The organism is Ruegeria sp. J8 (assembly GCF_056531925.1).
The window spans coordinates 114,889-172,559 of sequence record NZ_JBQFMR010000005.1 but is presented as its reverse complement, the minus strand read 5'-3'; the positions used below and the strand labels follow the sequence as shown (position 1 = coordinate 172,559).

Below are 57,671 nucleotides of genomic sequence, written 5' to 3'. Positions count from 1 at the left end.
TTGGCTGTTGATCTTGCTGATCCCCTACGCAGTGATCGGTCTGTACGACATGCTGACGACGAAGCACAATGTTCTGAACAATTACCCGGTGCTTGGGCATTTTCGCTATATGCTGGAGTTTGTCAGCCCCGAAATCCGCCAGTATTTCGTAGAAACGAACGAAAGTGGCCGCCCCTATAACCGAATTGTTCGCGGGTTGGTCTATTCCCGCGCGAAAGGTCAGGTGGACACGCAGGCTTTTGGGACGCAGTACGATATCAATTCCGTGGGTTATCACCGCACCAATCACTCACTCGCCCCCAAACATGTGGACGAAAGCGAAGAGCGCGTTTTGCTTGGCGGTCCGCAATGCTCCCAGCCTTACAATGCTTCGCGCCTGAACGTGTCGGCGATGAGCTTTGGCGCGCTTAGTGCAAATGCGATCAGGGCTCTGAACGGCGGTGCCAAGGATGGAGGATTTGCTCATAACACTGGCGAGGGCGGTTTGTCTCCGCATCATCTGGCCGAGGGTGGGGATATCATCTGGCAGATCGGAACCGGCTATTTTGGATGCCGCTCAGCGGATGGCGGGTTCGACAAGGACAAATTCGCCGAAAAGGCCAAAAAGGACGTTGTAAAGGCAATTGAGATCAAACTGTCGCAGGGGGCCAAGCCCTCGCATGGGGGGGTGTTGCCTGCCGCCAAGGTTGATGAGGAGATTGCTGAAATTCGTGGCGTTCCGGTGCACCAGGACGTCATTTCGCCCCCCACGCACTCCGCCTTTGAGGGTCCGACCGGATTGATGCAGTTCGTTCAGCATCTGCGTGAGATGTCGGGTGGTAAGCCGGTTGGCTTCAAGCTATGCATCGGTCGCCCGTCGGAATTCATGGCAATCTGCAAAGCGATGCTTGAGACAGGCATTCTGCCGGATTTCATCACTATTGACGGGTCCGAAGGGGGCACTGGCGCGGCTCCGGTCGAGTTCACCAACCGTCTGGGCATGCCTCTGAACGAGGCATTGATCTTTGTGAACAATTGCCTGCGTGGCGCAGGGTTGCGCGACAAGATCCGGGTGATTTGTTCGGGCAAAGTGGCCACCGGTTATGACATGATCGAGAAATTCGCGCTTGGTGCGGATATGTGTAACGCGGCAAGGGCGATGATGTTTGCCATTGGTTGTATTCAGGCGCTGCATTGCAACACCAACCGCTGCCCATCCGGCGTCGCCACGCAGGACCCGGTTCGTGGTCGCGCCGTGAACGTGCCGCAGAAACGACAGCGGGTTCATCGCTATCACGACGCCACGCTGGAAAGTTTCCGCGAAATTCTGGGGGCGATGGGCAAAGAGAAAGTGTCCGAACTTAACCCCTCGGATATCCGGCGTCGTACAGCGGATGAGCGAGAGCACTCTTACGCAGAACTGTACGATATCGTGGAAGAGGGCGCGTTCCTGGGCGATGCCGTCCCGGATGAGTTCGCAGCCGATTGGAAAATCGCCTCGGCCCAGCATTTCTGATTTTTTTCACGCGCGCGCCAAGGATTGACCTTTTCCATCCGTCTTACTCATCGTGATGCGTATGGAAACATCGGATGAGGATCTGGCCCGGGCGGCGGCAAAAGGCGACGCGGACGCGTTCGCTTCTCTTTTGCGGCGCCACTATGACCGGATTTTCCGGCTGTGTTTCCGGCTGACCGGGCGGGCGGATCAGGCTGAGGACCTGACGCAGGATATCTGCGCGGCGCTTCCTTTGAAAGTCCAGGCCTTTCAGGCGCGGGCCAAGTTCACCACATGGCTTTATCGTGTGGTGGTCAATGCAGCCGAGGATGCGCGTCGCCGCGCCACTTCTCACAGTCGCGCCGCAGCAGGGTGGGGCGACGTCGAACAGATGCGTCGGGCCGAAGCGACCGAGGCCGCCGAGGCCGTGGATTGGTTGCAAAGGGCAATGCGCAGCCTGCCGCAGGATTTGCAGGAGACGCTTGCCCTGACCCTTGAGGAAGAGATGACCCACGCGCAGGCGGCTGAGGTTCTGGGCGTGTCTGAAGGGACGGTCTCGTGGCGTATGTCGGACATCCGAAAGCGCTTGCGGGCCATGCGGCAAGAGGAATTGGACCAATGACCGACGATCTTGACCATCTCAAATCGCTGATGGATGCGGCAACACCCGCCCCCGACAGCGCACGCCGGGCGAATAATCTGGACCGGGCACGAAAATCTTTTGCGCGTGCCCAAGGATCTCGCGTCGGCGCACGTCCCACTGTCAAGCGTGGCCCAGTAGCCCGCCTGACAGAAGGAGCGATTTTCATGCTGAATTCCCTGACTTCCCGTGGTGTTCTGACCGCTACAACAGCCCTTGGGGCTATCGCATTGGTGCTTATTGTCCCGCAGATGCAAACTGGCCCGCTGCGCGTGACGGACCAGATCGAAAGCCGGGTTGTTGAACCGGCAACTATCCCTCAGCCGTTGCCACAAGCCGAGGAAAAATTTGCCGACGCTATCGCCGCTGCCCCGCAGGCGCTGAGCAAGCGCGCGGAAGGTGCAAACAGCGAGCCGACGGTTCGCCTCGGTCGAGATAATGTCGCCGAGGTTGCCCGGATCGCCCCGGCTGCACCCGACGTCGTAGTCGCATCAACTCCGAACACAGAAGCCTTCGCAAACGCCGATATCAATCCACTGAAAGTCACGGCCGAGAACCCAGTTTCGACCTTCTCGATCGACGTGGACACGGCATCCTATGCAATTGTCCGGTCCTCGTTGTTGAATGGTCAGATGCCGCCGAAAGACGCGGTGCGGGTGGAAGAGATGTTGAATTACTTCCCCTACGCCTATCCGGCACCCGATGGTGAGGCCCCGTTTCGTCCGACGATCACGGTCAGCCCGACGCCTTGGAACGCGGGAACGCAGCTTGTGCATATCGGTATTCAGGGCGCGCTGCCCCAGATTGCCGAACGTCCGCCCCTGAATCTTGTGTTTTTGATCGACAGTTCAGGCTCGATGCAGGATGCAAACAAGCTGCCGCTTCTTAAACAGTCTTTCCGGCTGTTGCTGTCGGAACTTGGGCCTGAAGATCAGGTCTCAATCGTGACCTATGCGGGCAATACAGGGCAGGTGCTGGAACCGACCCGGGCCACCGAGCGGAGTAAGATTTTGGCGGCGCTGGATAAGCTCGAGGCTGGAGGCGGGACCGCCGGACAAGCCGGGTTGCAACAGGCCTATCAGGTGGCCGAGGAGATTGCGTCGGATGGCGAGGTGACGCGGGTCGTTCTGGCAACAGACGGTGATTTCAATGTGGGGCTGTCGGATCCGGAGGCTTTGAAGGACTTCATCGCTCGGAAACGCGACAGCGGAACTTATCTGAGCGTTTTGGGCTTTGGACGCGGCAATCTGGATGATGCCACGATGCAGGCGCTGGCGCAGAACGGGAACGGGCAGGCGGCCTATATCGACACGCTGGGTGAGGCGCGCAAAGTGCTGGTCGATCAACTGACCGGCGCGCTGTTTCCGATTGCCAATGATGTCAAAATTCAGGTCGAGTTCAACCCCGCGCAAATCGCCGAATATCGCCTGATTGGCTATGAGACGCGGGCACTTCGGCGTCAGGACTTTGACAATGATGCAATCGATGCAGGCGATATCGGGGCAGGGCACAGTGTGACTGCGATTTACGAAGTCACACCTGTCGGCTCCGACGCGATCCGCAATGGTCCCTTGCGCTATGGCGCGTCTCAGGTGGTCGCGGATACGGACGAGGAGATCGGATATTTCAAATTGCGCTACAAGCAACCCGGATCGGACCGCAGCCAGTTGATCGAAAACCCTATTCGTTTCGACCAGGGCGTTGTGACGGACGATGTCGCGTTTTCCCACGCGATTGCGGGATACGCCCAGGCGCTGCGGGGCGGTGAATATCTGGGCAATTGGTCTTATCCGCAAGCCATCGATATGGCCACGGCGGCACGGGGGGACGATCCGTTTGGATACAGGGCCGAGGCAATCATGTTGATGCGCCTGGCCCAGTCCTTGGCCGATTAGAACGACCTTGGGTTATTGGTCGAGTGTGTGTGTATTCTTCGAACGCTCCACTCGACCGCGTCGCGCATGGTTTTGCCCAGGGCGATATCGAAAGCGTTGACCAGATCCGGGGTTTGTTCACTTTCGGCAATCACGGCTTCTTGAAACGAACCCGACGCTATGATCTTGTCTTCGAACTCGTCGATTATCTTGATGTTCATGCGCACTTCTATGCGAACGGTCGACTCGCCATCGGTGCCGCTGACGACTATGCCCTGAAACTCGCGCAGATCGGGGACGATGACATAATCTGCTCGAAGGCCAACAGTGGACCGTCCAACCGCGGCCACTTTGCCGCTGTTTTCATAGCTTTCAACCATTAGCGCCTGCACGATCAGGGGAGCTCGGTCGACCCAACGCGCGCGGGACAGGTACTGTACTTGCAGATGCGAAGGCTGGATCGCAATCTGATCCGTATTGACCGCCGCCGTTGCGGTCGGCTCTTCTACAACGATCTGTTTCTGTACGCGTGGCAGCGACGATGAAAACGTGCTTTTAGGCGTCAGCAGATACAGGTCGTTGGGCTTTGACGCCTGTTGCAACGTACCCAGCCCGGTGCATCCAGCAAGAACCACTGCCGCCAGAACGAAAGGAAGAAACCTGATCATTGGCGAAACTCCGATGCTTGAGTGCCCAGCAGAAACCGCGCTGGGTCACGTTCAACCTTATCGACCAGCCGATCCAAAGTGACCACCAATCGTTGGGATTGTTCGATGAACCGGGTGAATTGGGGCAGGCCAACGCGCATGAAATCCGAAATCTGACGACGATTTTCCTGGACGATTCCGTCAATCGTTCCCAACAGGTTCGAGGCCGATTCCGACGCGCTGAGGATATCCTTGGAAATCTCGTCCAGCCTGTCGGTGACGCTAGTGACAGTGGTTGCTACCTGATTGGCGGCGTTGCGGATGTCGGCCATGACAGCGCCCACGTCTTCGTTGATCACGCGATTGGCTGAATCAAAGGCGCTCTCGGCAGATGTCAGCGTGCCTTTTGCGGTGTCCATTGCACCGGTGATAGAGCCCAGTGTTTCGTTGGCATTCAGGAAGGTTTCCGTGGCAGTCGCAAGCGCCACGCTGCCTTCATCTGACAGGCCGGACAGATTTTCTGCCAGAGATGAGGCGCGGTCAATAAACGGCCTCAGATCCTGCTGGATAACCTGGTCTGCGGTCTCAAAAGTCGTCTTGGCGCTATCCAGCGCGGCGGCAGCGGATTCAGAGGCCGTCTTGACGCTATTCAGTGTGTCGGTTCCGGTGGTCAGAGTGGTCTCGGCCGTATCGGCGAGCTGATCCAGGCGTTTGGAGAAGTCCGAAATCTCTCGGGCAGCGCCGCCCAGATCGGCCGAGAGGGATTCGAAATCTGACAGAGTCTTGTCTAGCCGCCCGGTGGCCGAGGCGACGTTGGCCAGAATATCGGACACGGCCTGCCGGTTTTTATCGTCTACAACCTCGTTGATGTCTTCAAGCAGGGTGATGGCTTTCTCCATCAACAAAGGCGCGCCTTCGAAGAGGGACTGAATGGCGCTGCGTTTGCTTTGGATCAGGCTGTTCTGCGGTAGGCGTTCTGCGGTTGACGATCCACCGGTCAGTTCCACGAAACTAACGCCGGTCACCCCAAGTGATTGCAATTGCGCAATAGTTTCGGATGTCACCGGGATTTCCGCGTCCACCTCAAGACGGACTCGTACTTTCGAAGGATCGTCCTCATCCAGCTCCAGCGAAATGACCTGTCCGACGGGCAACCCGTTATAGCTGACCCCACCGGCGGCGGAGAGGCCCGAGACATTGTCGAACAGCACCTCATAATACGCGTATTGGCGCGAGATTTCGAATTTGGCGAGCCAAAGGAAGAACCCGAACGCACCAAGAATGCCCGCAAGCGTGAAGGCACCGATCAGGATATAATTTGCTCGGGTCTCCATTGCCTTTACCTGCCTAGCCCTTTTTCTTGTGCCGCGCGTGCCCTTGGGCCGGTGAAATATTCTTGCACCCAAGGATGATCGACTTTGGTCATTTCTTCAATCGGACCTTCAACCAGGACGCGTTTTTCTGCAAGTACGGCAATCCGGTCACAGATGGCATAAAGGCTGTCCAGATCATGAGTTACCATGAAAACGGTCAGCCCAAGCGCGTGTTGCAACTCGCCGATCAGATCGTCATAGGCGGCGGCCCCGATCGGGTCCAAACCGGCGGTGGGTTCGTCCAGAAAGACAATCTCGGGGTCCAGCGCCAGCGCACGTGCAAGGGCGGCGCGTTTACGCATCCCTCCGGACAATTCGGACGGAAACTTGCTGCAGCTAAATTGTGGCAGGCCGACAAGGCTGATCTTGAGGTTTCCTAATGCGCACATCAGACTTTCACTAAGGCCCGTGTGTTCGCGAAGCGGCGCCATGATGTTTTGCAACACGGTCAGAGAGGAAAACAGCGCGCCATCCTGAAACGCAACGCCCCAGCGCTGTTCAATCCGGCGGCGTTCCTGTTCGGGGCCGTTCACAACATCGACGCCCAAAACCTCGATACTGCCAGCGGCCGGTTTGTTTAGCCCGACGATCGTGCGCAGCAGAACGGATTTCCCGGTGCCTGATCCGCCAACGATGCCCAGAACTTCACCACGCCAGACATCTAAATCCAGATTTTGATGCACGATCTGAGGGCCGAATTGGTTGGTCAGGTTGCGCACGCGGATAACAGCTTCGCGCTGTGTGTCCGTCTTTTGGCTGTGCTGCGGCAAAGTCCCGTCCATGTCAGACACCCATCACCGAAAAGAAGATGGAAAACAAGGCGTCCAACGCGATCACCATAAAAATGGATTGAACCACAGACGCCGTTGTACGCTGCCCAACGCTTTGGGCCGAGCCCTTGACCTGTAACGCCTGCCAGCAGGCAATCACCCCGATCACAAGCGCAAAGAAAGGGGCCTTGATCATGCCGATGGCAAATTGCCAGATGCCGGTGTTTTCTTTCAGACGCGTGGCGAACATGCCGGGGCTGACGCCCAGATCAATCCAGCTCATCAATCCGCCGCCGATCAGGGCCGCCATATTGGCAATGAACCCCAGAATGGGCAGCATGACCAGCAATGCCATGACGCGGGGTATGACCAGAACTTCGATCGGATCCAGGCCGAGGGTCCTCATCGCGTCAATCTCTTCTTGCACTTTCATCGACCCGATCGAGGCCGTAAAGGCCGAGCCAGAGCGGCCGGCCACGATGATGGCCGTGAGCAAAATGCCCAGTTCCCGAAGGACCGAGATCGAGATCAACTCGACCACGAAGATCTCGGCTCCGAATTGCTTCAGCTGGGTTGCGCCCTGAAACGCCAGAACCACCCCGATCAGAAAGCCCATCAGCGCGACTATTGGAATGGCGCGAAAGCCGGTTTCCTCCATTTGCGACACAAGCGCGGCACCGCGCAGTCGTCGAGGCATCATTAGGGTGCGCATCAACCGGTGCAGGGTCATCCCAAGGAATTCCAGCATCGACAGCGTGTCTTTCCACCCTCCTGCAGTCCGCTTGCCCAGACTTTCGATCCAATCTGCGAAACTGCGACTAGTGTCTTCTGATTCCGGATCCTCGGGGATGTTGCGTGTGACCGTCTCGATCAGGTCGGAATACGCGGGCAACGCCCCTTGAAACCGCACCTCGGCTCCGGCCAGTTTCGCCCTATGCGCAAGGTCGGCAACCACCCAAGCCCCACTGGTGTCCAGCGCCTGGATTCCAGACAGATCAATGATCAGATTGCTATCGTCAGGCTTATACGCAGCAAAGCTCTGTTCGACGCTACTGAGTGTCTGAGTCAGCAAGTCTCCGGACACCCGAAGGTAAACGCCGTCGGCGCTTGTTTCCGAATTCAGGCTAGGTCGCGTCATGGCTGTATGTGATGTAAAACAGTGTGGGGCTGCAATGTAATTTTTTGGGAAGAAGCAATTTTGTCCCTGCATCATGTCGTGAATGCGACAAGCCCCAAAGCCTGATTGCGCATGGTCTATACCTATTGCTCAATTCACCTGTTCAGGACAGTGTGGCCGCAGGTTAAATTTGGGTTTGAGAGAATTGACATGCCGCAGTCGGGGAATGTCCTTTTCATTGTTATTGATCAGCTTCGGGCAGATTGTCTGAGCGGCGCTCTGGCGGATTGTATCGAGCTGCCGAATCTCAGGGCGTTGATAGCTGATGCCGTCCGCTTTGACCGCCATTTTTCAGTCACCAATCCCTGTGGGCCGTCGCGGGCATCTATCCTGACTGGGCAATATGCGATGAACCACCGGTCTGTGCGCAACGGAACGCCCCTGCGGCATGACACGCCCAGCATCGCATCGGAAATGCGAAAGGCGGGGTATCGCCCGATGTTGTTCGGCTATACCGATACTTCGGCGGACCCAAGGGCCTATGATGCGTCAGACCCGATCCTCAAATCTTATGAGCATCCGATGCCTGGATTTGATGAAGTGCTAGAGATGCGGTTGGAGGAGTCCTATCCTTGGCGCGCCCATCTGATGCAAAAGGGCTATGCGTTTCAGGACTATTGGGATCTTCACAAGCCAACCGCACCCGACGGTGGCGCGCCAAGGCTGAACGATCCCGCACCTTATTGGGCCGAGGACAGCGACACAGCCTTTCTGACGGACAGCTTCCTGAACCATATGGCGCCGATGGCCGGTCAGGGCTGGTTTGCGCATTTGACCTATATTCGGCCGCATCCGCCGCTGGTGGCCCCGGCGCCCTATAACGACATGTATGATCCCGACGCGTTGCCTTTGCCGATCCGGCACGCAGACGAGGCGAAAGATCGCGCCATGCACCCGTTCTTTGAGCCGACCATAGATCGCCATAGCGTAGGTGACGTTGTGTTGGGGTTCGATGAAGTCGAACCGAGTGATCAGAATATTCAGACATTGCGGTCCGTCTATCTGGGCCTGACCACAGAGGTCGATCACCATATTGGGCGAGTTATCCAGTTTTTGAAAGACAGTGGCCAGTATGAGCAGACGCTTATCGTAGTGACCGCAGACCATGGCGAGATGCTGGGCGATCATCATAGCTGGGGCAAAATGACGGTGTTTGACGCCGCCTATCATACGCCACTGATCATTCGGGTGCCGGGCAATCAGGCACAGGCCGGTCAGGTTGTGACCGTTCCGACCGAGTCCATTGATATCGCGCCCACCATCCTCGACTGGGTTGGCCGGACGCCGCCCAATGCGATGGACGGACGGTCATTGCTGCCCTTGCTGACGGGGGACGCGCCCGAAGATTGGCGCAATTACACCTACAGCGAACTGGATTTCGGAGATCCGCAAGCAAAAACTCTATGGCAACAGCGGCTTGGAACCGGCCATAGCGACTCGAACCTGTCCATCTTGCGCGACGCGCGGTTTACTTTGGTCGAATTTGCCGCCGACCTGCCGCCCATTCTATTCGATCACCAACAGTCCGGTGAAATGCAAAACGTAGCCAACGACCCCGCATTTGCGATCGATCTGGCCCGTTTGGGGCGGCAGATGCTACGTCACCGGATGCGCAATACGGATCATACGCTGTCCTTGCACTCCATCACCTCGGATGGACCGAAGGTGCAAACCCGCTATTGACGCGCACCGGCGCGAATGTCGCGCCTGTGCCCTCTACACCTGTGAAAGATCCGGTGCTACGCATATGTCGGGGAGGACGGGTTTGGACTTAACTGACAAGAACATAAAGGCCATGACGACCGCAGGCCTAAACCTGATTGGTCAGGGGCTGTCGATCTATGACAGCCAGTTGCGGATGGTCGTCAGTAATCGTCCGTTTCAGGAAATGTTCGATTTGCCGGATCGCTTGGTCCAGCCAGGCGCGTTCTTTCATGACACGATCCGATATCTTGCCGAACTTGGCGAATATGGCGACGTAGCCGATGTCGATACAATCGTTGAACAGCGTGTCCAACAGGCACTTGCTTTCGAACCCCACTATATGGAACGCGTGCGGGCCAATGGGCAGGTGATCTCGGTCGAGGGGGCACCGCTTCCTAAAGGTGGCTGGGTCGCCGTTTATACCGACATAACCAACACCAAACAGGCTGAGGCCCTGTTGCGTGCCCGATCCGAGGAATTGTCCGAACAACTTCTGGACCGGGCCGAAGAATTGACAGCAACAAACCGGAAACTGGCTGCGACGATCTCGGCGCTAGAGGAAGCCAAGCGACAGTTGACCGAGATCGAAGCCCGTACCCGGATGACGACAGAAATGATGCCAGCCCATATCGCGCATCTGGATTCTGAGGGACGCTATGACTACTCGAACCGCCGTCTGAGCACCGTACTGCCTGGCCGGCCGTCCGATATACTTGGGATGCATATTTCGCAAGCGTTGGGATCGGCCACATATCTCCGGGTCGAAGCGCATTTGCAAAATGCCTATGGCGGAGAACCTTCGGTTTTTGAGTTTAACGAGGATCAGGATTCTCGTCGCATTCGGGTCTCGTTCACGCCAGATGGCGAAGGAGGCGTCTATGTCATGTCGGTGGACATAACCGAAGAAACGCAGGCCAGAGTCGCGCTGCAACAAACACGTCGTCGGGCGATGGCCGCGCAGATGACCAGCGGGCTGGCGCATGATTTCTCGAACCTGTTGACGATCATTCTGGGCATACAGTCGCGGTTGCAAAAGATGGATCTGCCCGAAAGCGCCCGAGAACTTGTGGCTGCTACGCAACAGACGGCGCGCCGGGGCGGCCAGCTTCTAAACCGGATCGCTGACATGACCGGCAGCAGAACTCCGCAGCCCAAGGCAACCGATATGCGAGGTTTATTAGAGGATTTGCGTATCCTTGCCTCACCCTCCCTGCCACGCGGCGTGGGTCTTTCGGTGGTGAATACTTTGCCCGATGAGGCGCTGATGCTGGATCCGGGCATGGTGCAGGACGCATTGTTGAACTTGGTTCTGAATGCGCGCGATGCCTGTGGCGGCTCGGGGCAGGTGACGATCAGCGCACATACGATCGGGACGATCTGGATCGAAATTGCGGTGTCCGATACAGGCCCCGGTTTCTCGCCCGAGGCGCTGGACAAGGCGCTGAACCCGTTCTTTACCACCAAGGGCGACAAAGGATCGGGCCTGGGGCTGCCAATGGTCTATGACACGGTGAAACTGGCAGGCGGCGATCTGAGCCTGCGCAACACGCCGTCCGGTGCATCCGTCGTCCTGCGCCTGCCCTATCGTCCCGCGCCGCCGGTGCAGGAAGGGTTGGTCTTGTTGGTCGAAGATAGCGATGCCTTGCGCCAGAACTTTCGCGATATGCTGATTGATCTGGGGTTCACTGTAATCGAAGCCACCTCTGCCGATGAAGCGCTGGCTTTGACCAGTGACCTGAACGACATCGCGTTGGTTTTGTCAGATATTCGGCTTGAAGGGGATGCAACCGGTTTGGACTTGCTGACACGGATGCGGTCACGTTTACCAACAATCCTGATGACATCCCTGCCATATTCCGACCCGTTACACCGCGAAGCTCTGACGCGCGCCCCTGTTCTGCGCAAACCCTTTACGCGGGCACAACTTTCCGCCCTTCTCCGATCCGAGGTCGCTTGATGACACAGCCATTGGTCACCATCGTCGATGACGAACCTGAAATCCGCCGCATCCTGACCGATGCCCTGGAAGATGCCGGGTTCCGGACTCAAAGCTTCGCCCGAGCCCGCGAATTCGAGGCGTCGCTAAAACGCGCCACACCCGATGTCTGCCTTGTGGATCTGTCTCTGCCCGACACGGACGGCTTGGCGCTGGTGCACCGGTTGGCGTTGGAGCAAGGCGCGGCAGTCATCATCATTTCCGGCCGAGCGCAAGTTCAGGACCGCGTCACAGGGCTTGAATTGGGGGCCGATGACTATATCACCAAACCCTTTGATCCTGCCGAAGTTGTTGCGCGTATCCGCGCCCGATTGCGATCGCCGCGGGTACAGGCCGTGCAGTCGGATACGGCCCGCTTTAACGGCTGGTCGGCTTATTTCGATCGCTACATCCTTGAGAACGAGGATGGTGCAGAAACTTCGTTCAGCCATGCGGAAGGCGAAGTTCTACGACTGTTTCTTGAAAGTCCTAAACGCTTGATCAGCCGCGCTCAGATGCAAGAGGCGCTGGGTGGGGGAGCCGGTGACAGTTTTGACAGGGCCATGGATGTGCGCATATCTCGGCTGCGGACGAAGCTGGGTGAAGACCCTAAAAATCCGCGTCTGATCAAGACGATTTATGGCGCAGGCTATATTTTTCTGGGGGATGTTGAGTGGGCCTGATCGGACGGTCTCATAGTCGTCGAGACCCCGCTACCCAGTTTGTACATGAGATGCGGAGGCTTTCAGACGGGACTATTCGCGAAACGCTTGGTCTTTGACTTTGACGACGGGACGCAAAACGTAGTCCAGCACGGTTTTCTTGCCCGACAAAATATCCACTTCTGCGATCATGCCTGGGATGATTTCCACTTCTACACCATTGGCATCCAAAATCGAGTGTTTGGTCTGAATTTCGACGACAAAAACCTCTTCGTCATTTCGCTCGGACCGGGTGATGGTGTTGGCTCCAATCCGCGTGATCTGGCCATCCAATGCACCATAACGGGCAAAGTCGTAGGCCGTAATCTTTACTTTGACCGGCTGCCCTGCGCGCAGAAAGGCGATATCTTCCGGTTTTACATAGGCTTCGACCAGCAAGCGATCGTCGAGAGGGATAATCTCGATCAACTCTTCTCCGCTTCTGGCCAGCCCTCCGATCGTAGTACGGTAGATCCGATTAACCACGCCGCGCATTGGGGATTTGACTTGGGCACGTTCGGCACGATCCTTAAGGGCCGGTAAAAGAGGTTGTAGGGTCGCAAGTTCTGCCGTAGTGATCGCCAAATCGGTCAATGCTGCGCTTCGAAACCGGCTTTGCGCTGCTAAAATCCGATCGTCAATTTCATCCAGCCCGGTTTTCAAGCGATGCGTGATCGCAACAGCCCGTGTAAGCCGCCCCTCCCATTCGGCCTCATTTCGTCGCAACGTCAGCAGTGTCGTCGCGGGTTCCATGCGCTGTTCGACCAATGGTGTCATGATGGCGCGTTCCTCTGCCAGGATTTGCAAGGTTTCGTCGGCAGTTACCTGATCAACCAAGCTTTCCTCGTATTCCCGGTGACGTTGTTGTCGTTGTCGCTCCAGGATCGCGATCTCAGATCTCAACTCGGATTGCCGGGCGTCAAATAGGGCCGCTTCCGATCTGACGACTTCCGGCGCGCCTTCGACCAGCCTTGGCGCAAATCGCAATTCGGTTTCGTTTATTTCCGCCTGCAACCGGTGGACTCTGGCCATCAAGCCAAAAGCCCTTTGTTGTTCCTGATTGAGTTGGCTGTCTATTTGCGTGGTGTCGAACTCCATCAACAAAGTGCCCTCATCCACGATTTGGCCTTCTTTGACGTGCAGCGATCGCAATACGCCGGATTCTGTGGCGTCGATGAGTTGAACATTGGCTGATGGAACGATGCGCCCGTCCACGCGTGTGACGTCGTCCAACTCAGTAAAATACGCCCAGAACCCTACTGTCAGCAGGCAAGCCAGAATTGCAAACAACAACACAGAACCGCGCCAAGGAGATTGCCCCCTTATTTCATTGGCCAATGATGCAAAGTCAGGATGCTGCGACATTCAGATGCCTCCCATTGGGGCGTGGCTGCCGTGTCAAAATCGATTTTGGCCCATCTGCGGCAACCTGTCCGTTTTCGATCACGATAATCCGGTCAACAAGCGCCAGAAGGCTGGTGCGATAGGTCACGATAATCATCGTGTCGCGTTTGGTAGCGCTATACAGGCGCTTTATGACCTCAGCCTCGGTTTTCACATCCATCGCGCTCGTGGGTTCGTCCAGTAAAAGTACCGGAGGACGGCCAATCAAAGCCCGTGCCAAGGCAATGGCTTGGCGTTGCCCGCCGGACAATCCCTCGCCACGTTCGGCAAGAGGCTGGTCATAACCGCCAGGATGGTCGGCGATGAAATCTTCCACTCCGGCAACTTGCCCTGCGTCAATTAGGTCCTGATCTTGCGGCCTGATCGTGCCACTGGCAATGTTCTCACGGATCGTTCCCGAAAACAGCCATATGTCCTGAAGCACTGAACCAATGTTGCGCCGCAGGTCGCCTGGATCAATTTGTCGGATGTCTACACCATCCAGCATCACTGACCCTGCGCGGGGCTGGTAGAGACCCAGCAATAGCCGCGAGATAGTGCTTTTGCCCGACCCGATGGGGCCTAGAATTGCGACTTTTTCGCCAGCTTCAATTTCGAAGGACACATCGCTGAGGGTGTCACGGGTTTGACCAGGGTAAGAAAACGAGACGTTCTTAAATGCGATACGTCCTTCAATAGTGCCACGGGTGATCCATGTCCTCCCTTGGGGACGCTCGCTTTCTGCTTCCATCAGCGCGTTCAGATTGCGGTACGCGCTGCGCGCCTGATTTGCGCGTGTCAACGTTTGCGCGAGTTGCCCCAAAGGGGCGAGAGCCCGACCGGTTAACATGACCGAGGCGACAAGGGCACCCATACTGGTCGCCCCTTCGGTGATCAGAAAGACACCATAGAACACGATCAAGACCTGGGCTGCTTGCTGAGTGAACCCTGTCAGGTTAAGAGCCAATTGAGTAATAGCTCGACTTTTTACACTGTGTGATGCCTGCCGTTCGACCGCACCTTCCCAACGGCAACGCATCTGATTGGCAGCGGCCGTCGTTTTGATGGTTTCAAGTCCCGAAACCGTTTCGACCAAAACGGATTGTTTGGATTGCCCTCCGGAAAAGTTTTGTTCGGCCAACCGGGACAAAAACGGTTGCACGGCCAGCCCCGAAAGCAACACGATTGGCACTGCCATGGCTGGTATTATGGCAAGAGGGCCACCAACAAGGTGGATGGCGAATACGAACAAAGCGACAAAAGGCAGATCAACGACAGCAACCAAGGTTGCCGAGGTGAAAAACTCGCGCAGCGTTTCAAACTCGCGAACTGTGCTGGCCATAGCGCCCGTCGATCCGGTTCTGGATTTCATCTGAATGTTGAGAAGGTGGTCGAAAATGCGTCGTCCCATCATCCTGTCCGATTTTTGACCTGCTCGGTCGATAAACCCGGCGCGCAACAGTTTCAGGAAGAAGTCGAATACCAGTGCTAGACCGACACCAAGGGTCAATGCGATCAGCGATTCAGTTGCTTCATTGGGTAGCACTCGATCATAGACCACCATGATAAAGACAGATGTGGAAAGCCCGAGCAAATTTGCCACCGCAGCCGCAAGCGCAACTTGCGCGTAGGACCAGCGGTTTGAACCAATGGCCGACCAAAACCAATGACCGGTCTCGGGTCTGAATGTCCTGTTGTGATCTTCGTTGTGCACGCGCCGAAACAATATCGCGTAGCCAGTGTAGATCGTTGCCAACTTAGCCCCTTCGATCTCGGTTATTTCGTTTCCCATCTTTGGGTCAAAAATCAGGAGATCGCCGTTTTCCGAAAAACCGTGAAAGACGACGGCGTGTTGATCTGTCAGAAGTAAAATTGCGGGCGTAAAACTACTGTCCAAATCCCCGAGCGCCCAACGCCCATAACCGGCTTGCAACCCAGCATTCTGAGCCACCTCGAGCAGGTCGTGAATGGTCAGCCCGCCGCCGTCTCCGGTTAGTGCGGCATTCAATGCAGCGCTTGTAAGTGGACGATCGAGATGAGCTGCAACATGCAAAAAACACGTTTCAAGCCCAGACGTTTTGGACGGCCCAATCAGAATTTGTTGTTGTGTCATTGTCTTGCCCCCTGGGTCACGACCTCAAGGCCGAGAAGGTCCAAAATGTCACCTGTCAAACTGAGCGCAGCATAGTTCGTCAAAAAGAAATTCTGATCTGCCAGGATCAGCCTTTCCTGAGCGTTTACATAGTCACGTTGGGCGTCGAGAATTTCGATGAGACTACGCCGACCTATGGTGAATTGCGCCTGCGCTGCCTCCACGCTGTCTTCGTTTGCCTTCGCGGCGATCTTGGCAGCTTGCAGTCGCTTGGCGCCGGCTTGCTGGTCAGAGCGAATAAAGTCAAGCTCGCGCCGGATATCTCGTATCAGCGTCTCGCGCGCGAATTCGGCTTCGCTTACTCTGGCTTCAGCGGCAGAAATCGAAGCGCGGCGCTGGCCGGTGCTATCCAGCTCATAGTTCACGGACAGGTCAATTCCGAAATCTGTATCATCGTCATCGTCGCGGTCTGCAAAGGCAGCCAATTCAACGCCCGGACGACGGCGTGCCAAAGCCGCTGTCAAATCTGCCTTAGCGGCCAATAAGGCCGCGTCTGCTCGTCTGACCTGAGGGCTGTTCACTACAATTTCCGTGTCTGTTCGCGTCAGCTTCGGCGCCTTTGCCGGCTTCGATAGATCCCCGGCCTGTTGGCCGAAGATGTCGCGGAATTGCGCTTCGGCACGGTCGATTCTGGCGCGTGCATCTGCGAGGCGTGTCTGCGCATCCGCCATTCGAGATCGCGCCGCCATGACATCCGCCGTTGATCCGGCACCAAGAGAGGACCTTTCAGTGATCTGGTGCAGGATATCTTCGTGAACTTCGACGTTTCGAACTGAAATGTCGAAAATCTCACGACGGCTGAGAACCGAAACGTATGCTTCGATTGCTGCAAGAGCTATTGCGGACCCTGTTTGCAGTTGGTCTCCCCTGCTTTCAAGGACGCGCGCTTTTGCTGCGATTAGCTCACTGGAGGCGACCCCGCCATCATAGACGAGTTGGGAAATACGAACGTAGGGCGTGAAATTCGCAAGGTCGGAATCGGACCGTTGCGATCGAGCGCTGAGACCGAGATTTACTTGGGGAAGAAAAGCTCCACGTGCCGCTTCTTCGGTTGCGGTAGCTCTTTTATAGCGGCTTTCACTTTCCGCAAGGCTCGGGTTGTCCTCGACCGCCTGCTTAACGCGTTGCCCAAAAGACGTTCGAAGCAGGGTCAGTGAAGGAGCAGTGGCCCCGCGACCGACTGCACCAGCGGAAAGAGACGAGTCGACATAAGATAAATTCGGTCCGAAAGCGCAAGCGGTAAGCCAGCCTGAGAGGATGAAGTAAAGGACCAGTCTTCTAGGGGATAGCCGCATTTAATAACTACCGTTTTGTTGAATTTCGTTCCATTGGGCGAGGGCCATTGCGCCGAGGAAACCCGATAGATCTGAATTTTCGGTGTACGAGGTTTGGACTTGACAAGTTGTCAGATTTCGCTCGGCGCTTGCCAGCCAAGCGCAATGAGACAACGACACTTGATGGGCGTGAACCAGCCGCAGCGTTCCATCATTGATCAGCGCCAGTTTGTCTTTGTCGGTCAGGGCTGCCAGCTTTCCAGAATCTACGATAAGAATACCTTCGGGAAATTCGATTCCTTCGTGCATTCCGGCGGATTGCAGCAAGTCAAACGTATCCAATTTATTGCAAATCGCTGCGGTTTTCTGTTCGTTTTGAGCCCGCATTTTTAAGAAGCCAAAGACCTGGCGCAGTTCAGGCGTTAGATCACCGCTGGCATTGAAGAAGGGTTCTCCTTCCTGACCTACAAATCCCAGTGACTCGTCGACCAAAAGCCCCTCTGCGTTCAAGTCCTGCTTGGCTGGATCTTGACTGGCGCGCCAGCGAAAAGGAGGACAGCGCAAATCGGATGGAACATAGCCTGCCAACCATCGCCCATCATCTGAGACGAAAGGGGTGCGGGCGCCGCTTAGACTCAGCAAAGCAAAGGGGTGAATTTCAGTGCCCGCGCGCCGAAACACGATCGGAAAAGCCGCCGCAACCTGACGAATCTCTTTCTCGACGATCGGACATTCCGTGAGGTTTTGCGCAAAGCGAAAAGAGGTAAAACGTTTCCAGTATTTTCCTTGGTACCTCGAAAACGTCAGTGGAAACTGACCGTTCTGTGCCATATTCACCTCATGCGGATATAAGACACCGCCGATTTTCAAATTCGGCGGTGTCGTTGGATCAGGCGGATGCGCCAGTTGGGTCGGTGTGCAGGATATTGTCGGGGGACAAACCGCTTAGGTCGTCCAGCCCTGTGAATTCTGCAACTGTTTCAACCGATGCTGCATTTGGTGCGCTGTATTCGACATGGACCAACACGCTGTCATCGCCATCTGTCGCCATGACATAGATTTCGTCACCCGCTTGCAGATCGCTCAAACTCTCGACAGCGTTTTCAATTGTGCCTGCGCTCAAATCTACCAAAACGGTCGTAAGACCCACGAAACCAGTATTTGTGCCAACGGCGTCTCCCAGTTCCAGGGTTTCGAAATTAGTTCCGTCTCCCCGCAGTGTGGTACTGTCGAACCCATTGAACATAATCGCATCTGTGACCTCAGCCTTTGCGCCGAGCGTAAAGCCCGTAATGGTGTCCACGCCGTTGGCTGCTGGCGTAGCTTCGAAGACCACGACATCCCGCCCTGCGTTCGATACGTCTATGGTGTCGTTTCCTCCGAAACCTTGCAGGAAATTTTCGACGGCGTTTGCGGTGAGCGTATCGTCTCCTCCACTGCCCAATTGGTAGACCGAAGGACCACCGTCGGGCGTGTCTATGGTCAGAATGATTGGTTTGGAAGGATCAACGACAGCCGCGGTAAATGTCACAACGGGTTGTGACAGGTCCGAATAGGTCGTTGCGACCCCCGCGATGTTGACAGCTGATGCTCCGACTGGATTGGTCAGGAAAAGCCCGAAATCACTGTTCTCGGAAATGGAGGTAGGGTTGATTGTGACAACGGCCGGATCCAATCCGATTTCTGCTGTGACGGCCAGCCCGCCCGAGATATCGCGGTTCGGGTCGGCGTGAATTTGGAATATCACTGAAGAACCATCGTTGCTGACTTCCGAGATTGTGTATGCGGCGGGTAAATACGCGGTTGTTGTATCCGTTGTAGGTGCGGGATCCGGCCCACCCGTAACTGTTGCCTGAACTTGAAAAGTGAGGTCGTCACCAGCGTTTAGACCAGCAAAGTCGCTTGAAGAGACCGGCAAAGACCATGTCCCGTCTGCGCCAACCGAGGCTGTCCCCACAGGTGTTCCGTTCAGGGTTACACTAACAGTCTGTCCTGCTGTAAGACCTATCGAACTTCCAGAGACTGTGAGTCCCGTACTCTGCGCGTCTGCGAGCAAGACCGCTCCGTTGGTACCCGTGGAATTCAAGGATAGTATCGGGCGGAAATCCGTCGTTATCGCTGCCGTCGCCGGTGTCGCCGGATTGCCTGCCAAATCAGCGACATTTGCGCTTATGGTGAAGGCTGTTGTGTCTGCCAGGCTGCCGAGATCTCCAGAAGGGATGGTCGCGCTCCAACTTCCCGAAGCAACCGTGGCGACATAGTCCTGACCGTTCAGAGAGACCGTAACAGTTTGCCCATCCTCAGCGGTCGTGGTGCCGTATACCGTCAGGTCCGAGCCCCTTTCCGCGATGTCCAGCGTAGATCCGACAGCTAATGGGTCAATCGCTATGACAGGCGCTGAAAAATCGGTATCGAAAGTGCTGATGTCGGATGCGGTATTGCCTGCCGTGTCGGAAACAGAGGCGGATACGGTGTAGGATTCCGTGTCTTGTAATTCAGTCAGGTCAGAAGGTGTCGCGGTAAACGACCAGCTTCCCGAATTCACAGTGGCGGTCCCTGCGACGTCTACGGTGCCATCCCCCCGGACAATTTGGACGGAAACGACAGCTCCGTCGCCCGCATCGGAGGTGCCGGAAACCACGAGGTTGGTACTAAGTTCTGCGAAGTTCAGAACAGGCCCGTCCGAAAGTGAAGTCACGTTGATTGAGGGTGCGGAAAAGTCGGTGTCAAAGCTGCTTGTGGCTCGTACAGCTGGGTTTCCGGCCTCGTCGGAAACATCAGCGGTGACGGCGATGGTTGCGCCGTCCGATAGGGCGGCTACGTCACTCGCAGGAGCAGTTGCTGTCCATGCGCCGCCAGATACCGTAGCGGTGTAGGATTGGCCTCCGAGATTGACGGTGACCGTTTGCCCGTCTTCGGCGTTGGTGGAGCCAGTGATTGTCAGATCCGTACCCCTCTCGGATGCATTCATGACGGCGCCAGCCGAAAAACTGTCGATGCTAAGGGTCGGCGCGGTGACGTCCTTGACGATGGCCGTGCTGGCTTGCGGTGCTATCAATCCATCCGTGTCAGACACATCTGCTGTGATGGAAAATGTTTCGCCATCGGTCAATGCGCCGAGATCGGATGCAGGGATAGTAACGTTCCATACTCCACTTGTGACCGTACCTGTATAGGTCTGGCCGTCCAGTGTGACGGTTACGGTTTGACCATCCTGAACATTTGCCGTCGTCCCGGAAATTGTCAGGTCTGATGTCACTTCCGCCGTGTTCAGTGCGTCGCCAACGGGGAGGGTTGCGATCGAGATCGATGGCCCGGTCAAGTCGACCGGAATAGATGCGTTGACCAAGGTAGAAATGTTGCCGGCCGCATCTGCTACTGAAACGCCAATTGCGACAGGTGTGCCGGTCGACAGTCCGCTTAGGTCCGCGGCGGGGATTGTGACAGTCCAGTTTCCTCCGGATGCGGTGCCCGTGTAGACCTGCCCATTGAAGTCAAGCGAGACTATTTCGCCATCCGCAGCCGTGGTCGTCCCGGTAATATTAAGGTCACTCCCTACGTCAATCAGGTCGATGGATCCGCCAGCTACCGGATTGAGGGTCAACGTGGGCGCGGTGAAATCCGTTTCAAAGCTGCCTGTTGCCTGTGGCGCAGGGTTGCCCGCAGCGTCTGTCACATCTGCTGTTACCGAAATAGTTGTTCCATCTGGCAAAGCTGACAGGTCTGCCGCTGGTATTGTCGCTGTCCATAGGCCTGCGTTCACCGTGGCTGAATAGACTTGTCCGTTGACGGACACCGTGATGGTTTGCCCGTTTTCAGCGTCCGAAGTTCCGGATACGGTAAGGTCGTTTCCTTGCTCAATGGCGTTCACAACCGCGCCGTGCGAGAAATCGGTTATTGCCAGCGTCGGAGCAATTGTATCGACATTGAAGGTCACGTTTTCGACCGCCAGTTCGTTCCCGTCGCCGTCAAGATGACGGATCGTAACGGTGTTGACACCTTGGGGAAGGTTTGCCGCTTGGTCGGGTGTCAGTGCAACGTTCCAGCTTCCGTCTGGTTCGGGCACCACCGATACGGAAACGGATCCGATCGACACTTCGATATCTGTTGTCCCATCGGGCGTGACCGAATTTAGTGCGGTGCTGCTCAGCGCGTTGGATTGGGCTCCTGCCAAATTCAGGTGGGGATATGTTGGTGCCGGAGCGGGATCATCGCCCCCGCCTCCGCCCCCGCCGCCTGCAGCAGCGGCCGCCCCGGCCAAACCAAGTCCACCTAGTGCGGCAGCGCCAACCCCACTGATGCCACTTGCGGCAGCCGCGCCGCCCGCTTCTGCGGCCAGGCTGAACTGCGCAATCTCAGCCACGATATCTTCCGCGATCATGATTGCACCACTATCGAGAATCTGGATGTTCTCTGACGCCACGATCATCGATTTCCCGTTCGCCAATTTAACCAGGACATCGCCATCTTTCAGCAGTTTGACCGATCTGACACCCGGGATGGTTTCGGCGAATTGAAAGGCGTAAAGCTCTTCGATCGTGGCTTGCCCCAGAGCAGGCAGCGCCATCAGCGTTGAGCCCAACCCACCTGCAAGACCCCGACCTGCCCAGCGGCGCATTTTGTCATTAAGCCAACGACGAATCTGCGCTTTGTCCTCGACCCCGGTCACGGGGTTGTTCGCGTGGTGATTGGAATCGTGGTCTTTGGTCATCTTACCCTCACATGTGGTGTCCGCGTCCGCCCAAGGGGTCCAGCTCTTGTTCATCTGTCTTGCCCTCCAGTGACTCATGCGGTCGGACCAGAAAAATTGAGTTAAACTGATGCCGAACTTCGCGTTTTCACCACATTTGTGCTTTGGTTTCGGACCGGGCATCAGATCATCCTGTCATTGAAGCCAAGTGTGGCACGGGGTGATTTGACATGATGCTTCAGTTCGAAGGTGTGGTTGCAACGGGAAGCGTAGCGCTCGATTCAGGTATCAGCGATACGGCTTTAAAAACGTTTAACGGGGACACGTTTCTTTACAGCGTGACGGGCCCTGGAGGCGGCATCGCGGTTTGGAAGCTGCTAGAAGGCATTGTTCCGCAACAGCAAGACATTCAATATTACAGCGGGACGATTTCGCAACAAATAGGCAATAGTGCCGAGCTCGTGACGCTTGCCGGTAGTGACCAACTGATTCTGGATGTCGATTTGGCCACGGGATTGGTAGGATACACACTTAATCCAGATGGAACTGTCGGAACGTTACAGACCACCGACAGTCTGATCGGGGGCGGAGATGTTTCCGCGCTTGTGCAATACTCGGTTGAGACGGGTGGAGTGCTGGCCTTGGCCCATGAAGATACGGGTCAAATCTCGACCTATCTAGTGAATCCGGACGGAAGTCTGACGGTGTCGGGATCCATCGCCGGTCGCGCCGACTCGATGGAGGTCATTCAATTTGGCAGTGAGAATGTCGTGGTGGCCTCTGATGCAGAGACGGATTTCATCGCGATTTACACAGTGGATTCCGCCACGGGGGGACTGTCAGAAGTTGATAACAGCGATGCGCTGAACCAACTGGGCATTGCAGTGCCTACCGCGGTTGACGTGGTGCAAGCGTACGGTCAGTCATGGGTCGTCGTCGCCGGGGCGCAGAGCAATTCCATCAGCTTGATGAAGCTGGATGCCTCGGGTTCGCTTGTACCCACGGATCACGTGTTGGATTCGTTGCACACGCGGTTCGAAACCCTTCAGGACATGTCCGTCATCGAGGTGGACGGCCATGTGTTCTTAGTGGCTGGGGGAGGCGATGACGGGGTCACACTTTTCACGATGACACCGGGCGGGCAACTGGTTTACCTGGACAGTTTTGCCGACACGTTGGACACCGGACTACAGAATGTTGAGACGGTGATCACGGCTCATGTCGGGGATGAGCTGCAAATATTTGCCGCCTCACAACAGGATGGTGGTCTGACGCAATTGACAGTCGACCTCTCTGATCTGGGGATCGTGCAGGAAGGGTTTGGCACGATCACTGGCACAAATCAAAACGACATGCTTAGCGGAGGTATCCTCGACACGAATTTGTCGGGTGGGGCGGGAGATGACATCCTGATCGCCGGTGCCGGAGCCACGGAGATGACCGGTGGGGCCGGAGCGGATATTTTCGTCATGCAGCATGGCAGCGCCCCTGTGATCATTACTGATTTCGAGGCGGGTACAGACCGTCTGGACATGTTCGATTTCCCACTGCTGCGCACGCCGGATCAACTTACATTCACGGCTACAGGTCAGGGGGCCTTGATAGAGTTTCTGGACACTACGGTCGAACTCATATCCGCTGCGGGAGGTCCATTGTCCGAGCAACAGGTATTCGGCGCGGGCTTTGGTGGCCCCGATCATATACCCGTGGACCTGGGGACTTTGGGGGGCCTGGACCCCGGTAGCTCGGATGGTGTTCTGGGCGATATCTCGATCGATTCCCAAACGCAGAATCCGGCTTTGGCGAATGCAGAAATCCAGTTAGCGCTCGAAGGCGGGGGCATTTTGACCGTGCGCGCGGACGAGAATGGTGTATTCGACTTTGACCTCCCTCCTGGGATGTTCTCGGGTGAGTTTGACGTGATCAAGGGCTATTCAACGGCAAGTGCCGATATCAATGCTCTAGACGCGCTTCAGGTTTTGCGTATTTCCGTCGGGCTTGAACCAACATGGGGACCGGCCTCGGCCGAGAATCTGATTGCGGCCGACATCACGCAAGACGGCACTGTAAATGCGTTGGACGCGCTGGCGATTTTGCAGGTTTCTGTTGGGCAATCTACCCCACATTCGCCGGAATGGGTGTTCTTGGACGATGATGCGGATCTCAGCGGCATCACGCCGAACAATGTGTCCTACGAAACAGGGGTCGATATCGTTGCCGTAGACAACGTGATCACCGCAGATATGACCACTATCCTGCTTGGCAATATTGAACAGGCCTAGCCGCTCTATTCCCGGAACGCCCTGTTGAAATAGTCCGACAATGGTTTGACCAGGTAGGACAGAGGCGTACGCTCATCTGTTTTAATCATGGTTTCGACGGGCATTCCGGGGAGCAGTTCCTGACCGTTCAGACGGCCAAGCTGTCCTTCATTTGGTACAACTTCGGCGCGATAAAAGGTCAGCCCGGTGTTGTCATCGGTAAAAGCATCAGCCGAAACGTTGATGACTTGCCCTTCGATTTCTGGTGTTTCACGCTGATTGAACGCGGTGAATCGCAGCAGGACAGGCTGTCCCACGTGCAGCTGATCGACATGAATGGCGTCCACGCGCGAGGCTACCAGCAAAGGTGTGTCCAAGGGCACCACATACATCATAGGCTCGGCGGGTTGGACCACGGATTGCAACGCGAAAACCTGACTGCCATAGACGACCCCTGTCACCGGTGCGCGAATATCCAGCCTTGACAGACGCACGATCAGGGACAGGCGTCGCTCGGCCAGTTCAGCGATCTGTGCTTGAACATCGCGCAGGGTCGATATCGCCTCTTCTCGGCGGGCAGCTTTCAGCTCGACAATCTGGATCTCGGTTGCCGCGATCTGCCCGCGCAAACGGGCGATATTGGCCTCTAACCGGCCGATATCCCCGGTCAGGCTGGCCTCTTCCCGCAACAGCGCCGAGACCCTGCTGGCCTGTGTCAGGCCCCGATCGAACAAGCTCTGCTGATCTTCCAGCTCCTCCCGGATCAACTCGACTTGACGGCGCAGAGAGATAAGCTGAGCCTCCGTACCTTCAATCTCGCTTTCCGTCTGAATGCGTTGCTTCCCGAGCTGCTCGGCTTGTTGACTTAATGTGTCCAACCGGGCCTCGAACAAACGTTGCTGGCCGCCGACTAGTTCGGGTTCGATGGCCTCTTGCCGTTCCAATTCGTCCAGACGTGCGCGCAACTCCTGTGCCGGGATGCCGTCACGTTCCGCTTCCAGTCGGGCTTTGCGGGCCAAAAGCTCGAATAGTTGAGTTTCTACGATGATTTTCTCAGATTTCAGAAAAGTACCGTCCAACCGGATTAACAGATCGCCCTGCTGAACCTCGTCACCGTCGCGCACGAAAATCTCTCCGACCACGCCGCCGTCGGGGTGCTGAACGACCTGCCGGTTGCTTTGAACTTCGATCGTCCCCTGCGAAATGATAGCGCCTGCAAGTCGGGTTTGAACGGCCCAGATCCCCAAACCGCCAACCAGAATGGCTAAGGCGACAAATCCCACCATCGCCGGAAATGTGATGCGCCAAACAGGACGAGTATCAGAGCTGCTTTTTTGCATCATTCCCCCGCCTGACTGAGGCCGCGTTTGATCGCACCCGCGTTTTGGACCGTGGCTCCCAGCACCTCGTCGCGAGCACCGGACTTGATGATCTGTCCACGTTCGACAACGATCAGGTTTTCACATTCCGAAATTGCCTGCGGACGATGCGTCATGATTATCGCGGATTTCCCAGCTGCCTTGAAGCCGCGCACTGCAGTGTTCAGTGCCTCTGTCCCATCGGCGTCCAAGGCCGAGTTCGGTTCGTCCAAAATCAAAAGTACCGGGTCTCCGTAGAGGGCGCGCGCCAGAGCGATCCGCTGTTTTTGACCACCTGAAAGCTGGCTATCGTTGCCTTCAAGAAACGTGTCATAGCCTTTTGGCAGCGTCAGGATCAGCTCATGCGCGTTCGCTTTTCGGGCAGCTTCAACCACGGCCTCGGCGTCCGGGTTTTCCGACATTCGTGCGATGTTTTCCGCAACAGTGCCATTGAACAGGGTCACGGTCTGCGGCAGATAGCCGATATGCTGGCCCAGATCGGTCGGGTCGTATTGATCCAACGTCGCACCGCCCAAGCGGATTTCGCCGACCGCCGGATGCCACAATCCCAGCAAGGCTTTGGCTAGTGTCGATTTGCCCGAACCACTGCGCCCGATCACGCCCAGAGCGCTGCCCGGTGCCAGGTTTAGGGAAATGTTGCGCAAAGTTGGTTTTTCCGCACCCGGTGGAATGACGGTTAGTCCCTTGGCCGTCAACCGGGCCTCGGGAACAGGCAGCTTGGTACGAGGCGTTTCAGGTGGAGTTGAATCCAGAAACTCGTTCAGAGACCCCCAGGCTGTTCGGGCACGTTCGATCATCGCCCATTGGCCAATTGTCTGCTCGATCGGAGCAAGCGCGCGACCCAGCAGAATAGAGCCAGCAATCATCGCGCCCGGTGTCAACTCGTTGCGCAGAACCAGCCAGGCTCCCAAGGCCAGCATAGCGGATTGCAGGAACAGTCGCAGTGATTTGGTCAGTGAGGTAAAACTGCCAGTCCAGTCGCTGGCTGCGATTGTCTGGTGCAATGCATTGGTGCGTTGTTTTTGCCAACGCTGAATGATGTCCTTCTGCATCCCTTGAGAGCGTACAATTTCCGCCGCTTTCCGCGCGTGTTCGGAAAAGGAATTCGCCTGTGCCGAAGCCGATTGCGCCGTGGCCACCTTGCGCCGTGTCAGCGCCTGGTTCAGCAATGCTATAGTCACCAGAAATGCTCCGCCGCCTACGGCAAGCCATCCCAGCATCGGGTGGAACAGGAAGATGGCAGCCATGAAAACCGGTGTCCACGGAATGTCCATCACAGCCAACAATACCGGCGATGAGCAGAGGTTTTGAATGGCTTCCAAATCCCGCAAACCTGTTGAAGGCGCAGCCCGGACCTGAGGATTCAAAGATCGTTGTAACGTCGCCTCGAACACACGTTCGTCCAGGGTTGACTGGAACCGGGCACCAAAACGGGCCACGATACGGCCCCTGGCATAGTCTAGCATTGCCATCAACCCGTACAAAAGCGCCACTAACAGGAAAAGAGCAGTCAATGTTTCGACCGCGCGCGACCCCAGAACGCGGTCGTAAACCTGCAGCATGAACAACGGTCCGGTCAGCATCAGCAGATTCACGAAGATGCTGAACAGGAAGGCGAGCGTCAGAAAGGCTGATCCCTGATTGCGAACTTTGCGCAACTCGTGTTGTGGAGGTTGAGAGAAACGGCTTGCTGGCTTCACGAATAGGACTTTCGACGACAATGCTGTTTTGACTCTAACGCACCACAAAGGCAGTTAAAATGCATGGGTTGCGAGATAGAGCGGAACACTGCCGCAAAAGCTACATCAAACACACAGTGATGGGAATGATCGGACCGCCGCGGATCAGACGCCGTTGCTCCCCTGACAATTCCGGAATTGCGGCGATAATGTCTCACGACGCCCTCGGGCCGTTTCGGTCAGTTGAATAGCGGTGCAATCGGCGTCTACGATGAATCGGAACAAATTGATTAGTTTTTAAGTTCCGGTATACGGAGATGAGAGAACTCGACTACACGTATCACTATGCGGGCCGGTCATCTCTGACCGGAATGTCATCTCAGCAGAAGCTGAGTCTGGTGGCTGATCAGTCCGATCCAGATGCTTCTCAGGATTTCCTGATCGCACACGCCAAACACCCTCTGATCACGGCTAGGTCTTTGCGCGCGGTTTCCGATATCGTCGGCAGCCGCTTTTACGTCCCACCCGCGATGCTGGCCCGGATTCTGCGCGAAGCGGACCCAGTGGTCACAGTAGGGCACGAAACCGTGCGGTTTGAGGGGTTTTCAGCTTGTTGCAGCACCTATGCCCGTCTGGACATAGATGAGGCCGCGCTAGACGCCGAACAGCGTCGCACAGGGACAACCAATGTGGATTTTGGCCCCAACTTGAGGGCTATGCTGGCCCAGGTTTCGCCCGACAGCCAGTTGCAGATCTCGATTGGGCCCAAAGCCGTGGCCCTGACACATGATGAAAACCGACTCGTCGAACGAAAAGTACCGCTTCCCTTGCGCTGGTTGAAGGGATTTGCCGAGGTGCAGAGCCATATGGCTGGTATGGTACCCGCTTTTTCATTGGCCCCGACACCAGCACAGAAATTTTTGCGCAGTTTGCCGCGATCGAAATCGGATCATCTGGTTTGGGTATCGGCTCAGGGGCAACGGGTCAGAGCAACAACCCGAGCTTCGCTGGGTAGCGTGCCGTTGCGCGGTGGTCATCGGTTAAACGTGTTGGTGTCTCTGGCTCCCAAGGCGAAGACACTGCGTGTTTTTGTCAACGAAGGTCTGAAAAGTTCGGCCTGGGTTTTGGATTTTGCTGGGCAGCGTTTGTGTCTGGTCTTGAATGCAGATCCTTGGCGCGGGTTTTCAGGCGACGGGCAGTTGCTCTCTGACCTCACGACCGAGGCTGAGAAAACGGCTGCAGTAACCGCGCAATTGAACTGGCAGGACCGGCTTGATCCCAATATCCTGGCACCCCTCATCAACGCCTCACCGCACGAGGTGCACATCGCGCTGTGCCAATTGGCTGCGTTGGGTCGTGTAGGTTATGATCTTTGGTCGCAAACCTGGTTTCACCGAGAACTCCTCTTTGGCTTCGAGCGCGTCAGATCTTTGAATCCAAGGCTGAAAGCCGCCGCAAACCTGGCGGACAACGGAGCGGTCGCATTGTCCCAAAACTATGCGGATGTGAAAAGTGGCGATGTTACGCATCGGGTTCGCTTTGCCGAGGACGGGCACAGCTGCACATGCCCGTGGTTTGCTGCCAATGGCCATACGCGTGGTCCCTGCAAACACATTTTAGCCGTCGAACTGATGATGGAGCGCCAAGCGTGACTGAACAGGAGTTTCTGACCCTGATTACAACGCGCACTGCGCGCTATGTTCTAAAGGCCCTCGCAAAGATGTCGGAGGCGGATCGAAGGCCATTTGCCCGGCATGCGCTGAAGACGCAAAAAGCTTATGAAAAGGTCTGGTGGGAAGCGCAGATGAAAGGCCAAAAGCCGCTCAAAGCATTTGCCAAAGACGGCGAAGCATTGGGGATCGCCGTGATTGCCACCGCCAGACCCTCGGAATATGCCTGTGGGGATTGGCGTTTCTTGCCGCAATCCCTTCCTTTGGACGAAGTGTTTGCGCAGCTTAAGCTCAGTTGGATCGACGCCTGGGCCGAGGCTGCGGTTGAAGACAATCCCCGCCTGATCGACGCGGTACATTTGTTGAACCGAAAAGGGTTGTGCTCAATCCCTCAGACGGACGCCTATATTCTTGGCTACTACGCCATTCAGGCGGGCGTTCCCGACAACGCGCGGGATCAGTTTTTGTCTCAGGATGTCTGGCGGTTCTTCGAGGTTGAAGGCGGTGGTGATCTCAGCCTTGCTGCGCATGACAAATATTCAGGACCCCGCGCAGGATGGGCGGATGTTTTGCGAGCCCTGAGCGAAAACGGTGACCTGGACCGACAGCGCTTGTTGGATAGCTCACTAGAGGCCCTGAAGCGGGATTTTGCGCAGTTTCGCGCGGGTTGGTACTCGCGGTTTCATACAGCGCTAGAACCGAGCGATGCTGAAATCGTTGAGCGCGTGGATCAGTACCTCGGCCTCCTCAATAGTGCGGTTCCCCCGACAGTGGCGATTGCGGTCAAGGCGCTGAAGCGCGCCGACAATTGTGGTGAACTTGACGCCAAAGCCCTGCTCGACGCGATTGAACCTGCTTTGCAAAGCCGCCAGAAATCGACGGCTTTGAATGCGTTAGGTCTATTGAAATCCTGCGCCAAACGCACTCCGGATAGGGTGGCCGAAATTGCCGAAACCGCCACCTCGTCTTTGATATCAGAGGTTGGGGATGTGCAAACGCGGGCGGTGGATCTGATAGAAAGCCTCGGTCAGATGCATAATGCCGGGGTTCAGACGGCGATGGCGGACTATCTGGATGTGGTGACGCCGACGGTCCGCGCGCGGCTTGCTGACACCGCACCTTTGGCCAAAGCGGAAATCACCGATTTTCCCGTTCCTAGACCTAAGCCGTTTGAGCCTGTTTCCTCCGTAGATGAGGCGGTTGCGGCATATCTGGCCCTCCTGGAGGATTGCCATGACCCCTTCCTGATCGAGCAGGCATTTGATGGAATAGCGCGGTTCGGAGCCGAGGCTGCCCCGCTACTTGGCCCTCTAAAAAAGCGGGCAAATCAGATCAGAACGCGCGATCTCGAGGGCGGTTTTAGTCCGGGTAAGTATTTTCAGCGACCTATTTCGGTTGCGGGATTGAGCTGGGCCAACGGGTCCGATTTCGATGCCGAACTGCAACCCTATCTAGAGCCACGATATTCCGGTCACCAACCCTTGGGTATTTCGCCCCATAGTTTCGAAGGGATATTCGCGGCGCGCGCCAAAGAGCTGTTGTCTTTCGTTCAGGCGGGCCATTCGGTTCCGATGCTCTCGGCCCCTTCCGACAATAGCGGATGTGTTGACCCATTGCGTTTGATTGACAGGCTGGAACATTACCGTGGCCTGAGTGTTCGGCCGGGGGCCATGGATTTCAGACTTGCGATCCTGCGGCTGGGATCGGAAGGGCGCGAAAAGGCGTTGGCGGCTCTAAACCCGCAGACCGAAGCAGAGCGTGCGTTGGGATATGCCTTGGGCGGTGAGTTCAGGCCTGAAACAGATTGCCAACTCTGGGCTATGGCCTGGCAGGGGCGCCGACCGATTGAGGCCGACCCCAATATCCAGCGTTTGGTTGGGGGTATTATTCCCGGTCTGGGTACTCCTGCAGAGTATCGTTTCACGGCCAAAATCCGGCGTATCGACGAATATTTCTGGCCGCAGCCCAGCGTCTCTATTTTACCGAAAATGCCAGGTGATGTTGATCCGAGTTTGGGTTTTGTCCTGCCTGCGAAATTCGAACACAGCTATGGACGCGATCCTGGTGCCAGCTGGCTGCTAGGATTGAACCCGTGGGCAGTATTGATGAACCCAACGCAGCCAGAGTTGTATTTCGTTGCCGGTATTTTCGATCTGGAACTGGATCAAAAGCTGGCGCGGCACCATTGCCTGACCTATCTGGACCCGTTTTTTCGCCCCGGATTGCAGCCGGGTAAAATGGCCCATGCGATGTTGGCGTGGTATCTGGCAAGTGCGGATGAAGGTATCGGAATGACCACCAGTGACTCAATCGTAACCTTGATTGCGCAGGGCAGATTTCAATCCGAAGAATTTGCCGACGCCGCGCGCGAGTTGGTCTTTTTCGGAGCGCTCCCCCTGCGGCGTTGGACCAAACGCATGGCGCAAGTCTCTGAGCTATCCAAAATGCACGCGCATGAGATTCAAAAAGCTTTGTCAGCGATGCTGTATGACTTGCCCGACACGCTTCCGCGCGATTTGGGCGGAATTCTGGAACTGCTCCATGAGCTTTGTGTGCTGTCAGGGTCTGGTTTGACAGCACCAAAGTCTACAGCAGCTTTGGCGGCGATCAAAGCTGGCGGAAAGACCGGTAAGTTTGCAAAGAAACTGTTGAAGCTTCATAGCCTATAGGGCCTTGAGCCCGTCAGGCCGCGGCGGAATTGACGAAGATCGAATAGACAGAGGTCGAGGCCGTGATGAACAGCATGTTCCCGCGCGTGCCCCCGAATGTTAGGTTCGCAACCGTTTCGGGCACTAGGATCTTACCCAGCAAATCTCCTGCCTTCGAAAAGACATGCACCCCGTCTGCTGCCGAGCACCAGATATTGTCGTAGCGATCCACCCGCAACCCATCCGGCAATCCGTTGTCGATGGTTGCAAACTCCTGACCGCCGCTCAGACTGCCATCCGTGTCTACGTCGAACGCTCGTAGCACTGAAGGAACTTCAGGGTCGTGGCTGCTGCCTGACTCCGCAATATAGAGCCGGTTTTCGTCGACCGAAAAGGCAAGTCCGTTGGGCTGAACGAAATCGGTGACAACCGCCGAAAGTGCCTGCCCATCCGGGCTGGCGCGATAGACAAAGCTGCCCTCTTGTTCCGGGGTGGCCTGATGCCCTTCCAGATCGGACAGAATGCCATAGGTCGGGTCCGTGAACCAGATGGACCCGTCCGAGCGAACCACCACGTCGTTAGGAGAATTCAGGCGCTTGCCCATGTAACTTTCGGCAATCACCTGCCGTGTGCCGTCATGTTCCGTGCGCACAACCGAGCGGCTTCCATGGTGGCAAGTAACAAGGCGACCGTTTGGATCGCGGGTGTTGCCATTAGAATATTCGGACTGCTGACGATACACACTTGCCCCACCACCTTCGGTCCATTGGTAGATGCGGGCATGGGGTATATCTGAAAACAGCAACAGGTTATGTGCGGGAAACCAGACCGGCCCTTCTGTCCAGCGGTGCCCCGATGAGAGGCGCGCAAGGCCCATATTGCTATGGATCAGATCGCGGAACTCGGGCCGGATGATGTCGTAGGTCTGCGAAAAAATCATACGTCATATCCTTTACGGCTGGCCAATGCGACGACTCCGACGATGACAAGCCCGGTCAAAATAAGCCGGACGCCAGCCCCCAAACCGTAGGAGTTCAGCATTGAGACGATGAGAAACATAAACAAAGCGGCGCCCCAGATACCGGGCACGTTGGAATAGCCGCCACCAATGGAAGATCCGCCGATCACGACGACCGCAATGGACATCAACATGTATTCAGTCCCCATATTCAGGTTTGCACCCCCCGAAAAGCTGGCCAGAAGAAACCCCGCCAGCGCAGCACAGACAGCCGAATTGACATAGACGCCAAAGCGGACCGCGTTGACAGGAACTCCGCTGAGTCGGGCAGCGCGCAGGTTCTGGCCGATGGCCGATATCCACCGTCCCGCGATCGACCGTTCCAAAAGTACCCAAGCGCAAATCGCCAGAAGGATACCGATCACGGCGACGTTGGGAATTCCAATCGCGCCACCGGTTGCGAAATCGGCCAGCGGCTCAGGCGGTTTGATACGCAGCCCTCGGTTCGACCAGATGGCCAGTGATTGATAGAGGAAAGAGGCAGACAGGGTCGCGATGATCGGTGGAATACGCAGCAACAGGATCAAGGCGAAATTCACCAGGCCGCAGCCAATGCCGACGCCGATTGCAACCAATAGACCGGGTATGATCAGCGCGGTTTCCGAGTCCATGAACTTCAGGGCCAGCGTCGCCGACAATGTCATTGATGCGGGGATCGAAAGGTCGACATTGCCGGGACCCAAGGTGATCACCAGCATCTGCCCGATCCCGACGATGGCGGAAAAAGCAGCAAATGTCAGGGCGGCATAGAACAGCGACCCAGCACCGGAACCGGCGATCAGACTGGTTGCCGCAAAAGTCAGGGCGGCGGCCACAAAGGCCCAGATCCAGGGTTTTGAGAACAAGATCCGCACAGGATTCAAGGGCTCTTCGGTGGACGAGGTATTATCGGTCACGCCGCAGCCTCCTTCCGAACGAAGAGCAGCCGCACCGCCAGAACAAGGATCAGGATCGCCCCTTGCGCTCCGATCTGCCAGTCAGGCGACAGGCGCAAGAAGGACAGGAAACTGGCTGCAAGGGTCAAGGTCAGAGCGCCGATCACCGCTCCAAACGGAGAGATGCGTCCACCGACAAACTCGCCCCCGCCCAAAATGACACCGGCAATGGACAGCAGAGTATATCTCAGCGCAATGTTGGCATCCGCTGCCGTTGTCAGACCGACAAGGCACATTCCGGCCAGAACGCCGAACAACCCGGCCAGCCCGTATGCGGACGCGCGCAGTTTGACCAGAGACCACCCGGCGCGCTCCATCGCGCGGTCATTGCCGCCGACCCCTTGCAGGATCACGCCGACCCAGGATCGTTTGATCAGCAGGTGTACCACCAATGCGATAACTAAAGGTGCGACCACAGCAATGGGGACCAGAGGTGTCTTGTAACTCATCAACGTCTTGAGCCATTCCGGCGATGCGCCGCCGGGAGAAGGTAGGATCAAAACTGCCAGCCCGCCCCAGACAAAAGACATACCCAAAGTTACGACGATGGCAGGCAACCCCCTGAACTGGATCAGAGCGCCCAAACCGGCATAAGCCAGAATGGCCGCCGCCAGGATGGCATAGCCGATCAGTGGTGTGTCGTGAACGAACGTAGCAGTCACGCAGGCGCAGAAGCTGACAAATGTACCAATCGACAGGTCGATATCGTTGACCATGATGATCATCATCTGGGCGATGGTCGCTAAGGCGACCGGAATCGCCAAATTGAACAGCAGGTTCAGACCGAAATAACTCATGGCGCGCGGTTGCAGGTAGAAGACAGCCCCCAAAAGCACGGCCAGCGACAAAACGGGCAGGGCGAGACGCAGACGATCCCCGGTCATTCTGCGGCCTCCTGCATTTCGAATGAGGCGGCAAGAATGTTCTCTTCGGTGATCTCATCCCCGCTGAGTTCCGCTGCAATATGCCCGGTGCGGAAGACAAACACCCGGTCGCACTCCAGAATCTCGTCCGTCTCGGTGGAATACCACAAGAAACTGCGCCCCTTGGCGGCTTCGTCGCGGATCATTTGATAGACTTCCTTCTTGGTGCCCACATCGACACCGCGCATGGGGTCGTCCATCACTACAATCGGCGCGCACGAGGCCAAGGCCCGTGCGAACAGAACTTTTTGCTGGTTCCCCCCAGAGAGAGAAAGGATGGGGTTCGATACGTTGTCGGTGCGAATTCCAATCCTCTGTTTCCAGTTCTGAACCAGATCGGATTCCTTTCCGCGATCCACCAAAATGCGGTTGCTGAATTCGGACAGGGTGGTCAAAGACAGGTTTCTGAGGATCGACCAAAGCGGCATAACCCCATCTCGCGTACGGTCACCCGCGACGAAGACCACTTCGGGATTACCCGAGGATTTCCAGACCGAAGAATGGTCGAAAAAGATTTGCGCCAGCGCTTCGGCCTGCCCATGACCGGCCAGACCGGCCAAGCCAACGATCTCACCTTGACGGGCGTTCAGGCCATTCTCGGCGCGCACAACCTCGGCACCCAGCGTTTTGGTGGCGCGGGTTTCGCTGGTATCGGTGTCGTCTGGTGCCACGTGGCCCATAGCGTCCACAATGCTTTCGCGGGTGAAATTTCGGGCCGGTTGGTCATCCACGATCTGACCATCCTTCATGATCACGATCCGGGTCGACACATCGAAAATCTCACCCATCATGTGCGAGATGAACAGAACCGCGCCACCCTCGGTGCAAAAACGTTTGATATGATCCAGCAACTGCTGCGCGATGGCCGCATCAAGTGATGAGGTCGGCTCATCCAAAATAACAAGGCTGGGTTCGCTGTCGCGGTCTGCGAAGGCAATGGCAATTTCGACCATCTGGCGTTCGGCAATGGTCAGGTTGCCGACAGTGGCACTTGGTTTGATGCCGTGGCCGGGAAAAACCAGATCCAGCGCGTCCTGCATTTTCTGCCGCGCCACGCGTCGCCAATTCTTGCGTGGCATGGTGCGAAATGGAATGCGTAGGTTTTCCAGCACGGTCAGGTTCGGGCAAAGCGACAATTCCTGAAACACGCTGCGCACGCCGGATGCCTGCGCTTTTTGTCCATTGGTCAACGTGGCATCCCCGGCGCGGTAGGTCACAGCGCCCTGAGTGGGGGACAGCCGCCCGTTGATTACATTGGCCAGTGTCGACTTGCCCGCGCCATTGTGGCCGACCAATCCGATACACTCGCCCGCGGCAATTTCCAGCGTCGCTGCGCGCAACGCGTGAACGGGCCCAAAAGACATATGGGCCGCGTCCAGAGAGACAACCGGCGCAGAAACTGCGCCGGGTATCGTGTGTAAATCGCTCATTGACTACTGAGCCGACGAAATCACGTTTTTGGCCTGTTCCAACGTATATTCAACGTTGGCAACCGACCCTTTGGGCGTGGTTTTCAGCGACTCTTCCAATTCGTCCTGGGTGATGGTCAGGAAAGGCACGGTCAGGTCCTTGGGCACGTCGTTTCCGTCCAGAATCTGCTGCGCGACCCAGAAAGCAAGCGTGCTGACGCCCGGAGCAATCGACAGCGACGTGGTTTCATACCCGTTGGCGGCTTTTTCGTCGGCCCACCACTGCAATTCGTCCTGACGGTTGCCCATGACGATGGTTGGCATCGAGCGGTCGGTGGCTCCAATGGCCTGTGCGGCGCCATAGCCGTCACCACCTTGGGTCACGACACCGACGATTTCCGGCAGGCTTGGCAGAATGCCCGCAACGGCCTTTTGCGCAACGTCCTGCGCCCAGTCGCCATGAACCGAACCTACGATCTCAAAGTTGGAGTCCTTTACCTCGTCATGAATACCCGCGCTGATTTCATCATCGACGAAGACACCGGCCAGTCCACGGATTTCCAAAAGGTTGCCACCATCGGGATAGCGCTGTGCCAGGTATTTCACTTGTTCGCGGCCCATCTGTTGGAAGTCGACGGCGATGCGCCATGCGCAGGGCTCCTGCACGATCCCGTCAAATGAGACAACGGTGATGCCCGCGTCGCAAGCGGCTTTGACCGCGCCGTTGATTGCCGTGGGCGAGGCCGCGTTGATGACGATGGCGTCATAGCCCTGCAGGATCATGTTCTGAATCTGGGCAGCCTGTTCGGTCGCCTGATTTTCAGAGGTGGTGAAGGCGTCCGCTGCGGCAACCAAGCCTTCGGCCACGGCTGCATCCCCATTTTTCTGCCAGCTTTCCAGCATGGCCTGACGCCATGAGTTTCCGGCATAGTTGTTGGACAGCGCGATGCGTTTGTCGGATGTGTCTGCGGTGGCACCGGTGGCCGCCAATACGGTAATGCCGGCGACAGCGCCGAGCATGATTGCCTTGAGTGTCATAGTTTCCTCCCTGGGCGGCCCCTCCGCCGCACGTTCATCGGGCCCGCTCAATCCGGCAGGCAGCGAGAGGATTCCGCGCAATGGGCAAAAGTGTAAGAGTAGGATGCGCGCAAAGATTGCGGGTTCCCGCAAAACTATTACGGTGATCCGCATGACAGGGTGGGGTCGGACTTCTATACTGTGTTGTGCCGGTCGCCGCGGACCGGTTTTTCGAAAGTGCGTCCATGGCCGATCTTGCCTATTACCTGCGGATTTCCAATCACCTGGCAGGCAACCTCGACATCAAGTCCGCTTTGCGCTCGGTCAAGTCCGAGATCGACCGCATTTTGCAGGTTGATCACCTTGACGTGTGCCTGGTTGACGACAAAGGAAACTGGAACACCAGCTACGAGGTCGGTCTGCGCACCAGTTGGAGCCGCACGCGCGCGCCTGTCGAGGTTTCTCCGGTGCGCGATATCCTGCGGGGGGAATGCGACAGCATGTTGACCGGCAACGCGCTGGAAGACCCGCGATATGTGTTCGAAGGGGCCGATTGCGAGCCGATCATCAAACATCAGATGCGCAGTCGCGTTAACGTGGCGATGAAAGTGCTGGGTCGCACGATCGGTGCCTTGAACTGCTCGTCGCAGAAGCTGGATTTCTATGACGATCAGGCGGTCGAACAGGTTCGCAACATTGCCGATATTCTTGCCCCCTATTTCTATGCGTTACGGGCCAATGAACAATCGCGGCGCGAAGCGATCATGCGCGCGGAATTGCAGGCGCGCGAAGAAGGGTTACGTCTGGGCGCACTAAGCCTGACCGACGCGCTTGAGCTTGAGCGGCAGAGGATCGGCATGGATCTGCACGACCAGACGCTGGCCGATATGACCCGGATCAGCCGAGAGCTTGAGCGCTGCAAAACTCAGAAAGATGTCGAAGCTGTGCGCGGGTCGATGCAAACCTGCATCCAGGGATTGCGCGAGATTATCGACACCTCTATCCCGTCCCTTTTGGAACTTTTTGGATTTCAACACGCCGTGCGCACGCATCTTGAGCGCGCGGTCGGAACGGATCAGGAGATCGACATTGACGTGCGCGACCTGTCCGACGGGCTGATCGATGATCTGCCACAGACCAAACGGATTGCGCTCTTTCGTATCGCGCAGGAGGCAATCAATAATGCAGTACGCCACGCTCAGGCCTCGTCCATTTTGGTTGAGATCGAATGCCGGGATGGGCTGCATCTATCAGTGCGTGACGATGGGGCCAGCTCAGCAGCGATCGAAACTGGGAAAGTCTCGGGCGGTTTGACCCATATGCGAACGCGTGCCCGGTTGATCGCGGCACAATTTGACATCCGCTACGCCGAAGGGACTGAGATTAGTGTCAGGCTGCCGGTGTCGGAGTGCCGCGGCAGAGAGGAAGTGGCATGAAGGTTCTTCTGGTCGAAGATGATGCCATGCACGCCAACTACCTCAAAGAGTTGGTACTGGAGGCTTTGCCCGAAGCGTCGGAAATCAGCCTAGCCTCTAACGGGCGCGAGGGTGAGGTCAAGGCCCGAGAAGATGGTGTCGACGCCATCGTCATGGACCTGCGCATGAAAGAGCGCAACGGGATCGAGGCGGCCCGCACCATTTGGTCCGAGCGACCGGAAACGCGCATCTTGTTCTGGTCGAACTATTCAGACGAAGCGTATCTGCGCGGCATCGCCCGGATCGTCCCGAAAGAGGCCGCGTATGGCTATGTTCTGAAAACCGCCAGTCCATCGCGCATGCATTTGGCGTTAAGGGCAGTCCTGCTGGAAGCCCAGATCATGGTCGACCGTGAGATTCACCAAATTCAGCGGGATCAAAGCCGGTCGGGCGAGGCGCTGACCGAGGTCGAACTGGCGATCCTGACCGATCTTGCGCTAGGTCTTCCAGACAAGGCCATTGCCGTGCGCAGAAAACTGGCGCTGCGCACTATCCAGAACCGTTTGCTGTCGATCTACGAAAAACTGGACGTCAACGACTTGCTGATCGAAGCCGGAGATATTGCGATCAACAAACGCGTGCGCGCCGTGTCCAAGGCGATGACCTCGCAGATTTTGAACAACGAAGCCATCGTCGCTGCTGAAAAGGACCTGAGCGCGTGGCTGGCGCGCTCGGCCTTGTCGCTCTGAAATCTGCGCTCAGGTTGGCACGATATTGTGGTTGATCCGAAACAGGTTCTGCGGGTCGTATTGTCCTTTGATCTGACCCAGTTTTGCGCCATTGGAACCATAGGCTCCAGCCATGTGATTGGCCTCATCTTCGGGCATGAAGTTCACATAGGCGCTGCCTGTGGCGTGAGGTGCCATCTGATCGTACAACGCCCGCGCCCAACTGATGCAGGTAGCGTCTTTTGAGGGATCTTCCCATCGGGTGTGAACGTTCATGATGAAATGAGCGCTGCGCTCGGGATAGGCCGTTGCATCCGCGGGTACCCGCGCCATGGCACCGCCTACATGTGCGATGAACACTTCGCAAGCCGGATCAGGTAGCGTGGCGATTGCGGCAAGCAGGTCGGATGTCGCGTGGGATGTCAGCGTGCTGAAATCGTGGCTTTTCCAGTAATTGCGCGCGCCGGGCGTCAGAAGCCCATCAAAGGCCGCTTGCCAGTCCACGAATGCATGGGGCGAGATGACATCTGCAATCGGATCACCAAGACCGCGCAAGCCGGCCATAGCTTTTTCGCCGTCGGCCATTGGTCCGGCATAACACGCGGCAAAGATTAAGACCTCGCGCCCATGCCATTCCTCGGGCAAGAAGGGCAGAGGCGGGGCCTTGCGCATCACGGTCCAGACCGTCAGTTCATCTGGCGCGGAATCCGCGATTGTCACGTATTCCGGCAGTAGGTCGGGGGCCGCTTCGATCGGGTGAACGACCAAACCTGACAAGACATCGGGGCCCAGCGGATGCAGTTGGAATTCGAACGATGTGACGACGCCAAAGTTGCCACCTCCGCCCCGCAGGGCCCAAAACAGGTCAGGGTGACTTTTGGCAGATGCGGTGACGATTTCGCCGTCGGCGGTTACAACCTGGGCAGAGATCAGGTTGTCGATGGTCATCCCGAATTTCCGGGTGATCCAGCCAAAGCCGCCACCCAGTGTCAAACCAGCCGTTCCGGTGGTCGAGTTGATGCCCAATGGGACCACCAGCGCATGGGCTTGTGTCTCGCGGTCGACATCGCCCAATACGGCGCCGGGTTCTACGCGCGCAGTTCGGTTGACCGGGTCCACATGTACCGAACGCATCTGCGACAGGTCCAACATAACCGCATCGTCGGCGACAGCATGGCCCGCGATCTGGTGACCACCCGACCGAATGGACATGGTCAACCCGGCCTCGCGCACGAAATTCACCGCTTTTTGCACATCACTGGACCCAAGCGCGCGGATCACGAAACTTGGGTGCCGCTCCACGATGCTATTCCAGGTTGTGCGGGCCTGATCATACTCGGGACTGCCGGGCAAATGGACGCCGCCGCGCAGCGTTGCGTCCAAAGTGTCCAAGGCAGCGCGCTCGATCCGAGCGGCGCTGCCGTCCAATGTCTTGACGTCAAACATCTTAAATTCCTTCCTGGTTCAAGGAAGGTTTCTTGCCCCTGTGCCCCGCCTGTTGTCCGGCGGGTACGCGCCTTTCGTCGTTTGCGAAAACTCAGGCAAAAACGCCGGGGTCGATGCGATCTACCGGAGTAATCACATCTGCCGGAATATTCAGCCGTTTGGCGGCCTGTCTCAGGCTTTCTTCGTCAGGGGCCTCGTAAAGGCAATAAGTCTTGCGCTTGTCCGCGCTGAGGAAAGAAAAGATCCATTCGATCCCTTCTTCGTCATTTATTTCTTTAATATGTGCTTTGTCGCCTTCGGTCAGGTTTACCTGTTCGGCGAATTGGCGTTCAATAATATACCTTGGCATATTTCCCCCCCAGGAAATGAAAACAGGGTTCAGCTTGCAGTTCCTTCAAGCCTTTCCCTAAGGGAAACCATACTCAATTTCTGAGCTGTTGCCAACGCCTCGGCCTCGAGATGGATGGCCTGTTCAAGGTTGTCCTTGCCGCCAAGCCTGCGCAGAGCCGCCGCATAGGCGGCTTTGCTGTGTGCCACCCAGGGCGGGCAATCCATGTCCGTGTCAATCTGGATTGCCTTGGTAAACATCCGTTCTGCAGTTGGCCAATCTTCAAGCAATGCAGCCAGATTTCCCAACCGCCGCGCACCCGCGCCAGTACATACTGTCGTTGCCCCAGCGGTAATGGTGAGGTCTTCGTAAGGGGCCAACATCTCGAACAGCGTTTGCGCGTGCGTGGTATGACCGACTGCGACGCAAATATCGGACAGATAGGACAATGTGGTCGAATACATGGCGTCTGACGGCAGATAAAATCCGCTCTCGGCGACCTCGTTCAGGATGCGTTCAGCGGGGTCATGAAACCCCAGTTCAGCTGCGATGACGCCAAAACCGGGCTTCCAGGTCATGTCGTCAGCGTTTTCATCCATCAGTTTTTTTATGACCGGAGCCACTTCGTGCAAACGGCTTTGTTCTCGGCGCAGGGTGAACATCTGAACGCCAAACACGCCCTCGATATGTTTCCCGTGGGTTTTGCGGCCGATTTTCACCGCCTCGGTAGCTAGCTTTTCGGCCTTGCCAAAGTCGCCCTCCATGATCGCTATCATTGCCCGGGCATGGGTCTGAACCCAATAGAGCTGCAAGTGATTGTCTTTCTGGGACACCTCGGTCAGCAGTTTCAATGACCGGTCCAGCAGAGCCCGGTCAGCCATTTCGGCCCCAACAAACAGGCTGAGTGTGCGGTCCCGACCCTGATCAATCGAGCCAAGATGCTGCGCTACTTCGTGCATCTTGTCCAGATGTTCCCGCCATTTGTGCCTTTCGTCGGCGGGTCTTGCGATAAATGGCGCGCCGTATTGCATCATCATGACCGAGAACTGGGATTTGTTGTCTCCCAGCTTGGCGGCAAGCTCCATCGATTCCTGGGCGTATCGGGCACCCTCTGAGGCTTGACCAAGGAACAGACAGGCGCGGGCAAGCTGACTTTTTAGCTGGCACTGGCGTCTTTCGTCTTGCGCGGGCAGGTTTTTCAAAGCGGCCTCGCACAGGGAAATCACTTCGCCATGTCGTTGCCCAGCCATCATGCAGGAATCCGAAAAATGCAGGGCTACATCGGCGGCCAATTCGACATCCCCAAGGGCATTTGCCGCGTCCGAGGCGCTTTTGAGTTCCGCAATGCCTTCGGGTAGCTGTCCCAAACTATCAAAGCTGCGCCCGACAAGAACAGTTGCCCGGATTGTTTCGGACTGATTGTCGCCCTCAAGGTTCCGTGCTGCATTCAGCGCCTCGTGCGCGTTAGTCATTGCCTCGTGACTGGCGGAACGAGCCAGCGCCATTTCGGTTGCCGCCTGCCATTTTTTGAACGCCGCACTCCAGTCTTCGGCCTCGGTCAGGTGTCGGGCGACAAGTTCAGGTCGACGTTCAATCTCGGCGGACCGCAACGCTGCCAACGCCTTGGCAACATGGGCATGCTGCGCCCGCCGAGTTGTGCTGAGCATGGATTGATAGGCAGTGTCGCGGATCAGTGCGTGACGGAAAACGAAGTGACCTCTGGAGTTGCCGCTTTCGAAAACCAGTCCGGTTTTGCACAGTTCGTCCAGGCCCTTTGCGGTGTCGACCGTGGCATCCGTCAGTGCTGCACGTAGCAGGCCAGGTTCAAACTCGCGCCCGATCACCGAGCCTGTCAGTGCCACCTGTTTCGCGTCTGATGAAACCGCATCCAACCGCGCCATCAACGCGCCTTTTAGTGACGAAGGAACAGCCACTGCACCCTGCCCACCTGTGGTTAGATAGGCGCGGGTCAGTTCTTCGACGAATAGTGGGACGCCGTCCGTCTTTTCTATGATCAGCTGAACCAGATCGGTGTCAGGGGTTTTACCCGAGACATTGCGGATCAAGTTCGCCACATGGTCTGGATCAAAGCGGCGCAGGTGTAGGGTTTGAGTGTGTGCTTCCCCTTCGTCCCGCGCAAGATCCCAGCCGGGGCGGTGGGTGATCAACATCATCAATGGCAGGTCCGAACAGATGGACTTGAACCTTTCCAGCAAGGCGTTTGTCGAGGGGTCGATCCAATGCGCGTCCTCAACACACAAAACAACCGGTCGCACGGTTGAGCGGGCCTTGACCGTGTCGATCAACGTCTGGATGGTCAAATCCCGCTGTTCCTGTGGTGACAGGTCAAGAATCTTTTCGGCCACATCACTGTGCGGGGCGACCAGCGCCGCAAAAACCGGCAGGACGTGATCCAGTTCGATCCCCTCGCGTTTCTCAAGCATGGCGCGGACCAGCTCTACCACCCGATCGTCATCCAGATCCGGTCCGACACCTGCATCCTGCGAGATGCGCTCGGTCACCGGGTGAAAGGGGCTGCTGGTCAGATAGGGCGAGCAATTCAGTCGTATGACGTCTGCCGTCGCAGCGATGTCGTCGCCGCTCAGAAACTCTTCCGTCAGGCGGGATTTGCCGATCCCGGCTTCGCCAGACAGCAAAACGACCTCACCATGCCCGGCAGAGGCCCGTTGCCAAGTTTGATGCAGGATACCTTTTTCGAAGTCCCGCCCGATCATTTCCGTGCTTTCACTTTCACGATGCAACGCCTGAAAACGGCTGTCGGCGCTGCGCTCGGCCGTGACCTGCAGCAAGGTACGCGGGGTTTCAAAGCCCTTTAGCGAAACAGGGCCAAGTGAGGAAATCGAAAAGACCCGTCGCAGGCTGGCATCAGAATCCTCGCTTGTAGTCACGACCGAGTTTGGCTGCGCGTTTTCCTGCAACCGCGCCGCCAGGTTCAGAACCGGACCGGTCATTGCGCCCTCTTCGAAGGTATTTTCACCAACGGCGTCGCCTACGACCACGTCACCGCTTGCGATACCGATCCGAACGGACAAAGGCTCGCCGTCAGGGGTTTTCAGGATTTTCACGTGCGCAACTGAATCCAATCCCGCTTTCACCGCACGGATGGCGTGGTCTTCATAGGCCTGTGGCCAACCAAAAAAGACCAGCAACCCATCACCCAGATACTTGGCGACATAGCCACCAAAACGCGTCACTGCCCCAGCGACACTGTCTTGATAACTTTGCAACAAGGCGCGCATATCTTCGGGATCGAACTTGTTTGTCAATTCGGTCGATCCGACAAGATCGGCAAAAAACACGGTCAGATGGCGTCGCTCGGCAGCAGGTGCTCGGGTTTCGGTTTCACCGGGATTGTTTCCATCTGGTGGGGCGTTCGTGATGGGCAATCCGGGGTTGCCATCCAACTTTGCTATGGCGGCAAGGACGATCTTCCTGTGGCCAAGGGACAAGCCAAGTTCTTTGAGGTCCTCATTGGAGAGCAGCGGTAAGGCACGTGCATCGACGTCATTTTGCAGGAACGTGTCAGCATATTGCTCCATTCCAAGGTCTTTCAACCATAACGTGACTTCAAAACTCATTTCGTGATCATGCGGGCTATTGGCCCACGGATCAAGCCGAGCGACGTTTCGGTCTGGCGGCCCTGCCATGTGCCCGAACGAACCGATCGAAAAGACTCGGGTATTTGAAACCCTTCTTTTGACTTTGGCGTTCAAAACACTGGACGAAGCCGGTTCCTTGATCAATGATAGCGCTGACATTCACTTTGGCCGGGACTTCGGTAAGAATGAACTTAAGTGTTTGGGAGTATTTCGCCGAGAAAACGCAATAAACGTTTCGGGTGAATGTGCGGTTGGAGGATGGCCGCAAGACGGAAGAAAGGGACCCCGAAAAGGGGCCGTGCAAAAAAGATCGCATATTGGGAGGAAAGAAAATGCGTAACTTACTGAAAACAAAATCTCTGATTGTGGCAGGGCTGTTGTGCACCACCAGCCTGGCGCAGGCGGAAGAGGTTGAGGTTCTGCACTGGTGGACGTCCGGTGGTGAAGCCGCCGCACTGAATGTTCTGAAAGACGACCTGTCCGGGCAGGGTATCGGCTGGACCGACATGCCTGTCGCCGGTGGCGGTGGTGAGCAGGCGATGACCGTTTTGCGTGCCCGTGTCACAGCCGGGAATGCCCCGACTGCCGTTCAGGCACTGGGTTTCGACATTCTGGACTGGGCCGATCAGGGCGCATTGGCGGACCTGAACGAAGTTGCAGCCAAAGAAGGTTGGGACGATGTGGTGCCAGACGCATTGAAGGCTTTTGCCAAGCATGACGGCAAGTGGGTTTCGGCTCCGGTCAATGTGCATTCGACCAACTGGGTGTGGGCAAACAAGGCGGTCCTGGATGTAAACGGTATCGCCCAGCCCACCAACTGGGACGAGTTCGTCGCGGCTGTCGAAGCGCTGAAAGCCGCCGGGATCACCCCGATCGCCCATGGCGGTCAGGCCTGGCAAGACGCAACCGTGTTTGACGCAATCGCGATGTCAACCTTGGGGGCGGACGGTTACAAGGCGGCGTTCATTGATTTGGACGAAGAAACGCTGGGCAGTGATGCTATGAAAGAAGCGTTCGATCGCATGTCCTTCATCGCCGCCAATGTGGACGAGAACTTCTCGGGCCGCGACTGGAACCTTGCCACCGCGATGGTGATCAATGGCGAGGCCGGTTTCCAGATGATGGGTGACTGGGCCAAGGGTGAATTCCTGAACGCGGGCAAAGTTCCGGGTCAGGACTTCCTGTGCTTCCGCTTCCCCGGCACGCAGGACCAGGTCACCTTCAACGCCGACCAGTTCATGATGTTCGACCAAGGCGGTTCGGTTTCAGCCGAGCAGGCCGCGTTGGCCAGCGCCATTCTGTCGCCAAGCTTCCAGATTGCATTCAACAAGGTGAAGGGTTCCGTTCCGGCCCGGACCGACGTGGATGGCAGCGACCTAGACGCTTGTGGTCAGCAAGGCATGAAGGATCTGGCCGCCGCTGCATCGTCGGGCAACTTGTTCGGTTCTATGGCGCACGGCCACGCGGCGCCGGCTTCGGTGAAAAACGCGGTCTATGACGTCGTGACGGCGCATTTCAACGGCGAGTATGACAGTGAAACAGCTGTGACCGAACTGGTCGACGCGGTTTCCATCGCCAAGTAATCCCGACTTGAACCTTCTGACGGGGCGGCTGCCTGGCCGCCCTGTCTTGAAAGGGGCAGGATAAGCCCCAAAACACCAACTCTGGAACGAGGAGGGCGCGCCATGGCTGCTTCAGCCGACGCGGATTTCAAGACACGCCTTCAGAACTGGATTCCCAAACTGGTCCTGTCGCCTTCACTGGCGATGGTTCTGGTCTTCGTCTACGGGTTCATCCTGTTCTCGGTCTACCTGTCCTTCACCGACAGTCGTATTCTGCCCAGCTTCGGCTGGGTCGGCTGGGAGAATTACGACAAGCTCTGGCGATTGAGCCATTGGGAAACCTCGCTCATCAATATGGGGATTTTCGCGGGGCTTTATATCGTGATCTGCACCTGTATCGGCTTGGGATTGGCGATCTTCCTCGATCAGAAAATTCGCGGTGAAGGCCTGCTGCGTCCAATTTACCTGTATCCGATGGCGCTCAGCTTCATCGTGACCGGAACGGCGTGGAAATGGTTCCTCGATCCCGGCATCGGGCTGGAAAACGTGATGCATACTTGGGGTTGGACCAGTTTTGAGTTCGATTGGATCAAGAACCGCGACTTTGCGATTTACACCGTCGTGTTAGCGGCGGTCTGGCAGACCTCGGGCTTTGTCATGGCGATGTTTCTGGCCGGTCTGCGGGGTATCGACAATGAAATCCTGCGCGCGGCACAAATGGACGGGGCGTCGAACTGGAACCTCTATCGTCGGATCATCATCCCGCAGCTGAGGCCCGCTTTCCTGTCGGCTTTCGTGATCCTCAGCCACCTTGCGATCAAGACCTTTGACCTTGTAATCGCGTTGACCGGCGGCGGTCCGGGCCGCGCGACCGAGCTGCCCGCAACCTTCATGTATTCCTACACGTTCACGCGGAATCAGATGGGGATCGGCGCCGCCTCGGCCACGATCATGCTGATGACCATAGCCGCGATCATGATCCCTTATCTCTACGCTGAATTGCGGGAGAAACGCTGATGTCTCAGGCCTCTCAAGATACCGCAATCCGCACGGGCCGCGTCACGCGCACGCTGATCTATCTGGTTTTGCTGCTGTTTGCCCTGTTTTACCTCTTGCCGCTTTACGTGATGCTGGCGAATTCGGTCAAACCCTTGGAGGAAATCACTGGCGGCGGCATGATGAACCTGCCAGAGGTCTTCACGCTCGAGCCGTGGCTGCAAGCCTGGTCCTCGGCCCAGATCGGGGTCGAACCGACGGGCTTGCGCCCGTATTTCTGGAATTCGATCAAGATGGTTGTGCCCGCCGTTATCGTCTCGACCATTTTGGGCGCGCTAAATGGATACGTACTGACCAAGTGGCGCTTCAAGTATGACACCATCCTGTTCGGGCTGATGCTGTTTGCCTGTTTCATCCCATTCCAGATCGTTCTGATCCCGATGGCGCGGATGCTGGGCCTGATGGGCCTAGCGGGCACCACATGGGGTCTGGCACTGGTGCATGTGGTTTACGGCATTGGCTTCACCACGCTTTACTTCCGAAATTACTATGCCGTTTTCCCTACCGAACTGATCCGGGCGGCACAGATCGACGGGGCGGGGTTCTTCCAGATATTCTGGCGCATCCTGCTGCCCAGTTCAGGCCCTATCGCGGTGGTGTCGATCATCTGGCAGTTCACCAATATCTGGAATGACTTCCTGTTTGGAGCGTCATTTGCCGATGCCAACAGCCAGCCAATGACGGTCGCGCTCAACAATCTTGTGCAGTCGTCGACGGGGGTAAAGGAATACAACGTACATTTTGCAGGCGCCATTCTGGCCGCGCTGCCAACGCTGCTCGTTTATATCGTGGCCGGTCGTTACTTCGTCCGCGGCCTGATGGCGGGTTCAGTGAAAGGATAACGGACCATGGGATTTCTTGATATCGACAACGCAACCAAGTCCTACGGTGCGGTCGAGGTGTTGCACAAGGTGGACATCTCGGTGCAGGAGGGCGAGTTTCTGGTGCTCGTCGGGCCCTCGGGCTGCGGCAAGTCCACCCTTCTGAACATGATCGCGGGGCTGGAAGAGATCACCAGCGGTGAGATCCGCATCAAGGATCAGGTGATGAACGGGGTTCATCCCTCAAACCGCAACATCGCCATGGTGTTCCAGAGCTACGCATTGTACCCCAACATGACCGTGGGGCAGAACATCACCTTCGGACTTGAAATGCACGGCGTGCCGAAACCCGAACGTGAAAAGGCCATGGCCGAGGTTGCCAAGCTGTTGCAGATTGAGCAGTTACTGGATCGTAAGCCGGGCCAATTGTCGGGCGGTCAGCGTCAGCGCGTGGCCATGGGGCGGGCTTTGGTGCGCAACCCTGATGTGTTCCTGTTCGACGAGCCTCTGTCCAATCTGGACGCCAAGCTGCGCGTCGACATGCGGACCGAGATCAAGAAACTGCACCAGAACCTTGGCACGACCATTGTCTACGTGACCCATGACCAGATCGAGGCGATGACCCTGTCCAGCCGGATTGCCGTCATGAACGGTGGCTACGTGCAACAACTGGGCACTCCTCAAGAGATCTATGACACCCCCGCCAATATCTTCGTCGCCACCTTCATGGGGTCGCCCGCGATGAATGTGGTGCCTGCCAAGGTGGTGATGGTGGATGGGTGCCCCCATGCCGAGGTTGCCTTGCATGACGGCGCGATGGCGCAACTGCCGTTCAGCCAGGACAACCTATCCCATTGGGACGGGCGCGACATCCTGCTTGGTATCCGACCCGAGACGATCACGGATGTAGACGGGGCAGATCGGAAATCGTCGAATATCGCGCAGATGACCAATCGGATCGTCGTGACAGAACCGGCGGGGTCCGACACATTTGTGTCCATGACGCTGGGTGGTCGGGATGTGATTGCACGCATGCGGTCGGATGCCGAGGTTTCGCCTGGGCAGGACTTCACCTTTGCGGTCAACATGGAAAAAGCGGTGGCCTTCGATCCTGAAACCGAAAACCGCATTCAGGGCTAATTCACTGTGATGAAGGGGCTAAACGCATGACAACCGGCTACGACTTTGTCGTCGTGGGCGGGGGGTCTGCCGGGTCCGTCATCGCCGCACGCCTTTCGGAAAACCCTGATCTGAGGGTTCTGCTGCTTGAGGCCGGAGGCGGCGACCGTCACCCCTTGTTCCATCTGCCCGCAGGCTTCGCCAAGATGACTAAAGGCATTGGGTCATGGGGGTGGAGCACCGTGCCGCAGCAGCACATGCAGGGCAAGGTGTTCACCTATACACAGGCCAAGGTGATCGGTGGTGGTTCGGCCATCAATGCCCAAATCTACACCCGCGGAGCGGCACAGGACTATGATGACTGGCGTCAGATGGGCTGCGAGGGTTGGGGTTACGCGGACGTTCTGCCTTATTTCAAGAAATCCGAAGACAATGACACATATGGGGGAGAGTTCCACGGCCAAGGCGGCCCGTTGGGGGTTTCCATGCCCGCAGCCCCTCTGCCGATCTGCGATGCGTTTATCGAGGCCGCCGGTCAGTTGGGTATACCAAAGACAACGGATGTGAATGGGACCAAGCAAGACGGGGCAGGGTATTATCAACTGACCCAGCGCAGTGCACGTCGGTCCTCTGCCGCGATGGCCTTCCTTGCGCCTGCGCAATCGCGGCCCAACCTGACCATTCAGACACACGCGCAGGTGCGCCGGATCACGGTTGAAAACAGGCGGGCAACGGGCGTCGAATTACTGGACGGCTGCAAAATCGTCGCTGAGGCTGAGGTGATCCTGTCCTCGGGAGCCATCGGCTCGCCCCGGTTGTTGCAGCTTTCGGGTATTGGTCCGGCAGACACGCTGAGAGCTTTGGGAATTGATGTCGTCTATGACCAACCCAATGTAGGGACGAATTTGCAGGATCATCTGGACCTCTATGCGATATGCGAGGTTACGGGCCCACATACCTATGACCGCTATGCCAAGCCGCATCTGTCAGCGCTGGCGGCTTTGCAATACCTGCTCACGCGCAAGGGCCCGGTTGCCTCCAGCCTGTTTGAGACGGGTGGGTTCTGGTATGCAGATGAAAACGCCCGCTCACCCGATATCCAGATGCATCTGGGCCTTGGCACCGGGATCGAAGCCGGTGTCGCGGCAATGCCAAATGGCGGTGTGACGCTGAACGCCTGTCATTTGCGGCCACGGTCACGGGGATCGGTTCGGTTGCGCAGTGACAATCCCGCCGAAATGCCTCTGATCGATCCGAATTACCTGTCAGATCCTTATGATCGTGAGATGTCCGTTCGCGGGCTGAAATTGGTGCAGCAAATTCTGGCACAGGAGGCGCTGAAACCCTACATTCTGGCCGAACGCCTTCCGGGGCCGGATGTACGCACGGACGAAGACTATTTCAATTTCATCTGCGAACATTCCAAAACCTCACACCATTGCGCCGGCACTTGCCGGATGGGCGGCGATACCGGAGCTGTTCTGAACCCGCGTTTGCGCTTCAATGGGATCGAGGGGCTGCGGGTCGCAGATGCGTCGATCATGCCAGCTGTCAACTCATCAAACACAAACGCGCCGTCGATCATGATCGGTGAAAAGGCTGCAGATATGATCAAACAGGACCACAACGTCTTCTAAAAAATGGCCATGCTGACGGGTCTGGATTTCTCGTGGTCCAGGGCCCATGGTCGATGGGTCTGAAAGGGCGCGCTACAAGAAACCGTTGTCGATTGCGATACATTGACGATACAAGGTTGTTATCGCCATCAATCCGTTGGAATTTTGAATGATGAACCCGCATGTGAGTGGCGGAATCGCTGAGTATTTTTTGGCCCGTTCTCGCATCGCGAAGGCGTTTCTTTTGCCAGATAAAATCTGCTGCGCGCGGCCGCCCGGCGGAAAGCCCGAATTGGAGGTTGCCCAGTGTTAGCGTTTGGATCCCGAAAGGCGCTCGCTATCGGCGAAGCGATGATCGAAATGGCGGATATAGGCAACGAAACCTATCGCCGGGGCTTTGCCGGCGATACGTTCAACACCGCTTGGCACATGGCACAACTACTTGGGGATGCGGCCGAGGTCGGGTTTGTTACCAAAGTTGGCATGGATTCCGTTTCAGATGCTTTTGTCGAGCAGTCGCAGCAGGACGGGCTGGATGTCTCGGGTGTTGGTCGATCAGAGGCTCGTACGATGGGTCTTTACATGATTGAGCTTGATGGGGTTGAGCGCAGTTTCCAGTATTGGCGGGATACGTCAGCGGCGAGGTTGTTGGCTGACGATCTGGAATGGCTGGAACAGGCCGTGACCGGTGCAGGGTTGATCCATCTGTCGGGTATTACACTGGCCATTTTGTCTGAGCCCGCCCGTGAAACTCTGTTTGAAGTTTTAACCAAGGCGCGGGCGCAGGGAGCGATCGTGTCATTCGACCCTAACGTGCGCCCGCGACTATGGAGGTCTGCTGAAGAAACGCGGGCTGTTCTGGCCAGGATCAATACGCTCACCGATATCGCGCTCCCCAGCTTTGACGATGAAAGCGCCCTGTGGGGCGACGAGTCGCCGGTTCAGACAGTTGAACGTTTGCGTCGCGCTGGCGTCGTTGAAATTGCCGTCAAAAATGGCGCGGCGGCTCTGACGGCGTTTTGCGACGATCATCTGAGCGAAGTTCCGACCCAATACGTGGATGGTGTTCGCGACACATCGGGTGCCGGAGACGCATTCAACGCTGGATATCTTTCCGCTCGGTTCAAAGGCTGTGATCAGGAAAAGGCAGTTCATTGGGGGCAGAGGACGGCGGGCGAAGTTATCCGGCATTTCGGCGCGCGCATTCCCAAGGACAGAATGAAGGAAATAGACTGATCATACAGTCTTGAGGCAGAACCTGTTCCCAAGACGGTTCTTTGGCATAGATGGCAGATTGAACGATCGAAGATTAAATTTGAAGGGCAGAGTATGAAAACCCGAATTACCGAGCTGTTCGACATCCAACACCCCATCATGCAGGGGGGAATGCACTACGTGGGTTTTGCAGAACTGGCGGCTGCGGTCTCAAACGCGGGCGGGTTGGGGACGATCACTGCACTGACACAGAAGACACCCAAAGATTTGGCCAATGAGATCGCGCGCTGCAAGGACATGACCGACAAGCCTATCGCGGTCAATGTCACCTTTCTGCCAACGGTAAATGCGCCCGACTACCCGGCCATCATCAAAACAATCATCGATGGCGGGGTGCAGATTGTCGAAACGGCCGGACGCAATCCTGTGCAGGTGATGCCCTACCTCAAAGAGGCCGGGATCAAGGTCATCCACAAATGCACGTCGGTTCGCCATTCGCTGAAAGCGCAAGAGATCGGCTGCGATGCGGTGTCGGTCGACGGGTTTGAATGCGGCGGTCATCCGGGCGAGGATGATATCCCGAACATGATCCTGTTGCCGCGCGCAGCGGATGAACTGGAGATCCCCTTTGTCGCATCGGGCGGGCAGGCGGATGGGCGCAGTCTTGTGGCTTCGCTTTCGATGGGGGCGGACGGGATCAATCTGGGTACGCGGTTCATCGCCACGAAAGAAGCCCCGGTGCATCAGAACGTCAAGGATGCCATCGTCGCGGCCTCGGAACTGGACACACGCCTTGTCATGCGCCCCTTGCGCAACACTGAGCGCGTTCTGACCAACACAGCCGTCGAACGTGTTTTGGAAACGGAGCGTGCCAAGGGTACGGAGCTACAATTCGAGGACATCATGAATGAAGTCGCAGGTGTCTATCCGCGCGTCATGCAAGATGGTGAGATGGATGCAGGCGCGTGGTCCTGCGGGATGGTTGCGGGGTTAATCCATGACATCCCTACCTGTCAGGAACTGATTGATCGGATCATGTCGGATGCCAACGAGATCATCACAGATCGCTTGGCCGCTTTTAGCCGGGATTGATCCGAGCGGAATGCAAATCTTGCTACAAAGCGAGGGTGTCGCCAAACACGTAGAGCAAAAGGAGAACCCAACAGATGAAACGAGCCGTTCTGGTTTCAACCGCCCGCACGGGTTTGGCCAAGTCCTTCCGAGGTGGGTTCAACAACACGTTTGGGGCCTCTTTGATGGGGCATTCGATCCAACACGCGGTTGACCGCGCCGGCGTAGATCCTGCCTTGATCGAAGACGCCTTCATCGGGTGCGGGTTTCCCGAAGGCACGACCGGCGCAAATATCGGCCGCCAGTCGGTGCTGCGCGCAGGGTTGCCCGTGACCGTGGGCGCGACGACCATCAACCGGTTCTGTTCCTCGGGCTTGCAGGCGATTGCCATGGCAGCGCATGCAGTGGTGCAGGACGGGGTGCCTGCCGCGATTGCGGGTGGGGTGGAATCCATCACGCTAAGGGATCAGACACCGGGGCCTTTTGACCGCGACCCGTGGCTGTTGGAACATAAGCCCGACGTTTATCTAACTATGATCGAAACCGCTGATATCGTGGCCGCGCGCTATGGTGTCACCCGTGAAGCGCAGGACGAACTGGCGTTGGAAAGCCAGAAGCGAACCGCCGCTGCCCAGGCCGCCGGTAAGTTCGACGACGAGATCGTGCCGATGCAGGCGGTGCAACGGGTCAAAGACAAGGAAACGGGCGAAATCTCTGAAAAAGCCGTGACTATTGATCGGGACGATTGCAATCGCCCGAACACGACGCTCGAAGGTCTGGCCGGGCTAGAGCCGGTGCGCGGTGCGGACCAATTCGTGACGGCGGGGAACGCGTCGCAACTGTCCGATGGGTCGTCAGCCTGTGTGGTGGTGGACTCGGATTTCGCGGCGCGAGAAGGGCTGGAGCCGTTGGGTGCGTTCATGGGGTTTGCCGTTGCCGGTTGTGAGCCAGATGAGATGGGAATTGGCCCGGTTTTTGCCGTGCCGCGCCTGCTGAAACGTCATGGATTGACGGTGGATGATATCGACTTGTGGGAGTTGAACGAGGCTTTCGCCTCGCAAGCGCTGTATTGCCGTCAGACGCTGGGGATTGATCCAGAGATTTGTAATGTGAATGGCGGCTCGATCTCGATCGGGCATCCGTTTGGGATGACCGGCGCGAGGATGGCGGGCCATCTGCTGATCGAGGGCCGACGCCGCGGGGCGAAATATGCCGTTGCAACCATGTGTATCGGTGGCGGAATGGGCGCGGCGGGCCTTTTTGAGGTATTCTGACGAGTTTGTGTTCTGCATTGCGGAACGCAGTGCCGATTATTGACGCCTTTCTGACGGATTGCTAGAACAGTCGCACCGCATCTGAGGAGAATGCGTTGCACCGAATTCACCACTTGATCGACGGCAAGGACCCGGCAACGCTGGCGATCATCGACCATGATGAAACGCGGCTCAGCTATGAGGAGTTGCGGGGTGCGGTAAGGGAGGCCGCCCGGATGCTGCGGGCACATGGCGTGCGTCCGGGCGACCGGGTTGCTGTACTGGCCGAGAACTGCGCCACTTATGCGGCAGTTGTTCTCGCGCTCAGTGACTTGGACGCGTGGATCGTCCCGCTGAATGCGCGTGCGACCGAACAAGAGGTCGACACGGTCATCGCCCATTCCGGCGCGCGTTGCGTGATTTGCACATCGGATGTGTCCGATGCTGCGCGGGCTCATGCGCAACGGTTGGGGGCCGTTTCATCGGGGCAGTTGTGCTGCGGGTCTCTTGTGGTCTCACCTTTGCGGGATGAAACGCCCGAACCGGTCGAAGCCGGTGCGGGGCAGGTGGCGGCGATCCTCTATACCTCTGGCACCAGCGGCGCACCCAAAGGGGTGATGCTGACCCATGATAATTTGCTGTTCACGGCCAACGCCTCGAAACAACGTCGGCAGGCAACGGCGGCCGATCAGTCGCTGGTGGTTCTGCCGGGGACACATATTTTCGGGTTTTCCTCGATCATCCTGACCACGTTTCTGGCGGGCGGCTGCCTGCGGTTTCAACCCCGGTTCGACCCGGTGCAGGTGATCGCTGGGCTGCACAGCGGTGCAACGATGTTGTCGGGCGTGCCGCAGATGTTTGCGTTGATCCTCAAACATTGCAAAGACAACGGCATAGACCGCGTGGACAGTGGATTGCGCTATCTGTCTTCGGGGGGCTCGCCTCTGGACCCAAGCTGGAAGCGCCGGGTCGAGCGGATATTCGGTTGTCCGATCCATAACGGCTATGGTCTGACTGAGGGGTCTCCGGGCATTGCCACCACGCAGCCCGAGAACCCGCCGCAGGACGACTCGGTAGGTCCTGCTTTGCCGGGGATCGACGTGCGGTTGGACAATCCCGGCGCGGACGGAGTCGGCGAGTTGCTGGCGCGCGGACGTAACATCATGAAGGGATATTACCGTAATCCGGAAGCAACCGCGCAGGCCTTTACCCCGGACGGCTTCCTGCGCACTGGTGATCTGGCGCGAATAGAGGAAGACGGGCGCATCTACATCGTAGGGCGCTGCAAAGAGGTCATCATCCATTCCGGCTTCAACGTTTACCCGCCCGAGATCGAAGCCGCGCTGAACGCCCATCCATCCGTCACGCAAGCCGCCGTTGTGGGCCGCGCGCGGGATGGGAATGAAGACGTGCTGGCCTTTGTGACCCTACGCGTTCCAGCGACCGTGGCCGAGTTGAAGGCTCATCTGGGGGAAACTCTGGTCCGCTACAAAATCCCCCATCACATTGTTGTCACCGACGCGTTGCCAGAAGCCGCGACGGGGAAAATTCTGAAACACAAGTTGGTTCGGGCCTTTGCGCCCGAACTGGCACAACTGGATCTAGAGGCCAAGAATGCTTGACGCTTACATATATGACGGGCTGCGCAGCCCTTTTGGCCGCCATGGCGGTGCGCTGGCCTCGGTTCGGCCCGACGATCTGGCCGCACAGGTGCTGGAGGCGCTGGTTCAGCGCAGTGCTTTTGATGCTGCTGAGATTGAGGATGTCATTCTGGGCAATGTCTGCCAGTCGGGCGAAGACAGCCGCAATGTCGCCCGCTACAGCGCTCTGCTGGCCGGTCTGCCGGTCGAGGTCGGGGGGCAAACCGTCAACCGCCTGTGTGGTTCGGGCATGTCGGCGGCGCTGGACGCGGCGCGGTCGGTCACGGTGGGCGAGGCGCCTTTGTATGTGGCGGGCGGTGTCGAAAGCATGACCCGCGCACCCTTCACAATAGCCAAATCTGAAACTCCCTATGCCCGTCAGACCCAAATCTACGACAGTGCCATTGGTGCGCGGTTTCCCAATCCGCGCATTGCCCAGATGCATGGCGAATATCCAATGCCCCAGACCGCCGACAATCTGGCGCAGGATTACCAGATCACCCGCGAAGCCTCGGATCAGTTTGGATACGCCTCTCAGGTCCGGTTCGAAACCGCCCGCGCGCGGGGGTTCTTTGATGCCGAGATCACTCCGATCACGATCAAAGGCCGTAAAGGCGCGACCCATGAGGTGACGCAGGACGAACATCCTCGCCCGGATGTACAGCTTGAGAAAATGGCATCGCTGCGCACGATCTTTCCCGAAGGTGTGACGACGGCGGCCAACGCCTCGGGCGTCAATGACGGCGCGGCGATGCTGATGATCGGCGCCAAGACCGACCGTGCCAAGCCACGCGCCCGTATCGTGGCCGGTGCTATCGCAGGCGTGCCGCCCCGGATCATGGGGATCGGGCCGGCGCTGGCCATCCCAAAGGCCTTGGACCGCGCGGGACTGACCATGAACGACATGGACCTGATCGAAATTAACGAGGCATTCGCCGCGCAGGTTCTGGCCTGCTGCAAACATCTGGACCTGGACCCCGCTGACAGCCGCCTGAACCCGAACGGAGGCGCGATTGCGGTTGGGCATCCGCTGGGCGCGTCGGGCGCGCGGATCATCCTAACCGCTATGCGCTATCTTGAGAAAACCGGCGGGCGCTATGCCTGTCTGTCCATGTGCATTGGCGTAGGGCAGGGGATCGCGCTGATCCTCGAGCGCGTCTAAGCCGGATGCCGGACGCGGAACGAGACCGCCGCTTCGCCGCGACCCTGGCCAAGGGATTGCGCATTATGCAGGCGTTCAAGCCCGACGATGCGTCGCTGGGCAACCGCGAACTGGCCCGGCGTACAGGCATGCCGCCCTCGACCGTGGCGCGGATGACGTTCACGCTGGCCTCGATGGGGTTTTTGGAACAGTTGCACCCGTCCGAGGCGTACCGGCTTGGGCCCTCGGTCATGGCGCTGGGGTACACGGCGCGGGCGGGATTGTCCTTTTTGCCAATGGCCGAAAACATCATGCAGCAGTTGGCCGATGACACCGGCGTTCTGGTCGCCCTGACCATGCGCAACGGCGACGCGGCGATGCTGACGCGCTGCTGGCGACCGCGAAACGCGTCGTCACTGTGGTTGAGTGAAGGGCATCGCATTCCGATGGAACAAAGCGCGGCGGGCCGGGCCATTCTGGCCGTGGAACCCGCGCAAGCGCAGGAAACAGATCAGGTGCGCACGGATCGCGAACAGTTGGAAAGCATGGGCTATGTGTCGTCTCTGGGAGGGTGGAACCGGGCCGTCAACGCCTGTGCGGTTCCCTTCAGCCCCGCCCCCGGTGCGCCGCCCTTTGCGTTTCTTTGCGGGGCCAACACGTCTGAATTGGATCGCGAGAAACTGGAACAGATCGTGGGGCCGAAACTGCGCGACACGGTACAAACGCTTGGGCGCAGCCTAGGCATATGTGGTTGAGGACAGGAGGTTTTTATGGCAGCGGTTGAAACAAAACTCGAAGGTCAGGTTGCGCTGGTGAAAATCGACAACCCGCCAGTCAATGCGGCGGGGATTGATGTGCGCATCGGGT

43 protein-coding genes (2 of these 43 only partly in view) are annotated in these 57,671 nt (G+C 57.2%); 23 read left to right on the top strand and 20 right to left on the bottom strand.

Going from position 1 to position 57,671, the window contains the following annotated elements; genetic code table 11:
- The 3 genes from ACR0L1_RS12565 to ACR0L1_RS12555 form a co-directional block, all read left to right on the top strand.
- Nucleotides 1–1,495: the 3' portion of an FMN-binding glutamate synthase family protein gene (locus ACR0L1_RS12565; protein ID WP_480859141.1), read on the top strand. It extends 86 nt beyond the left edge of the window; 1,495 of the gene's 1,581 nt are visible here — the last part of the coding sequence; the start codon falls outside the window, past its left edge; it ends in the stop codon at nucleotides 1,493–1,495.
- 61 nt (nucleotides 1,496–1,556) lie between these two features.
- Nucleotides 1,557–2,096 carry an RNA polymerase sigma factor gene (locus ACR0L1_RS12560; RefSeq protein WP_170773347.1) on the top strand — a complete coding sequence of 180 codons (540 nt, stop codon included), beginning with the start codon at nucleotides 1,557–1,559 and terminating at the stop codon, nucleotides 2,094–2,096.
- Complete coding sequence (locus ACR0L1_RS12555; protein ID WP_480859139.1) at nucleotides 2,093–4,009, top strand: vWA domain-containing protein; 1,917 nt, start codon at nucleotides 2,093–2,095, stop codon at nucleotides 4,007–4,009. The genes ACR0L1_RS12560 and ACR0L1_RS12555 overlap by 4 nt, the downstream gene beginning before the upstream one ends.
- Here the strand turns inward: ACR0L1_RS12555 and ACR0L1_RS12550 are convergent.
- The 5 genes from ACR0L1_RS12550 to ACR0L1_RS12530 all read right to left on the bottom strand — a co-directional run bounded on the left by ACR0L1_RS12550 (nucleotide 4,006) and on the right by ACR0L1_RS12530 (nucleotide 8,243).
- On the bottom strand, nucleotides 4,006–4,656 hold the full coding sequence (locus ACR0L1_RS12550) for an ABC-type transport auxiliary lipoprotein family protein (protein ID WP_170785788.1): 651 nt from the start codon (nucleotides 4,654–4,656) through the stop codon (nucleotides 4,006–4,008). The two genes, ACR0L1_RS12555 and ACR0L1_RS12550, sit on opposite strands and share 4 nt — an antisense overlap.
- Nucleotides 4,653–5,969: an MlaD family protein gene (locus ACR0L1_RS12545; protein WP_170789940.1), complete on the bottom strand. Its 1,317-nt coding sequence runs from the start codon at nucleotides 5,967–5,969 to the stop codon at nucleotides 4,653–4,655. The genes ACR0L1_RS12550 and ACR0L1_RS12545 overlap by 4 nt, the downstream gene beginning before the upstream one ends.
- 5 nt (nucleotides 5,970–5,974) lie before the next feature.
- A complete protein-coding gene (locus tag ACR0L1_RS12540) occupies nucleotides 5,975–6,790 on the bottom strand; it encodes an ABC transporter ATP-binding protein (RefSeq protein WP_480503720.1) in 816 nt (271 codons plus the stop codon).
- 1 nt (nucleotide 6,791) lies between these two features.
- A complete protein-coding gene (locus ACR0L1_RS12535) occupies nucleotides 6,792–7,916 on the bottom strand; it encodes an ABC transporter permease (protein ID WP_170785795.1) in 1,125 nt (374 codons plus the stop codon).
- Between the two features lie 129 nt (nucleotides 7,917–8,045).
- A complete protein-coding gene (locus ACR0L1_RS12530) occupies nucleotides 8,046–8,243 on the bottom strand; it encodes a hypothetical protein (protein WP_480859326.1) in 198 nt (65 codons plus the stop codon).
- Between ACR0L1_RS12530 and ACR0L1_RS12525 the strand changes: the two genes are divergently transcribed.
- From ACR0L1_RS12525 to ACR0L1_RS12515, 3 genes are all read left to right on the top strand, one after another.
- A complete protein-coding gene (locus tag ACR0L1_RS12525) occupies nucleotides 8,163–9,638 on the top strand; it encodes a sulfatase-like hydrolase/transferase (protein ID WP_480859322.1) in 1,476 nt (491 codons plus the stop codon). The two genes, ACR0L1_RS12530 and ACR0L1_RS12525, sit on opposite strands and share 81 nt — an antisense overlap.
- Nucleotides 9,639–9,702: 64 nt before the next feature.
- A complete protein-coding gene (locus ACR0L1_RS12520; RefSeq protein ID WP_480551285.1) occupies nucleotides 9,703–11,616 on the top strand; it encodes a PAS-domain containing protein in 1,914 nt (637 codons plus the stop codon).
- Complete coding sequence (locus ACR0L1_RS12515) at nucleotides 11,616–12,317, top strand: response regulator transcription factor (RefSeq protein ID WP_170785802.1); 702 nt, start codon at nucleotides 11,616–11,618, stop codon at nucleotides 12,315–12,317. The genes ACR0L1_RS12520 and ACR0L1_RS12515 overlap by 1 nt, the downstream gene beginning before the upstream one ends.
- Before the next feature lie 72 nt (nucleotides 12,318–12,389).
- Here the strand turns inward: ACR0L1_RS12515 and ACR0L1_RS12510 are convergent, their stop codons facing one another.
- The 5 genes from ACR0L1_RS12510 to ACR0L1_RS12490 are packed head-to-tail and all read right to left on the bottom strand — an operon-like array spanning nucleotide 12,390 to nucleotide 21,909.
- Entirely contained in the window at nucleotides 12,390–13,700 is a 1,311-nt protein-coding gene (locus tag ACR0L1_RS12510; RefSeq protein WP_170773358.1) for an HlyD family type I secretion periplasmic adaptor subunit, read from the bottom strand.
- Nucleotides 13,684–15,831 (bottom strand): type I secretion system permease/ATPase, encoded by a 2,148-nt coding sequence (locus ACR0L1_RS12505; protein WP_480859136.1) that lies wholly within the window; start codon nucleotides 15,829–15,831, stop codon nucleotides 13,684–13,686. Before ACR0L1_RS12505 ends, ACR0L1_RS12510 begins: the two co-directional genes overlap by 17 nt.
- On the bottom strand, nucleotides 15,828–17,165 hold the full coding sequence (locus ACR0L1_RS12500) for a TolC family protein (protein ID WP_480503725.1): 1,338 nt from the start codon (nucleotides 17,163–17,165) through the stop codon (nucleotides 15,828–15,830). Before ACR0L1_RS12500 ends, ACR0L1_RS12505 begins: the two co-directional genes overlap by 4 nt.
- Nucleotides 17,166–17,975, bottom strand: coding sequence for a SapC family protein (locus tag ACR0L1_RS12495; protein WP_480503726.1), 810 nt, complete (start codon nucleotides 17,973–17,975; stop codon nucleotides 17,166–17,168). It lies immediately after the preceding gene.
- 58 nt (nucleotides 17,976–18,033) lie between these two features.
- Entirely contained in the window at nucleotides 18,034–21,909 is a 3,876-nt protein-coding gene (locus ACR0L1_RS12490) for a beta strand repeat-containing protein (protein WP_480859133.1), read from the bottom strand.
- A 155-nt stretch (nucleotides 21,910–22,064) separates the two neighbouring features.
- Between ACR0L1_RS12490 and ACR0L1_RS12485 the strand changes: the two genes are divergently transcribed.
- Nucleotides 22,065–24,116 carry a dockerin type I domain-containing protein gene (locus ACR0L1_RS12485; protein ID WP_480859131.1) on the top strand — a complete coding sequence of 684 codons (2,052 nt, stop codon included), beginning with the start codon at nucleotides 22,065–22,067 and terminating at the stop codon, nucleotides 24,114–24,116.
- A gap of 5 nt (nucleotides 24,117–24,121) precedes the next feature.
- On the opposite strand, the gene ACR0L1_RS12480 is transcribed toward ACR0L1_RS12485, so the two are convergent.
- Both ACR0L1_RS12480 and ACR0L1_RS12475 read right to left on the bottom strand, forming a co-directional pair.
- Nucleotides 24,122–25,438 carry an HlyD family type I secretion periplasmic adaptor subunit gene (locus ACR0L1_RS12480; RefSeq protein ID WP_480859129.1) on the bottom strand — a complete coding sequence of 439 codons (1,317 nt, stop codon included), beginning with the start codon at nucleotides 25,436–25,438 and terminating at the stop codon, nucleotides 24,122–24,124.
- Nucleotides 25,435–27,174, bottom strand: a complete 1,740-nt coding sequence (locus ACR0L1_RS12475) for a type I secretion system permease/ATPase (protein ID WP_480859127.1) — start codon at nucleotides 27,172–27,174, stop codon at nucleotides 25,435–25,437. Before ACR0L1_RS12475 ends, ACR0L1_RS12480 begins: the two co-directional genes overlap by 4 nt.
- 296 nt (nucleotides 27,175–27,470) lie before the next feature.
- On the opposite strand from ACR0L1_RS12475, the gene ACR0L1_RS12470 reads away from it, so the two are divergent.
- Together ACR0L1_RS12470 and ACR0L1_RS12465 are read left to right on the top strand one after the other, a co-directional pair.
- Nucleotides 27,471–28,805, top strand: a complete 1,335-nt coding sequence (locus tag ACR0L1_RS12470) for an SWIM zinc finger family protein (protein WP_480859125.1) — start codon at nucleotides 27,471–27,473, stop codon at nucleotides 28,803–28,805.
- A complete protein-coding gene (locus ACR0L1_RS12465) occupies nucleotides 28,802–31,492 on the top strand; it encodes a DUF6493 family protein (RefSeq protein WP_480859124.1) in 2,691 nt (896 codons plus the stop codon). Before ACR0L1_RS12470 ends, ACR0L1_RS12465 begins: the two co-directional genes overlap by 4 nt.
- 13 nt (nucleotides 31,493–31,505) lie before the next feature.
- On the opposite strand, the gene ACR0L1_RS12460 is transcribed toward ACR0L1_RS12465, so the two are convergent.
- From ACR0L1_RS12460 to ACR0L1_RS12440, 5 genes are read right to left on the bottom strand one after another with little or no spacing between them, the layout of a single operon-like run.
- A complete protein-coding gene (locus ACR0L1_RS12460; protein ID WP_170789952.1) occupies nucleotides 31,506–32,411 on the bottom strand; it encodes an SMP-30/gluconolactonase/LRE family protein in 906 nt (301 codons plus the stop codon).
- The gene (locus ACR0L1_RS12455; protein WP_480859122.1) at nucleotides 32,408–33,385 is read right to left on the bottom strand and encodes an ABC transporter permease; all 978 of its coding nucleotides are present in this window, start codon (nucleotides 33,383–33,385) and stop codon (nucleotides 32,408–32,410) included. The genes ACR0L1_RS12460 and ACR0L1_RS12455 overlap by 4 nt, the downstream gene beginning before the upstream one ends.
- Nucleotides 33,382–34,308, bottom strand: coding sequence for an ABC transporter permease (locus tag ACR0L1_RS12450; RefSeq protein ID WP_170785822.1), 927 nt, complete (start codon nucleotides 34,306–34,308; stop codon nucleotides 33,382–33,384). The genes ACR0L1_RS12455 and ACR0L1_RS12450 overlap by 4 nt, the downstream gene beginning before the upstream one ends.
- Nucleotides 34,305–35,777, bottom strand: a complete 1,473-nt coding sequence (locus tag ACR0L1_RS12445) for a sugar ABC transporter ATP-binding protein (RefSeq protein ID WP_480859120.1) — start codon at nucleotides 35,775–35,777, stop codon at nucleotides 34,305–34,307. The genes ACR0L1_RS12450 and ACR0L1_RS12445 overlap by 4 nt, the downstream gene beginning before the upstream one ends.
- Before the next feature lie 3 nt (nucleotides 35,778–35,780).
- Nucleotides 35,781–36,794, bottom strand: a complete 1,014-nt coding sequence (locus tag ACR0L1_RS12440) for a substrate-binding domain-containing protein (RefSeq protein WP_480859118.1) — start codon at nucleotides 36,792–36,794, stop codon at nucleotides 35,781–35,783.
- Nucleotides 36,795–37,018: 224 nt separating this feature from the next.
- Between ACR0L1_RS12440 and ACR0L1_RS12435 the strand changes: the two genes are divergently transcribed.
- Nucleotides 37,019–38,209 (top strand): GAF domain-containing sensor histidine kinase, encoded by a 1,191-nt coding sequence (locus ACR0L1_RS12435; protein ID WP_480859115.1) that lies wholly within the window; start codon nucleotides 37,019–37,021, stop codon nucleotides 38,207–38,209.
- Entirely contained in the window at nucleotides 38,206–38,937 is a 732-nt protein-coding gene (locus ACR0L1_RS12430; protein ID WP_170789956.1) for a response regulator transcription factor, read from the top strand. The genes ACR0L1_RS12435 and ACR0L1_RS12430 overlap by 4 nt, the downstream gene beginning before the upstream one ends.
- Before the next feature lie 9 nt (nucleotides 38,938–38,946).
- On the opposite strand, the gene ACR0L1_RS12425 is transcribed toward ACR0L1_RS12430, so the two are convergent.
- From ACR0L1_RS12425 to ACR0L1_RS12415, 3 genes are all read right to left on the bottom strand, one after another.
- A complete protein-coding gene (locus tag ACR0L1_RS12425; protein ID WP_480503738.1) occupies nucleotides 38,947–40,362 on the bottom strand; it encodes an FAD-binding oxidoreductase in 1,416 nt (471 codons plus the stop codon).
- Between the two features lie 91 nt (nucleotides 40,363–40,453).
- Entirely contained in the window at nucleotides 40,454–40,711 is a 258-nt protein-coding gene (locus ACR0L1_RS12420; RefSeq protein ID WP_170773377.1) for a DUF4242 domain-containing protein, read from the bottom strand.
- A 29-nt stretch (nucleotides 40,712–40,740) separates the two neighbouring features.
- Nucleotides 40,741–44,289 carry an adenylate/guanylate cyclase domain-containing protein gene (locus tag ACR0L1_RS12415; RefSeq protein ID WP_480503739.1) on the bottom strand — a complete coding sequence of 1,183 codons (3,549 nt, stop codon included), beginning with the start codon at nucleotides 44,287–44,289 and terminating at the stop codon, nucleotides 40,741–40,743.
- A gap of 353 nt (nucleotides 44,290–44,642) precedes the next feature.
- On the opposite strand from ACR0L1_RS12415, the gene ACR0L1_RS12410 reads away from it, so the two are divergent.
- From ACR0L1_RS12410 to ACR0L1_RS12355, 12 genes are all read left to right on the top strand, one after another.
- Nucleotides 44,643–45,893, top strand: a complete 1,251-nt coding sequence (locus ACR0L1_RS12410; protein ID WP_480859112.1) for an ABC transporter substrate-binding protein — start codon at nucleotides 44,643–44,645, stop codon at nucleotides 45,891–45,893.
- 102 nt (nucleotides 45,894–45,995) lie between these two features.
- Nucleotides 45,996–46,889: a carbohydrate ABC transporter permease gene (locus ACR0L1_RS12405; RefSeq protein WP_170773383.1), complete on the top strand. Its 894-nt coding sequence runs from the start codon at nucleotides 45,996–45,998 to the stop codon at nucleotides 46,887–46,889.
- Nucleotides 46,889–47,770 (top strand): carbohydrate ABC transporter permease, encoded by an 882-nt coding sequence (locus tag ACR0L1_RS12400; protein WP_480859110.1) that lies wholly within the window; start codon nucleotides 46,889–46,891, stop codon nucleotides 47,768–47,770. The genes ACR0L1_RS12405 and ACR0L1_RS12400 overlap by 1 nt, the downstream gene beginning before the upstream one ends.
- Before the next feature lie 6 nt (nucleotides 47,771–47,776).
- Nucleotides 47,777–48,889, top strand: a complete 1,113-nt coding sequence (locus ACR0L1_RS12395; RefSeq protein ID WP_170773387.1) for an ABC transporter ATP-binding protein — start codon at nucleotides 47,777–47,779, stop codon at nucleotides 48,887–48,889.
- A 26-nt stretch (nucleotides 48,890–48,915) separates the two neighbouring features.
- Nucleotides 48,916–50,505, top strand: a complete 1,590-nt coding sequence (locus ACR0L1_RS12390) for a GMC family oxidoreductase (RefSeq protein ID WP_480859108.1) — start codon at nucleotides 48,916–48,918, stop codon at nucleotides 50,503–50,505.
- 285 nt (nucleotides 50,506–50,790) lie between these two features.
- The gene (locus ACR0L1_RS12385) at nucleotides 50,791–51,720 is read left to right on the top strand and encodes a sugar kinase (protein ID WP_480859106.1); all 930 of its coding nucleotides are present in this window, start codon (nucleotides 50,791–50,793) and stop codon (nucleotides 51,718–51,720) included.
- A gap of 93 nt (nucleotides 51,721–51,813) precedes the next feature.
- On the top strand, nucleotides 51,814–52,791 hold the full coding sequence (locus ACR0L1_RS12380) for an NAD(P)H-dependent flavin oxidoreductase (RefSeq protein WP_170785840.1): 978 nt from the start codon (nucleotides 51,814–51,816) through the stop codon (nucleotides 52,789–52,791).
- Nucleotides 52,792–52,865: 74 nt separating this feature from the next.
- Nucleotides 52,866–54,044 carry an acetyl-CoA C-acyltransferase gene (locus ACR0L1_RS12375; RefSeq protein ID WP_480859104.1) on the top strand — a complete coding sequence of 393 codons (1,179 nt, stop codon included), beginning with the start codon at nucleotides 52,866–52,868 and terminating at the stop codon, nucleotides 54,042–54,044.
- A 95-nt stretch (nucleotides 54,045–54,139) separates the two neighbouring features.
- Nucleotides 54,140–55,645, top strand: a complete 1,506-nt coding sequence (locus ACR0L1_RS12370) for a class I adenylate-forming enzyme family protein (protein WP_480859102.1) — start codon at nucleotides 54,140–54,142, stop codon at nucleotides 55,643–55,645.
- Nucleotides 55,638–56,825 carry an acetyl-CoA C-acyltransferase gene (locus tag ACR0L1_RS12365; protein ID WP_480503746.1) on the top strand — a complete coding sequence of 396 codons (1,188 nt, stop codon included), beginning with the start codon at nucleotides 55,638–55,640 and terminating at the stop codon, nucleotides 56,823–56,825. Before ACR0L1_RS12370 ends, ACR0L1_RS12365 begins: the two co-directional genes overlap by 8 nt.
- 5 nt (nucleotides 56,826–56,830) lie before the next feature.
- Nucleotides 56,831–57,559 (top strand): IclR family transcriptional regulator, encoded by a 729-nt coding sequence (locus ACR0L1_RS12360; RefSeq protein WP_480859100.1) that lies wholly within the window; start codon nucleotides 56,831–56,833, stop codon nucleotides 57,557–57,559.
- Between the two features lie 15 nt (nucleotides 57,560–57,574).
- Nucleotides 57,575–57,671: the 5' portion of a 3-hydroxyacyl-CoA dehydrogenase NAD-binding domain-containing protein gene (locus ACR0L1_RS12355; protein ID WP_480503748.1), read on the top strand. 1,964 nt of this gene lie beyond the right edge of the window; only the first 97 of its 2,061 coding nucleotides appear in the window; it begins with the start codon at nucleotides 57,575–57,577; its stop codon lies off the right edge, out of view.

Excerpts from the sequence above, each read along its gene's own strand:
- ACR0L1_RS12415 (WP_480503739.1), bottom strand. The coding sequence starts at position 44,289 with ATGAGTTTTGAAGTCACGTTATGGTTGAAAGACCTTGGAATGGAGCAA.
- ACR0L1_RS12515 (WP_170785802.1), top strand. The coding sequence starts at position 11,616 with ATGACACAGCCATTGGTCACCATCGTCGATGACGAACCTGAAATCCGC.
- ACR0L1_RS12435 (WP_480859115.1), top strand. The coding sequence starts at position 37,019 with ATGGCCGATCTTGCCTATTACCTGCGGATTTCCAATCACCTGGCAGGC.
- ACR0L1_RS12405 (WP_170773383.1), top strand. The coding sequence starts at position 45,996 with ATGGCTGCTTCAGCCGACGCGGATTTCAAGACACGCCTTCAGAACTGG.
- ACR0L1_RS12425 (WP_480503738.1), bottom strand. The coding sequence starts at position 40,362 with ATGTTTGACGTCAAGACATTGGACGGCAGCGCCGCTCGGATCGAGCGC.
- ACR0L1_RS12365 (WP_480503746.1), top strand. The coding sequence starts at position 55,638 with ATGCTTGACGCTTACATATATGACGGGCTGCGCAGCCCTTTTGGCCGC.
- ACR0L1_RS12530 (WP_480859326.1), bottom strand. The coding sequence starts at position 8,243 with ATGGCGGTCAAAGCGGACGGCATCAGCTATCAACGCCCTGAGATTCGG.
- ACR0L1_RS12520 (WP_480551285.1), top strand. The coding sequence starts at position 9,703 with ATGTCGGGGAGGACGGGTTTGGACTTAACTGACAAGAACATAAAGGCC.
- ACR0L1_RS12550 (WP_170785788.1), bottom strand. The coding sequence starts at position 4,656 with ATGATCAGGTTTCTTCCTTTCGTTCTGGCGGCAGTGGTTCTTGCTGGA.
- ACR0L1_RS12440 (WP_480859118.1), bottom strand. The coding sequence starts at position 36,794 with ATGACACTCAAGGCAATCATGCTCGGCGCTGTCGCCGGCATTACCGTA.
- ACR0L1_RS12485 (WP_480859131.1), top strand. The coding sequence starts at position 22,065 with ATGATGCTTCAGTTCGAAGGTGTGGTTGCAACGGGAAGCGTAGCGCTC.
- ACR0L1_RS12410 (WP_480859112.1), top strand. The coding sequence starts at position 44,643 with ATGCGTAACTTACTGAAAACAAAATCTCTGATTGTGGCAGGGCTGTTG.
- ACR0L1_RS12500 (WP_480503725.1), bottom strand. The coding sequence starts at position 17,165 with ATGCGGCTATCCCCTAGAAGACTGGTCCTTTACTTCATCCTCTCAGGC.
- ACR0L1_RS12390 (WP_480859108.1), top strand. The coding sequence starts at position 48,916 with ATGACAACCGGCTACGACTTTGTCGTCGTGGGCGGGGGGTCTGCCGGG.
- ACR0L1_RS12540 (WP_480503720.1), bottom strand. The coding sequence starts at position 6,790 with ATGGACGGGACTTTGCCGCAGCACAGCCAAAAGACGGACACACAGCGC.
- ACR0L1_RS12430 (WP_170789956.1), top strand. The coding sequence starts at position 38,206 with ATGAAGGTTCTTCTGGTCGAAGATGATGCCATGCACGCCAACTACCTC.
- ACR0L1_RS12560 (WP_170773347.1), top strand. The coding sequence starts at position 1,557 with ATGGAAACATCGGATGAGGATCTGGCCCGGGCGGCGGCAAAAGGCGAC.
- ACR0L1_RS12395 (WP_170773387.1), top strand. The coding sequence starts at position 47,777 with ATGGGATTTCTTGATATCGACAACGCAACCAAGTCCTACGGTGCGGTC.
- ACR0L1_RS12510 (WP_170773358.1), bottom strand. The coding sequence starts at position 13,700 with ATGTCGCAGCATCCTGACTTTGCATCATTGGCCAATGAAATAAGGGGG.
- ACR0L1_RS12380 (WP_170785840.1), top strand. The coding sequence starts at position 51,814 with ATGAAAACCCGAATTACCGAGCTGTTCGACATCCAACACCCCATCATG.
- ACR0L1_RS12450 (WP_170785822.1), bottom strand. The coding sequence starts at position 34,308 with ATGACCGGGGATCGTCTGCGTCTCGCCCTGCCCGTTTTGTCGCTGGCC.
- ACR0L1_RS12470 (WP_480859125.1), top strand. The coding sequence starts at position 27,471 with ATGAGAGAACTCGACTACACGTATCACTATGCGGGCCGGTCATCTCTG.
- ACR0L1_RS12480 (WP_480859129.1), bottom strand. The coding sequence starts at position 25,438 with ATGATGCAAAAAAGCAGCTCTGATACTCGTCCTGTTTGGCGCATCACA.
- ACR0L1_RS12400 (WP_480859110.1), top strand. The coding sequence starts at position 46,889 with ATGTCTCAGGCCTCTCAAGATACCGCAATCCGCACGGGCCGCGTCACG.
- ACR0L1_RS12505 (WP_480859136.1), bottom strand. The coding sequence starts at position 15,831 with ATGACACAACAACAAATTCTGATTGGGCCGTCCAAAACGTCTGGGCTT.
- ACR0L1_RS12490 (WP_480859133.1), bottom strand. The coding sequence starts at position 21,909 with ATGAACAAGAGCTGGACCCCTTGGGCGGACGCGGACACCACATGTGAG.
- ACR0L1_RS12420 (WP_170773377.1), bottom strand. The coding sequence starts at position 40,711 with ATGCCAAGGTATATTATTGAACGCCAATTCGCCGAACAGGTAAACCTG.
- ACR0L1_RS12445 (WP_480859120.1), bottom strand. The coding sequence starts at position 35,777 with ATGAGCGATTTACACACGATACCCGGCGCAGTTTCTGCGCCGGTTGTC.
- ACR0L1_RS12460 (WP_170789952.1), bottom strand. The coding sequence starts at position 32,411 with ATGATTTTTTCGCAGACCTACGACATCATCCGGCCCGAGTTCCGCGAT.
- ACR0L1_RS12495 (WP_480503726.1), bottom strand. The coding sequence starts at position 17,975 with ATGGCACAGAACGGTCAGTTTCCACTGACGTTTTCGAGGTACCAAGGA.
- ACR0L1_RS12555 (WP_480859139.1), top strand. The coding sequence starts at position 2,093 with ATGACCGACGATCTTGACCATCTCAAATCGCTGATGGATGCGGCAACA.
- ACR0L1_RS12375 (WP_480859104.1), top strand. The coding sequence starts at position 52,866 with ATGAAACGAGCCGTTCTGGTTTCAACCGCCCGCACGGGTTTGGCCAAG.
- ACR0L1_RS12545 (WP_170789940.1), bottom strand. The coding sequence starts at position 5,969 with ATGGAGACCCGAGCAAATTATATCCTGATCGGTGCCTTCACGCTTGCG.
- ACR0L1_RS12360 (WP_480859100.1), top strand. The coding sequence starts at position 56,831 with ATGCCGGACGCGGAACGAGACCGCCGCTTCGCCGCGACCCTGGCCAAG.
- ACR0L1_RS12535 (WP_170785795.1), bottom strand. The coding sequence starts at position 7,916 with ATGACGCGACCTAGCCTGAATTCGGAAACAAGCGCCGACGGCGTTTAC.